The sequence below is a fragment of the Arcticibacterium sp. GJ41-1 genome (genome assembly GCF_055808875.1).
This window is the reverse complement of sequence record NZ_CM147888.1, coordinates 1,506,080-1,563,750: the sequence shown is the minus strand read 5'-3', so window position 1 is coordinate 1,563,750 and position 57,671 is coordinate 1,506,080. Positions and strand designations below refer to the sequence as shown.

Below are 57,671 nucleotides of genomic sequence, written 5' to 3'. Positions count from 1 at the left end.
AGATTTATATTGCAATGCCGTTTCTGCTTTTAAAAGTTCGCAGTCTGCTTGTATTGTGGTTGATTTCGGCACCGCACTTACTTTTACCGCTGTAAGTAATAAAGGGGAAGTGCTGGGAGTAGCCATTACACCCGGCCTTAAAACCGCCGTGCATGCCTTATTTTCTAAAACTTCACAGCTGCCAGAAGTTCCTTTAGAATTGCCGGAGAAAGCGATTGGTAGAAATACATTAAAATCTATACAGTCGGGTGTTTTGTATGGCTATGAAGGATTAGTCAGAAATTTACTGATACACTTTAAAAAGGAAATAGGCACGCCATGTAAAGTATTTGCCACAGGTGGCTTATCTTCTATATTAAAGGGATTGCAATCGGAGTTTGATGATGTAGATATTAATTTGACGCTAAAAGGCTTGAAAGTAATTGGCGAGGAAGTTTAGGCGTAAAAACCTTTCCAAGCGATGTATTCTTCCACTTCTTCTTTCACCATATACTTAATGGACTGCCCATTTTTAATACATTTTCTGATAAAAGTGGCAGAAATATCTAAAAGTGGTGCTTCTACAAAAGAAACCGCTGGGTGGTCTTTGAAATTATGCGGTGCGGTATTAGGTCTTTCGTAAACGTATAGTTTATAATACGCTAAAATCTTATCGTAATTTTTCCATTTCTCAAACTGTACCAAATTATCCTCTCCCATAATAAGCACAAATTCATGCTGTGGGTACTTTTCAGCTAAAACAGTTAGTGTGTCAATGGTATAGCTCGGCTTGGGCAAATTAAACTCCACATCAGACACCCTAAGTTTAGGGTTATCGGCAATGGCTTTTTCCACCATAGTCAGCCTGTCAAACTCGTGAAGTAGGCCCTTATTTTTCTTGAAAGGGTTTTGAGGAGAAATTATATACCAGACCTCACCCAAATCTGTATGGGTAGCCATGGTGTTTCCAATAATCAAATGCCCTAAATGAATAGGATTAAAAGAACCGAAAAACAGACCTATTTTCATTCTTAAACTCTTAGTGGTTGTTCATCCAGCACTAAATCACCACTTTTAAAATCGGCGTAAAGCTTTTCTGCTTTCTTTTGAGAAGATTCTAGTTCATCATTAAGCAGTACTACATCAAATTTGTCTTGAAAAGTCATTTCAAATTTGACTTTGTATAACCTTTTTGACAGGCTCTCTTCTGTTTCAGTACCTCTTTGACGAAGTCTTTGCTCCAAAACCTCCTGAGATGGCACTTTGACAAAAATAGCTAGGGCCTTTTCACCAAAATACTTTTTGAGCTGTAAGCCCCCTTTTACATCTACATCAAAAATTACGTTTTTGCCTTCGGCCCAAAGTCTTTCTATCTCTGTTTTTAACGTACCGTAATAGCCTCCCGGGTAAACCTCCTCCCACTCCACAAATTTATCTGCCTCTATACTGGTTCTAAATTCGTCAATAGTTAAGAAGTAGTAATCTTGTCCGTGTACTTCATTTCTTCCTCTCTTGTCTCTAGTACAGGCAGATATAGAAAACCCCAAATCATTATTATTAGCAATTAGATGCTTTACTAATGTAGTTTTTCCAGATCCAGAAGGTGCACAGAATATGATGGCTTTGCCCATTGAAATATTTTTGGTTGCACAAAAATAAAAAATCCACTGAAAATCATTCCAGTGGATGCCGTTATACTTTAGTAAACTATTTTAAAAAACAGCTTGAATAACTTTTATTTGAAGTATTGCAATTGCTATAATCATGGTAGCAAAGCCTAGCTTCTCTCTGATAGATGAAACTGTAGCTTTAGGACAGCATTTTTTCTCCAATTTGACGCTAAGAGCCTCTTTAATACTCTTCTGGAGCTCATGCCCTTCAATGCATGGCAGGCATGTATCCATTTCGTTTTTAAAATGCTCCACTTCTTCCTTAGAAGCCGAACCATCTAAAACCGCCTGAATCATCTCCATACATCGCTCATGGTTTTGGCAATTATGTTTTACTTCAGAAATTTTCTCCTCACTCATCTCAAAAATTGATTTTATAATACTTTTTAGTCAATGGAATAATTAGCGTAACTCCTTATATCCCATGCTTGTAGCGTAAGAACGCAATTTCTCTTTCAATAAGTTCCGAGCTCTATGTAATCTAGATCTTACAGTTCCTATTGGTATGTCTAAAATCTTAGCCATTTCTTCGTATGTGAAACCTTCTATGTCACATAAAATTATGACTGTTCTGAAATCGACCGGTAAACCATTTAAAGACATAGCTACCTCATCTCCAATGAGATCGTGCACCATTTCTGTTCTTAAATCTACCGTTCCGTTATATTGAGGTTCGTCTGCTGAGTTATATACAGACTCCACTTCTTGGTAATCTACCTTTGCAGGTTCTTTGCTCTTTTTTCTATAATCATTGATAAAAGAGTTTTTTAATATTCTAAAAAGCCATGCTTTGGCATTAGTCCCTTTCTGAAAGGAATTAATAAACCTGAAGGCCTTTAAATATGTATCTTGAACCAAATCATTTGCCCCGTCTTCATCATTGGTCAAACGAAAGGCAAAGTTGTACATGGAATCTATGTGTGGCATAAATTCGCTGTCAAACACCTTATATTTTTCGGTCTCAGAGTACCTTGGTTTTTTATCTACAATTTCTTCTTCTTCTTCCATAATTTCACAAATTTGCCCTTAGTCAAAACTACGATTCTTTCACAATTAAAGATCCCATCAGCCATTTCAAACTATTTTTTATTTAAAAGGCTTTTATAATTGACAAAAGGATGCCAGCTTAGTTGCTTAAACAACAAAAACAATACCTTATGACTCAAAAGTGGTCTGACATGCCAGAATTACCCGATTTCTTTGATAGATATATCAAAAAAGTGGACGATTTGCCCTTAAACGAGGCATTCGAGCAAAACAAGCCTCATGACATAATGGCTGATTTGGATAAATTAAAAGCACTTAAAGATAAAGTGTATGCTCCCGAAAAGTGGACTGTCAAAGATATTTTACAGCATATTATTGATACTGAAAGAATATTGACCTACCGAGCTTTGCGGTTTGCCAGAAATGACAAAACAGTTTTGCCAGGTTTTGAGGAAGATGATTTTGCCAAAAATACGACTACAAAAGACAGAACAGTAGACGACCTCATGGAGGAATGGGAAATACTGAGAATGTCTACCGAGCTTCTTTTCAAATCTTTTAACGATGAAATGCTTTCAAGAAAGGGAAAGGCATTTACAAGCCATTTGAGTGTTTTGGCTCTAGGCTTTGTGGTTATAGGTCATCCTATTCATCATTATAAAGTTTTGGAGGAACGTTACTTTCCACTCTTAGAAGCATGAGTTTAAGCTATCACATACTAAATGGAGACATGCTTCGGCAGCAATTTCCTAAAAACATTTCTGGTGAAACAATTATTTGCAGAGAGGCTTTGGTAGATGGCGAAGTAAATGCAGGCAGCTTAGATGAGCTATTTAAATCAAGAGCCGCCTATCTGAGTCAATATGAAGGCACCAACACCGACTATTACAAAGATGTGGTTCCTGAGTTTCAAAAAATTATTAACATCCCAGAACATGCCGAAGTCAATCTTTGGTTTGAGTTTGACCTCTTTTGTCAGGTGAATTTGTGGTTTGTCATTTCCTTGCTAAAAAATCAACACATAAACTTAGTTTTACCTCAAAGTGAGCAGGGCTTTGGCATTATGAATGAGAAGGAATTGAGAGTGGCTTTTGAATGTAAAAAAGGTCTTTCGCAAAGTCAATTGATAGCCTTAAAAGAACTTTGGCCTGCATATCAGTCAAATAACTTGTCAAAAATAGAGGAGCTTGCCGCTAGGCAAAGAAACGCTTTCCCTTTTCTTTTAAAGGCGGCTAAAGCAAACGAAAGAGTGCTAAATGGAGATTTGAGAAATACCATAAAACAGATTTTGGCACAAACTAATCCGGCAGATTTTAATGAGGTATTTAGACAGTTCTGCCGCCAAGAGCCTACTTTTGGATTTGGAGACCTACAGGTCAAAAGAATTTACGACGAATTCATTTCGAATAGATAATGGCATTAACTAGAATAAATAAGTTTTTAAGTGAAGCGGGCTACTGCTCCAGAAGAGCGGCCGACAAACTCATAGAGGAAGGACGCGTGACTATTAATGGCGTAGTGCCAGAAATGGGGACAAAAATAGACGAAGGTGACGAAGTAGCGGTAGATGGAAAACTTATCACACGACCTAAAGAGGAATTTATATATATAGCTCTAAACAAACCTGTGGGCATAGTATGCACCACCGACGTAAATGTAGAGAAAGACAATATCATTGACTTTGTGAATCACCCGAAACGTATTTTCCCTATTGGCAGGTTAGATAAACCTAGTGAAGGTTTGATTTTTTTAACCAATGACGGTGACATGGTAAACAAGATTCTGCGTGCTAGAAATAACCATGAGAAGGAATATATAGTGAGTGTCAATAAACCTGTCACCAATAATTTTATTCAAAGAATGGGCATGGGTGTGCCAATTTTGGAAACCATCACCAAGAAATGTTTCTTAGAACAAATAGGTAAATATGATTTCCGAATTATTCTAACACAAGGTCTTAACAGACAAATTAGAAGGATGTGTGAGCACCTAGACTATAGGGTAACCAAACTAAAAAGGGTACGCATCATGAATGTAAAATTAGATACGCCTGTGGGTAAGTGGAGAAACCTGACAGACAATGAATTAGCAGAAATTAATAGGTTGGTGGCGGATTCGGCTAAGACTTTTGATTGATTGTTTTTGTTGTGTTTTTATCTTCGGGAATTTACCGATATATCGCCCCTAAGGGGCTTTATTTGTAGGTAAGCTCTTGTTTTTCTACCAATATATCGTCCCTATGGGACTTTTTTTTGACGTCTATTTTATTTCTTTGCTACCGAGGTATCGCTCCAAGAGGCTTTTCTTTATTTGTAGGTAAGCTTTTGTTTTTTCTACCGATGCTATGTCCCTATGGGACTTTTTTTGACCTCGATTTTATTTATTTGCTACCGAAATGTCGCTCCAAGAGGTTTTTCGTATTTGTAGGTAAGCTCATGTTTTTCCTACCGATGTTATGTCCCTAAGCGACATCTTGGATTTTATTTCTTTGATATTTACATGTCGCCCCTATGGGGCTTTGAATACTCATACATTTATTTTCTACCGATGTTTCGTCCCTATGGGACTTTTTTTGACCTCGATATTATTTATTTACTACTGAGGTATCACCCCTCTGGGACTTTTTAAGACACATCAATTAAAGACCTTCGAGTTATCAATCGTAAATATGCTTTGATGGAATTCTCATTAGTAATAGAAAACCTATCACAAAAAGCACCAAGATTAACAACACCGAATTTCGCATATCGCCCGTTTGCTGAATAATGAAACCAAAGAAAAATGTTCCGATAGCTGTAGCAGAACGCTCCACCACATCGTACAGACTAAAATAAGAAGCTACATCTTTTGTACCTTCTGGAATTAATTTGGCATAAGTAGACCTAGAAAGCGACTGCACGCCTCCCATTACCAAACCTACTACCGAGGCTATTACATAAAACTGCTCGCCGGTGGTGCATAAATATGCAGCTAAAGGCACCGTAGCCCAAATAGCCACAATTACCCTCAGAGCTATAGTATTCCCATACTTCTTTGATAAAAAGGATGCAAAGTAGGACCCTGGAATAGCCACTAACTGAATTAAAAGTATGGTTATAATTAAACCTTGTGTAGGAATGTTTAGCTCCTTATCGGCGAATAAAGCCGCCACATAAATCACAGTCATCACACCCATATCATAAACAAAAAGTGCTGCCAAAAACCTTTTGATAAGCTTTTTAGTCTGCATCTCTTTATAAACCTTCTTGAGCTCTAAGAAGCCTTTCTTAATCCATTGCATCTGAAAAGGCTTACTTTGGTCTTTAGGCAAATAGTAAAATGGGATTTGAGCAAATGCCGCCCACCAAATACCTACGGTAATAAATGCAATTCTTGAAGTATAACCAGAATCCGAATCTGCCTGTGTAAGTCCGAATAATTCAGGCTTCATAATCATGGCTAGATTAGTAATCAGTAATAAAACCGAACCTACATAACCATAAGCGAAACCCGTGGCAGAGGTTTTGTCAAACCTATCTTCTGTAACAATATCTGGCAAAAAGGAGTTATAAAACACTACAGAACCGCCCCACCCTACTAAGGACAAGCCAAAAGCTATAACTGCCGCCGTAATATTATCTTTGGTGAAAAAGAAAAAATACATACAGCTGGCCGCTCCTAAATAGCAGAAAAACTTCATAAAGAATTTTCTGCGACCACTATAATCTGCAATTCCCGTCAAAATAGGACTTAAAATAACCAGCGAAAGCGTAGCTAATGAAAGCGTGTAGGAATACAAAACATCATTATTAAGTTCAAAACCTAAAAAGTTGATGACATCTCCCCCGTCTGCATTTACGGCAGTGGCATGGAAATAAATAGGAAATATAACAGATGTAATAACGAGGTTATGAACCGAATTGGCCCAGTCGTACATGCACCATGCACGAATTACTTTTTTTTGATTTTTTATAAAATCCATAAAGGAAATATAGTCTTATGGTTTGAAAAGGGATGGCAAGATAGGTCAATTGATTTAAAATTGACCTAAAACTGCATTAAGACAATTATTCAGGTATGAAAAAACCATTTCTCTTTGCTGAAAAGTGACCTCGAAGGGCTAAATTTCCTAGTTGACAAAACTCATACAACTCAAAATAATGTTTGCTTCATTTCATTATTTACAAACTTTTAATAATTACTTCGCCCAATTCGCATATTTAAATGAATTTATCTATATCTTTTCCATTCATTCAATTTATAACATGGGGCTAAAAACAAAACAAGATACTTCTAGAAAACTAGGAGCGTTTGCCATTTGGGCAATTGGCGTAGGTTTGGTGATTTCTGGGGAATCTTTCGGATGGAATATCGGCTGGGGTATCACAGGGCCTAAACTATTCTTCATTCCGGTGGCATTAACTGCCATTATGTACTACGCCTTAATTCAAGGACTCATAGAGCTGGCCTGCGTATATCCAGAAGCGGAGGGACCGCATACTTATGTTAAAAATGCCTTTGGAAAACCACTCGGAAACTTCATTGCCCTTGCCATCCTTTTTGAATTCTTATTTGCCACACCCGCAGTGGCCAGTTCTCTGGGCGAATACATTGGCTTTTTGAACGATGATTTAGAATCCGTGAACTGGGTTGCCACCCTATTTATAGGTCTATTTTGCATTGTTAACCTTTTCGACCTCAGCATAAGCATCCTTTTCACCATAGCACTTACCCTCTTGGCCATAGTAGAACTCATGATTTATGAAAGCTCGGTCTTGACGGCTTTTAAAGTCTCCAATTTTGTTGATAACCAATTTGGCGAATATAGTTTTGACGCCATTATTAGGGCCATGCCTTTTGCTATCTGGCTACTCTTGGCTATTGAGGGTATTTCTCTAATGACTAAAAATATCAAAAGAGATAATTTTAGAAAACATTTGACACGAGGCTATAATGCGGCCTACTTCACTTTAATAATCTTAGCAATTTCTGTATTATTATTGGCCGGAGGCGGAATAGCCTGGACCACCGAGACTTGGTCTGTTATCAGTCAAGACAATCACCCAATGCCCGCTTCTTTGGCATTGATTTTATCTAAAGACAATGCCATTGTTCAAATTTTCACTTTCATTGGCCTGTTTGGCTTAATAGCCTCGCTTCAAGGCGTTGCTTTAGCGGCTACCACGCAGTTTGAGTTCTTCTTAAACTTTAAAGGTTTGAAACCCAAAGCAAAAAGAGCATTAGCTTCTTGTTTAGTCTTTATCATTAGCACTTTTGCCATTTGGGGTAGTCATACTTCTTTTTTGATAGAGCTCTCCGTTTTTGGGGCAGTATGTATGTATTTTGGCGTCAGTGTAGCCTTGCTTAAAACAAGAAAAAGCAAAGACCAAGAAGGTTTGGAAGGCTTATCAAGCGACCCTGTTTTAAACTTTAAGCATTCCGATTTCAAAAGTTCTAAATCTAGCTTTTTCGCTATTCTGGCTGCTTCCGTTTCTTTATTTTGTATAGCGTCATTAAGTTATCTTCAACCCATTGCATTCGCATCTTTCTTAGGTTTGGGTGTTATTTACATTGGTGTTATGTATCTTAGGAAGTCAAAAAAAGCCTCTTAACCATGAGCTTTAAGTTTTCGATTGGTCATATCACCTATGCGTTCTCAGATTTAAAGGAATTGATGGCAAAAGCCACCCCTTTTAGAACTGGCGATGCCTTGGCAGGCCTTGCTGCTGAAAGTAATCAAGAAAGAGTGGCTGCACAGTTTATATTGGCAGATTTGCCTTTAAAAACCTTTCTAAACCAAGCTCTCATTCCTTACGAAAAAGATGAAGTAACAAGACTCATTTTAGATGAGCATAATGTAGCTGCATTCGCTCCTATTTCTCATTTCACCGTGGGTCAACTGAGAGATTGGCTACTTTCCAATGAAGTAGACAATGCCGTTATAAAAAGTATAGGAGCCGGTTTAACCCCAGAAATGGTAGCCGCCGTTTCAAAATTGATGCGTAATCAGGATTTGATAGCTGTCGCTCAAAAATGTGAAAACATCAGCAAATTCAGGAGCACAGTAGGTTTAAAAGAAAGGCTTTCTATAAGGCTTCAGCCTAACAATCCGACTGATAATGCGAAAGGAATTGCTGCCAGCATTTTGGATGGTTTAATGTATGGCTGTGGCGATGCTGTCATAGGCATAAATCCGGCTACCGATAGCCCAGAAAGCACATCAAACCTCCTCAATATGTTGGAGGAAATCAGGGTCAAATTTGAGATTCCTACGCAAAGCTGCATTCTATCCCACGTCACTACCACCTTAGAAATTTTAGATAAAGCTCCTGTAGATTTGACTTTCCAGTCCATTGCCGGTACCGAAAAAGCAAATACTTCTTTCGGTATTAATCTATCTATTTTAAAAGAGGCTTATGAAGGTACAAAAGCCTTAAAAAGAGGCGAGCAAGTCATGTATTTTGAAACGGGACAAGGTTCGGCCTTATCGGCCAATGCACATCATGGTGTAGACCAGCAAACCTGTGAGGCAAGAGCTTATGCGGTGGCAAGAAAGTTTGACCCTTTTCTGGTCAATTCTGTGGTAGGATTTATTGGCCCAGAATATTTATACGATGGCAAACAAATTATAAGAGCAGCATTGGAAGACCATTTTTGCGGCAAAATACTAGGCTTACCTATGGGCATGGATGTGTGCTACACCAATCATGCGGAAGCAGACCAAGACGATATGGACAACCTTATGACACTTTTAGGCGTGGCTGGCGTAAACTTTATAATGGGTGTACCGGGAGCAGATGATATTATGCTCAACTACCAGTCTACCTCCTTTCACGATGCCTTTTATCTGCGGAAAGTTTTGAACAAAAAGCCTGCACCAGAATTTGAAGCTTGGTTGCTAAAAATGGGCATAACAGACGAGCAAGGAAAAAGGCTAGAAATAAGCAAAACGCATCACCTTTTAAATAGCTTCTGATATGGAAACCAAAATCATTCAAGAAGACCCATGGGATAAACTAAGAAGCTTTAGCAAAGCTAGAATAGCTCTTGGCCATGTGGGTGGCAGCCTTCCTTTAAGAGAAGTTTTAGATTTTAAGCTTGCTCACGCCAATGCCAAAGATGCAATAAAATCTGAACTGGAAGTAGAAAAGATAATGGCACAATTGGCCGTTTATCAGCTTCCCATCTTTCAAGTCAAAAGTCAAATAGAAAATAGAAATCAATACCTGAAAAGACCAGATTTAGGCAGAAAACTATGTCAAGAATCTGTTGATATTTTAAAGGCTAGCCAAGATTCCTTTGATATTGTTTTCATACTGGCCGATGGCCTTTCGGCAGAAGCCATTAACAGTCATGCGGTAGAGGTTCTTAATCAAATTTTACCTGAACTAGCAGTCAACTATAAAATAGGAATAGTGGTAGCGACTCAGGCTCGTGTAGCTTTAGGCGATGAAATAGGGGAATTATTAAACGCCAAATTCACAGCCATACTGATTGGTGAAAGACCAGGACTTTCTTCGCCAAAAAGTATGGGAATATACACTACCTATGCTCCAAAAATGGGCTTAACAAACGAAAGCAGAAACTGCATTTCAAACATTCATGAAGATGGCCTTAACTACAGCGAATCAGCCGAAATTCTACATTATTTAATAAATGAGTCTTTTAGGCGGCAGCTAAGTGGGGTTAATTTGAAGTTGGATTTGGCTAAGTTAAATCTAGACGAACCGAATAATCTACCAAAATGAGATTAACAGTGAACTGCTTATTCAATTCTTACTTTATATAAAGTAGGATTACGGAGTCTCTCGCGAAGACTCCCTCAGCAGGAACTTTATTCACTCTCTCTGATTAACACTGCAGAGTCCGCAAGCGAGACACTGCTAAGGGAAAAATTCGCCTGCTTGAGCTCAACAGAGACTCAAATGAACCGAAGCCTTAATCACTGCATTCGAGCCTAATTGTTGGCGGTAGTATTTTTTTAATTCCATTCTTCCAAGTCTTTATTATATGTCCTTTCCTTATTTAACAAATTAATAGTCCGTAATTCGTAGTTGTTGACAGTTACTTCGTATTGAACTCTATTTGCAAAAAACCCTTCTATCAAATTTAAGTCTGTATTTTCTTTAATTGATTTGAAGTCAGTCGGATAAGAAGAGTTCACTTTTATGAAGTGGTCAATTTGCCGTGATAGTTTTCTTCCTGCACTCTCGGAAACATAGTCGTAGGTTTTCAAAGTAGCTAAACACAAGACCATATTTATCAAACCGAACCATGTAACTATTCCTGCATATTTCCTAATTGTTGACTTCTCTGTACTTCCCCAATGCCATCGTGCAGTTATAGCTCCTATTCCCATTATTATCATAATAGTCATAAAAGCAGTAATGCCTGTCAAGGATAATAGTAGTAAAGCGATAGAGATTGAAATGTAGAGAAGAACCTTGAGAATACTTGAAAGAGAAAATCCGTTTCTTCTAATCTTAAAGGACTGAATAATGTTTTTTCTGCCTCTCTTTTCGGCTTTGGCTAAACTTTGAATCAGTTCAGTCAGTTTGTGCTGGTCAATATTGATTTGTCCTAAATGAATGTTTAGGTTTTGAGCTCCAATTTCTTTGTTAATCTTAGCAGCCCACTTATAAGGCTTTTTCTTAAAAACGAAGGAATCGTCTGATACTATTGAAACAAATTTCTGGTCAAATATGTCGAGTGGATACGCATCTATAATTTGTTCCCATTTAATTTGGTCTTGGTTTGTCGTCCTGTCCCAAATCCCGATTTCATTAATTATAATTTGTGGTCGTCTATCAAATGTTTGGAAAAATCCAACAGGTATTCCGAGTCCGAAAAAAGAAGTACAAAGCCAACCCATTATGTAATTCGTTGTTCCTACTGGCTCTTGTGCTATCATCCAAATCCCAATAACAACAAATGGAATGGACATCCCGATAATTTTCAGTCCTTTCGTTGTTGTCTTATGTAGTTTGAGTTCTGTCACTTGATAAGAAATTCTATCTGTCGTTTTGGTTTTTCATATTGCCGCTAACGTTTAGTATATGGCAAGTAGGGCAGTAGAAAGCGATAAACTTTCAATTTTGCACTGAGCCAAAACGTTGTATTTTGTTTTTATCTTATTCATTTTTAAAAGCCAAATCAACGATTTGGCGGTATTTGTAAATAGCACTGAACTTTCATAAACCACTGAACGCCCTATTTGCTATATACAGTGTTGTGCATAGTTTATTATTCAAACAGCTCTGGGTAATATTTTGGTGAAATATGTGTTACCCATTCTTCGTAATCTTTACTAATGTATGCTTCCAACTTTTCTTTTTCAATTGTCCGTTCAATAGCCAAACAATTGTTGAAATCTGTTTCTGTCACTTCATACCTGTTCCCGTCTTCAGCTCCTGAAAGCGATAAACTTAGCTTTCCATTTTCAATCCAGCAGAAACAAGGTATAGATGAAATTGAGATATGAGAAGGTTGTTCGTACTCAGGGAAATCTTTTATCTCATTTTTAAATTTATCGAATTCTTCAGAAGAGTAACTCTTACCGTGGACTGCTTTAGGATAATTGTCAGGTATTCTATTTAATACAATATTAAAGCCTTCTAAAATTCGGAACAATTCTTCCTTTGAACTGTAGTTTAGCCAAATTCCAAATTCGTCACCATCATTTGCATGACCACCCCAAGCTCTTTTATAAAAACCGAATTTCAAGTCATTAACCCAACTTCTAATAGTTGAACGAGGATGTGTTCGAAATAGATAAGAATCTGAAAGCTTTTGCTTATTAGGATTCTTTTCTTCTTCCTTACGGCCAAATATTTTATTTAGTAGGTTCATTTATTCAATTATGCACAACAATTGGCTATGCGTCACTAACCTTACCTAAAAAAACGGAAAACAAGGATAATTAACTAACATACAGCAAACTACTCTAATATAAATTTTCCGTTCCTTAACGGTTAAGAAACGTTTACCTTTCCTTTTGCTCTTATTTAAAGAAAGCTAACCTTTTGTTTTATTTCTTCCAATTTAAGGCAGAATTAACAAAACTATTCACGCTCCTCAATGATTAATTCAATAGGCAGGTGGTCACTGAATCCTGCTTCATTAAAAGTGCTTTTACTGCTTGGTCTTCCAAACCTGATAGGTGTATTATAATCTCCTTTGACCAGTTCTGGGTAGGTTAGAAGATTGGTAGTTTCTACCTGAAAAGGGTAATTGGAAGAATCCACAATAAGCGATTTTGAAACTATAAACTGGTCTAATATAGACTGCTCACTGCCATAAACGTGCGTCCCGTATTTTGAATTAAGAAAAGGAAACATCAAGTTAAATAATAAATGACTTCTCGCATTCTTAACCTTTTGAAGGTTCCCAGTGGCTCTTAAATAGTCGGTAAGTGACCGGTCATATGGGTTATCATTAAAATCGCCCATGAGCACAATTGCAGGATTTTTGTCATTATTATCCTTTAGTTTTATCTCGTGAATTCTATCAATCCAGTAACTCAGCGTTTCGCCCACCATCATTCTATAGGGTTCTGATTCAAACTTCCCTCCCATTCTTGATGGCCAGTGATTACCTATCAATACTAATTCGTTTCCGTCTTTGGTACTTAAACTAACTTGGAACAAATCTCTAGTGGAGTTTCGTTTCATAATTTCTAAGGAGAAAACTTTACCATCGCTGGTATACATATCGGCATCATATATAATGGCAATATCAATACCTCTTTTGTCCTGCGTATCTTGGTGTAGCACATTATAATTTCGGCCTGTAATTGCGGTAACTTTTGCCATTAATTTCACCACCACAGCTTCATTTTCAATTTCACAAACTCCAAGAATATCAGGTCCTTGGTTTTGATTCATTTGACTAATTATCTGACATAAATTGGTCAATTTCTTTTCTAGGACTAAGCTGTCCCATCCTTTCAGTTCATTCTTAATAGTTTTTTGAAACCAATCTGGTCGGTCAGGTGAATTTTCAATATCAAAAAGGTTCTCCAAATTCCACCAATAAATGTGATGCTGTTTCATGGGTATTTTTTTGTTATGAAGTTAATGTTTTCAATATTAAGAAGCTGTTAATTCACTGTTTTTTAAGGTGGTATTTTATTATTCGGTTAAAAGGGAGTAACTGCGTTCTAAACTACTTCCTCATTCTAATCGCCTATTCTTCGCTTGCCTTCCGCCTGCCTGTCGGCAGACAGGGCAGGGAGTTCATTTTTTAGCGTAAAAAACGAACGGCAGCGGCCAACCGTCTTTAAACTCCCACATTCAAAATTTTATAAAGTTCCCCCTTGAAATAAATTTAGTTTTAGAATTTTGCTTGTGCTCAAACAGTACAGGGCGATATATTGATTTCTCTCAAAACTTATATGTACGCATATTTGACAACTTAAATTTCTTGATAGAATTTTGCTAGTGCTCAGGCATTACAGGGCGAAGTATGGAATATCTTTAATTGCTATTTCTCAAGCCTGAGAAAAAAATCTACAAATACTTGGCAGGAAAAATCTATTATCGTAATATTGCAATGTAATAATTCAAATAATGGGCATAACCAAGACAGATCTATTCACAAAAGAGCAAAACGAGCTAGCCAAAGTGGCTAAAGCATTTTCGCATCCTGCTCGCGTGGCTATTTTGGAATACCTTTTAGCTGCCAATGCCTGCATTAATGGTGATTTGGTACAAGAATTGGGATTGGCTCAGGCCACCATCAGCCAGCATTTAAGAGAACTTAAAGACATTGGGATTATTCAGGGAACTATAGAAGGGGTTTCTATGAGCTACTGCATTCATCCAGAACGCTGGGAGGCCATAAACCAATTATTCAGTAACATGTTTGGCAAGTATAAGGGAAGCTGCTGCTAATTTTTTTGGACCAATCCATCGCAATATTGCAATAACGCAAATAAAAATATAAAACAAAATGAAACTATCAGAAGTACAAAACAGCCTTAAAGGCATCTCAGATTTACAATTCAAATTAGCTGACGGCACAAAAGTTCCCGAGCATTTCCATGTAACGGAAGTGGGCATGATAACTAAAAACTTTATAGACTGTGGTGGCACGGTGAGAAACGAAAAGGTTGCCAATTTTCAGCTTTGGTCTGCCGAAGACCATGACCATAGATTGGCTCCTAAAAAACTAAATGACATCATTGACCTATCGCAAAAAGTGTTAGGAATGGAAGATTTAGAAGTAGAAGTAGAATACCAAGGAGCAACAATCGGAAAGTATGATCTTGATTTTGATGGCGAGCATTTCGTTTTAAACTCAAAGTTCACCGATTGCCTGGCGAAAGACAACTGCGGTATTCCCGAAGGAAAACAAAAAATAAAATTGGAAACCATAGGAGCTGCTACAGAAAACGCCTGCACGCCAGGTGGCGGATGCTGCTAAAATGCAAGTACGGTCAATGTTAAAAGAAGACTGGAAAGTGGTGAAATCCATCTACCAAAAAGGGATAGATACGGGCATAGCTACTTTCCAGTTACATGCTCCTGAATGGCAGACGTGGGATAAGAGTCATCTTCAAATTGGCCGATTAGTCATTTTAGAAAATGGCATTATTCAAGGTTGGGCGGCTTTAAGCCCTACCTCACAGCGAGAGGTTTATAAAGGCGTATGCGAGGTAAGTATCTACATTGACCCGCAAGCGGCCGGTAAAGGTTTAGGCACTTTATTGCTAAAAAAACTCATAGAAGAAAGTGAGACGCACGGCATCTGGACTTTGCAATCAAAAATATTTCCACAGAACACCCCTAGCCTCGCTCTTCATAAAAAATTAGGTTTTAGAGAAGTAGGTGTTCGAGAAAAAATAGGACAACGAATGGGCATTTGGTATGACAATATCCTTCTAGAAAGACGAAGTCTTTTATTTTAAATGATGGAATTGGTTACTTATAAATCTGATTCAAGGAATATTCCGTTATTTAAATAATAATAACGCTCAATAATTCTTAGTCATGTCAAAACTCGAAATCCCAAACTCAAAAGGTTATCTTTTAAACGCCTTTTTAGAGCTTCCAGCAAATCAAAAACCAGCACAATATGCCATTTTTGGACATTGCTTTACATGCAGTGGCAGCTTAAACGCCGTCAAAAACATTAGTAGAGAGTTAACCAAGCATGGTTTCGGTGTTTTACGATTTGATTTCACTGGCTTAGGACTTAGTGAGGGTTCTTTTACAGAAAGTCATTTTTCGGCAAATGTAAACGACCTAATGGATGTGCATGCATACATGAAAACCAACTATGCCGCACCTAGTCTGCTCGTAGGACATTCCTTGGGCGGTGCTGCCGTTTTAGTAGCAGCATCAAAATTAGATGATGTAAAAGCTGTAGCAACTATTGGAGCTCCTTCTAATGTAGAACATGTCAAAAAACTGTTTACTTATGATAAGCCAGATTTTGAAAAGAAGAGTTTGGTAGAAGTCAATATTGGCGGTAGGCCTTTTAGTATCAATAAAAGTTTTGTTGAGGATTTTGACAATACCGATTTGCAAAAGATTGTGCATGATCTAAAAAAACCATATTTAAATCTTCATTCACCTCAAGACACTATTGTAGGCATAGAAAATGCTCAAGAACTGTATCAGCAGGCTTTTCATCCTAAAAGCTTTATTTCTTTAGATAAGGCAGACCACCTTCTAATGAATAAAGAAGACAGTGAATATGCAGGCAGTGTGATAGGCTCTTGGGCTAAAAGGTATATTCCTGATACGGAGCCTAAAGTTATAAGCACGGAGGGAGAACAAGTGGTAGGGCATTTAAACTTAAAAGAAGATAATTTTACCACCTCTATTCAGACTAATAAACATAGCCTTACGGCAGACGAACCTAGCTCGGTAGGTGGTGACGATTTTGGACCTTCTCCATATGAACTTGTAAATGCCGGACTTGCAGCATGTACAGCCATGACCCTTAAAATGTATGCGGAAAGAAAAAAGATTCCGTTAGATGAAGTTTATGTGTACTTAAGTCATTCTAAAAAGCACAGCACCGATTCAGAAAAAGAAGGCTACCTCGATATTATTGAGAAAAAACTAAAACTAGTGGGAGACTTAAGCACTGGCGAAATTGCCAAGTTAAAGGAAATAGCCTCTAAGTGCCCTGTGCACAAAACGCTAGTAAAAGGAGTTGTGATAGAAACAGAAGTCCTATAATATAAAAGAGGGGCTTTCGCCCCTCTCCTTTCAAGTAAACACTTAAACTAAAACCCCTTTTTGTTTTCTATGTGTACTTAAAGTCTAGTTTTCAATATTTGGCTAAAGCAGAATAAAAGCCCGATACAAAATTCCTAAAAAAAGCAGTTTCCCATTAACTCATTTCGAACAATCTTTGACTCATTTCAGGCAAAAATCCTAAAAGAGGGTTGTAGAAGGTATATTTTCAGAAACATGACATTTCTAACAGAATTACGATTTCCAAGTATCTTTTTTCTAAAATAGCAGTTACAAGTAAACTCTTATGTTAATAAAAGTGAGGCTATAAAAGCCCCACTCTCAACTTTACCCCTAAAGTTTAACTAATACTTTTTGTGTTGAGATTTAAAACTCACATTAGCTGCCACAAGGTTTCTAAAAAAAACTAGTTTCTATTAACGCATTTCGAACAATCTTTAACTCATTTCGAGCAAAAGCCCCTCAAAGCAAAACTTTTGAGGGGCTTTTTTACATTTTCACAACTTGAACGAAGTTTATCGGTTCAAAACAAACACTTCGTTTTACATGTCAATCCGCACATACATTTTCAATTTTCGCACTGAAAACTGTCCCAGATTCTGCAGTAAAACCTGGCTCTAATAGGACTGCGTTTCCTGCTTTGTATATCACATTGGAGTTACCCTCTATCTTGTTCTGAGCAGTGATACTTTGGGTAGCTTGTTCTGTTCGGCTTCCGCTCAAAATGTCATTCGTTGGTGATAATAAACTCACGCTTGAAGAGGTGATTGACAAACTAGCTGAAGCTCCTGATGACACCATTGGTGAAGACGAACGAACTATTACTTTGTAGTTATTTCCGCTTGGCAGATTGTTTGGAATACTACAAACAATGTTAGCTGGGTCCGAAGAGCTTCCTATCAATGTTTGATTACCAAAGTTTCCGTTTTCGTCAGAAAGGTATGCCAGAAAGACATTTCCTACATTGAAGTCAAACACTCCAGATTCTGTTGATGAAACTGTTAAGCTAGTTCCGGCACAAATTACATTCGTTGAGAGTGTTGGAATTGAAATATTCCTATCTCCATGAACAATTGAGAATTGAATATTATCAGGACCCACTACCACAGTACCCTGTGAATTATCTTGACTAAAACCTCTAGAAATAAAAGTATAGAAGTTTGGAACAAAAACATCCCCAGATATTACTCCGTTTTGCTCATAGAGCGAATATGGCAAATTATTATCAATATAAAATTGAGTATTACCTGTTCCTGATAATTGTAGCCTTGCACTCTCCACTAATGGTAGCTCACAGTTAGGAATAGCTAAAACCGTCATTGGTCTATTAGAAACTTGAATATCCATTTGAGGTACCAATGGCGAAAATACCTCTGGCACTGCCCCATCTGTATACGCTACATAATATGACATCCCAGGAGTACTACATGATATCACCACGTTGGTAGTGGCGGTACCAGTACATACACCGGTATTTACAGTAACAGTGTATATTCCAGCTTTAGCAGGAGTGGCATTTGAAATATTTGGATTTACAGAATTACTGGTAAATCCATCAGGCCCAGTCCAAGAATAACTTGGTCCGCCTGTTCCCATAAAGTTAATAGCATCTCCTTCTTCATAGGGACCATCATTTGATGCTGTTACTACTAAGTTATTATCAAACACCACAGAAGTAGTTGCAGTACTGTTGCAACCATTGCTCGCTGTTAGGGTAACTGTATATGTCCCAACACTTGCTATGGTGGCTGTTGCATTGGTTCCTAAACCATTTGACCATTGATAAGTTCCTGTGCCAAATGCTGTTCTCGTTACAGCGTTTTGATTACAGTTAAGGCTATCTGTTCCTGAAATACTTAAACTAGGTAACGCTATATCTTGAGTAACCGCTGTGGTAGTTGTAGCTGTACAGCCATTTGAACCGGTAATGGTTACTGTATAAGTCCCTGGTACACTCACATTAAGTGTTGCATTATTACCTCCATTTGACCAAGAATAAGACGTTCCACCAGAAGCGGTTCTTGTAACGCTGGTAATTGCACATGTTAGATTATCTGAACCTGTTATAACTACTACTGGTAAGGCATTAATTACTACTGTGGCAGTTGAACTATTCGGACAAGTCCCTGCCGTGGTGTACGTAACAGTATAAGTTCCTGCGGTACTTGCTGACATATCTATGGCTCCAGTACCTGAATTGATTGACAAACCTGACGTACTTGAAAATGTTCCTCCGGTCAATCCTGATATTGTTGGACTTGGGTCTGTGGCATCCGCACAATAATCAGATTCACTATAAGAGAATGAAGCGTCATCTAAAGCGTTAATAGTTACACTTGAAGTTGAACTATTTGGACAAGTACCTGCGGTGGTATATGTAACCGTATAAGTTCCTGCCGTACTCGCTGAAACATCAATAGATCCAGTACTAGAATTGATTGACAAACCTGCCGTACTTGAGAATGTTCCTCCGGTCAATCCTGTGATTGTTGGACTTGGGTCTGGCACATCAACACAATAAGCTACCGCATTATAAGAGAATGAAGCATCATCTAAAGCATTTATAGTTACACTCGCAGTTGAACTATTCGGACATATTCCTGCAGTAGTATATGTAACCGTATAAGTGCCTGGGGTGCTCGCTGAAACATCTATAACTCCGGTACCAGAATTGATTAACAAACCTGCTGTACTTGAGAATGTTCCTCCTGTCAATCCTATAATGGTTGGGCTAGGGTCAGAAGCATCAACACAATAAGCGGATGCAATGTATGAGAATGAAGCATCATCTAATGCATTTACTGTTACACTGGTAGTTGAACTATTTGGACAAGTACCAGTGGTGTTATAAGTAACCGTATAAGTGCCTGGCGTACTCGCTGAAACATCTATGGATCCGGTACCTGAATTGATTGATAAACCTGCCGTACTTGAAAATGTTCCTCCTGTCAATCCTGTAATGGTTGGACTTGGGTCTGTGGCATCTGCACAATAAGCTGATGCACTATAAGAGAATGAAGCATCGTCTAAAGCGTCAATAGTTACACTTGAAGTTGAACTATTCGGACAAGTACCTGCAGTGGTATATGTAACCGTATAAGTTCCTGGCGTACTCGCTGAAACATCTATAGCTCCGGTACCTGAATTGATTGACAAACCTGCTGTACTTGAGAATGTTCCTCCTGTCAATCCTGTAATGGTTGGGCTAGGGTCAGAAGCATCAACACAATAAGCGGATGCACTGTATGAGAATGAGGCATCATCTAATGCATTTACCGTTACGCTTGAAGTTGAACTATTCGGACAAGTCCCTGCCGTGGTGTACGTAACAGTATAAGTTCCTGCGGTACTCGCTGAAACATCTATAGCTCCAGTACCTGAATTGATTGACAAACCTGCCGTACTTGAGAATGTTCCTCCGGTCAATCCTGATATTGTTGGACTTGGGTCTATGGCATCTGCACAATAAGCTGCTATACTATATGAGAAAGAAGCATCGTCTAAAGCATTCACCGTAACCGTGGTAGTTGAACTATTTGGACAAATACCTGCGGTGGTATATGTAACCGTATAAGTTCCTGCCGTACTCGCTGACACATCTATACCTCCTGTACCAGAATTAATTGACAAACCTGCTGTACTTGAGAATGTTCCTCCTGTCAATCCTGTAATGGTTGGACTAGGGTCAGAAGCATCAACACAATAAGCTGCTGCACTGTATGAGAATGAGGCATCATCTAATGCATTTACCGTTACGCTTGAAGTTGAACTATTTGAACATGTTCCTCCCGTAGTGTATGTAACCGTATAAGTGCCTGGGGTACTTGCTGAGACATCTATAACTCCCGTACTTCCGTTTATCGACAAACCAACTGTACTTGAGAACGAACCTCCCGCTATTCCAGTAATAGTTGGTGTTGGATCCGTAGCATCTGCACAATAAGCTGAAGCAGCGTATGAAAAAGAAGCATCATCTAATGTATTTATTGTTACAGCAGCTGTTGAACTATTTGGACAAGTTCCTGCCGTAGTATAAGTCACCGTATAAGTGCCTGGAGTACTTGCCGATACATCAATCGTTCCCGTTCCAGAATTGATTGACAAACCTGCCGTACTTGAGAATATTCCTCCTACTAGACCTGTAATTGTTGGACTTGGGTCGGAAGCATCTACACAATAAGCCGATGCACTATAAGAGAATGAAGCATCATCTAAAGCGTTAATAGTAACACTTGAAGTTGAACTATTTGGACATGTTCCTGCTGTAGTATATGTAACAATAAAAGTTCCTGGAGTACTTGTTGACACATCTATAGCTCCGGTACCTGAATTGATAGCTAAACCTGCCGTACTAGAAAATGTTCCTCCTCCTAGACCTGTAATTGTTGGTGTTGGGTCAGTTGCATCTACACAATAAGCTGCTGCAATGTATGAGAATGAGGCATCGTCCAAAGCATTCACTGTTACACTCGCAGTTGAACTATTTGCACAAGTTCCCCCGGTAGTATAAGTAATCGTATAAGTTCCGGCTGTACTTGCTGAAACATCTATAGCTCCCGTACCAGAATTGATAGATAAACCTGCCGTACTTGAAAATGTTCCTCCTCCTAGACCCAAAATAGTTGGTGTTGGGTCTGTGGCATCTACACAATAAGCCGATGCACTGTATGAGAATGAGGCATCATCTAAAGCGTTAATAGTAACACTTGAAGTTGAACTATTTGGACATGTTCCTGCTGTAGTATAAGTAACTGTATAAGTTCCTAGCGTGCTCGCTGAGACATCTATGGCTCCCGTACTTCCGTTTATTGACAAACCTGCCGTACTTGAAAATGTTCCTCCGGTTAATCCCGTAATGGTTGGACTTGGGTCAGAAGCATCAACACAATAAGCCGATGCACTATAAGAGAATGAAGCATCATCTAAAGCATTCACTGTTACAGAGGTAGTTGAACTATTCGGACAAGTACCTGCCGTGCTGTATGTAACAGTATAAGTTCCGGCCGTGCTAGCTGAGACATCTATAGCTCCCGTACCGGCATTGATTGACAAACCTGACGTACTTGAGAATGTTCCTCCTGTCAATCCTGTAATAGTTGGGCTTGGGTCAGATGCGTCTGCACAATAGGCTGATGAACTATAAGAGAATGAGGCATCATCTAAAGCGTTTATAGTAACACTTACACCTGAACTATTTGGGCAAGTGCCTGCTGTGGTGTAAGTAACCGTATAAGTTCCTGGGGTACTTGTTGACACATCTATAGCTCCGGTACCAGAATTGATAGATAAACCTGCCGTACTTGAAAATATTCCTCCTGTTAAACCAGTGATAGTTGGACTTGGGTCAGAGGCATCTGCACAATAGGCTGCCGCTCCATAAGAAAATGAAGCATTGTCTAAAGTATTTATAGTAACACTTACATTTGAGCTATTTGAACAAACTCCAGAAGTGCTATAAGTAACCGAATAGGTTCCAGCCGTGCTTGTTGAAACGTCTATGGCTCCTGAACTAGCATTGATTGACAAACCTGCTGTACTTGAGAATATTCCTCCTGTTAAACCAGTGATAGTTGGACTTGGGTCTGCGGCATCTACACAATAGGCTGATGCACTATATAAAAATGAGACATCGTCTAAGGCATTTATGGTTACGCTTGCCGTAGAACTATTTGGACATGTTCCTGCCGTGGTATAAGTAACTGTATAGGTCCCAGGTGTACTTGCGGAAACGTCAATGGCTCCTGAACCTGAATTAATAGATAAACCCGCCGTACTTGAAAATATCCCTCCTGCTAAACCAGTAATTGTAGGTGTTGGGTCAGAGGCAGCTATACAATAACTTGAAGCCGAGTAAGCGAATGAGGCATCATCCATTGAATTAACCGTTATACTTACACCTGAACTATTTGGACAAGAACCTGAGGTTGTATATGTAACCGTATAAGTACCTGGCGTACTTGTTGATACATCAACTACTCCAGAACTTGAATTGATTGACAAACCTGCTGTACTTGAGAATGTACCTCCTGCTACTCCTGTGATAGTTGGAGTAGGGTCTGCTGCATCTACACAATAAGCTGCCGCACTATAAGAAAATGAAGCATTATCTAAGGCATTTACTGTTACACTAGCGGTTGAGCTATTTGGACATGTGCCAGCTGTGGTATAAGTAACAGTATAAGTTCCTGCCGTACTCGCTGAAACATCTATGGCTCCAGTAGAAGCATTGATTGACAAACCTGACGTACTTGAAAATGAGCCTCCTGCCAATCCAGTAATAGTTGGATTTGGGTCTGAACCATCTATACAATAAGCTGCTGCACTATAAGTAAATGCAGCATTATCTAAAGCATTTACTGTTACACTCGCTGTAGAACTATTAGGACAAGAGCCTGCTGTGGTGTAAGTAACCGTATAAGTTCCTGCCGTACTCGCTGACACATCAATTACTCCTGTACTTCCATTTATTGACAATCCCGCCGTACTGCTAAATGAGCCTCCTGCCAAACCTGTAATAGTTGGGCTTGGATCTGAATCATCTGCACAATAAGCTGCTGCACTATAAGAAAAAGAGGCATTATCTAAGGCATTTACTGATACACTCGCTGTAGAACTATTAGGGCATGTTCCTGTGGTGGTGTAAGTAACAGTATATGTACCTGGCGTACTTGTAGAGACATCTATGGCTCCAGTGGAAGCATTGATAGATAAGCCTGCCGTACTTGAAAATGAGCCTCCAGTCAAACCAGTTATCGTTGGACTAGGGTCTGAATCATCTATACAATACGCCGCCGCACTGTAAGAAAATGAAGCATTGTCTAAGGCATTCACTGTTACACTAGCGGTTGAGCTATTTGGACATGTGCCTGCCGTAGTATAAGTAACTGTATAGGTTCCTGCTGTACTTGCTGAGACATCTATGGCTCCTGTTGAAGCATTTATTGACAAACCTGTTGTACTTGAGAATGTTCCTCCTGCCAAACCGGTAATAGTTGGTGTTGGGTCTGAATCATCTGCACAATAAGCTGCGGCATTGTATGAGAATGAAGCATTATCTAAGGTATTAATAGTAACACTAGCAGTAGAGCTATTTGGACAGGTGCCCGTAGTGGTGTATGTAACAGTATACGTACCTGGCGTACTTGTTGAGACATCTATAGCTCCAGTGGAAGCATTGATTGACAAACCTGCCGTACTTGAAAATGAGCCTCCAGCCAAACCAGTAATAGTTGGACTAGGGTCCGCAGCATCTACACAATAAGCCGCCGCACCATATGTGAATGAGGCATTGTCTAAAGCGTTTATTGTAATACTTACATCTTCCTCACCAGCACATAAACCTGAAGTAGTATAAGTAGCTGTTCTAACACCTGGTGTCGAAGCTGAAAGGTCTATCACCCCTGTTATAGAGTTTATTACCAATCCGGTGGAGCCAGAGAATGTTCCCCCACCAACGCCTGTAACCGTTGGGCTTGGATCTGACTCTGTCTGACAGAAGCTATTTTTTGAATAAGCAAAACTAGCATCTTCTCTAGCAGTTGTATTTACCGTGACGGAGCCACATGAGCCTGGAGTTACTCCACCACCTTCTCCTCGAATATAATAGGTAACACCTGGTAAGGGGTGTGGACCAACTATAATTGTAGAACCTCCTGTAGTACCTTTTAAAGTGCCTCCGCAAGAACCTGTATAAACATGCCATGCGGTCGCATCATTTTTAGCTCCCGAAATAGTTAACAGTGCCGAATTTCCCTCACAAATTATCCCAGGTGCGGAAGTGGCTGTAGGAATGTCAGGGTTTTGAATTGGTGCTGTTAAAGTGGCAGTGGAATATTTTAAAGCCCTAGCATTCCCTGAGCCACAACTTCCTTCAGCTTTAGAGTCATACAAATAAGTTATATTACCTGAAGCACTCAAATTCCCTGAATAAAAAGACCCAGAATTTCCGTCAGCAGTTACCACAGTATCAACTGTCCAATTTCCTGAAGCACCATTTGCAAGATAGGCATAAAAAAGCCCTGAACTTTCTTGAAAAGCTAAGAATTTATTACCAGAAGGTAATATTTCAAAACCTGAATGATCCACATTTCCACTTAAGTTCGAATTTAAAGTACTACTAGTAAAACTACCTGAAATATTATTCACATATTTCACTAAACCATTAAAATCAGTATGCATTATATGAACTTTATCTGCTGCATCTATGGCTATACTGGCACCGTTTCCTTGAGTATTATAGAAAGGTGAAGTAGCGGGTGTAGCGGCCGCCAGTTCTATAGGAGCGGACCAAGAACCAGAACTATTTGTTGTATACCATAAACCAGCATCAAAACCACTGTTGTTAGTTTCTTTTTGCATCGCAATGTGTGCATCATCATTACTATCTAAGTCAAAGCTAAATCCATTTATTTCATTACTCGCACCTGTTTGAGAAAACGCATATTCGCCGCTAGACCAAGAAGTACCATTGTATTCAAAATATCTAATCCCATATAATCTACTGCCACTTGCATCCGAATATTCGAAGGCAATTCTAGGATAATTATCCGAACCAACTTTTACCTTTGGACTACTAGTATTTTTAAATCCATTTGGGTGAGCAAAGGTTTCAATCTTTGTAAACGACCAATTAATTGCGTCAGATGAAGTACCGTACCAAACACCCCTCTCTTGTCCGCAACAACTACCAGATTTCTGACCTCCAAATACTACATGAAAATCCCCATTGCTTCCAATAGCGATATCAACGTCATCCGTAGCTAGGTCAAACGGGCTTGCGATATCACTAGGGTCAAATGTACTCATGGAAGTCCAACTAGAACCTCCATCATGCCTACTTAATTTATAGGTGGCAGACGCCCCTGAAGCAATTCGAAAAAAAGCATACTGTTTTCCATCAACGGGGTTGGTTGTAATGGAATTATAAGGCCAATTGCACTCATTTCCTGCATCAAGTTGACCATGTGTAAAAGTCTGAGCTCTTAAATGGTTAAATGAGAGACCTAGACAAAACAAGAGAATTAGTTGTATACGTGTTTTCATAGTTTATTTTTTTTTAATTCAATAGTATTAAGGCTAAAAGGTTCATTAAAAAGCTTAGTCATAAGCTCATAATTAACCTATATTATTAAAGTCCTATTTTTAAATCATGGTACATCTGAGAACATCGAAAAATCTCATTATTGAGAAGCCTCAAATTATACGCTGCGTTTTGATAAAAAATGATATTCTAGGGAATCTATATTTATGGTCGGACTGCGATTTACTCTTGCAAACCCTTCTGTCATCAAAACCGCCGGAATTTTACATAAACTTAACGCTTCGTATTGATTACGGTTGTCGCTTTTGGTAAATACAGTAGTATAATCACTGTCGCTTTCTAAATAAATCATATCCTTTAAAGCTAGGGATGTTTTTCTAGCGAGGTAAAGTGTTTTCATATTTTTTATTCCATAGGTTCATGATAGTAAACTGTCAGTAAATCAACCCTGTAGACCTTAAAACACTTCTTCCATTCTTTAGCAAAAAAGGACAATACATTCTTCTAAGGTCTTTTATTTTCAACTACTTTTAGGCTGATAGCCGATACTAGACGGTGCTGTGTAAACGTCAAAATCACTCCTAGTTTTAACCTTAACATTTGTCTTAAAATTAAAAATACCTAAAAGTACCATAATACTTTTACTTTAAAATAAAAGTGTTCAATATTTTCGAAAAGCTAAATATTGAACCATCGTACTTTTCTCGTCACAAACCTCGCATTTTTATAACCATTCCATTAACTCATTTCGGACAATCTTTAACTCATTTCGAGCAAAAGCCCCTCAAAACTGAATTCCTGAGGGGCTTTTTAAAAAAACTGGCTATCATGTCAAAATTATGGACAAGCCACTAGGTCAGCTTTCCCAAGAAAAACGGAGCCATTTTCTACCTCAAAACCAGGAGCTAAATTGATGGCTTTGCCACTTTCATATACCACATTTGCGGGGTTAATAATTTTATTCGTGGCATTGATGTATTCTATGGCTTGTTTGGTGTCTGTCCCAGTAATATTATTGGTCAATGTTTGGTTCATGGGTATACCGCCAGAGCTTGGTAATACTGTTACTTCTGCAGTGGCTACTCTGTCGCTAATGCAAGAGCCATCTTCACAACTGGCGTAATATGCTGAGGTAGCACTAACGTTATAGACTAGACTTAGACCTGAACCTATGCTGCTTCCACCTGAGGCTTGAGTATACCATATAACAGTACCAGTTGAGCAATTTGCAGAAAGAGTAATGTCTGTATTGGCACATACTTGGGTATTGTTTACGGAAACGGAAGTTGGCAAGGTTACGGCTTGTCCTACGACCACCTCATCAGTGGCTATTCTACTGGAAACGCAACTGTAATTATTACTCACACACTCTGCATAATAAGTAATGGTACTGGTAGGCGTGTGATTAAAGGTGTTGCCTGTACCTAAAAAATTGCCACCACTAGCGGCATCATACCAATTGGTTACAGTTCCTCCTGCGTATGAAGTACAGTTAGCAGTAAGTGTTACCTCGGTATTATTTGATGCACATAGTGCGGTTTCGGAAACTGTAACAGATGGTGGGGCGAAGTAAAAATAGGAATCGGCAGACACCCTGCTGCTCGAGCAAGTTCCATTGGTACATGATGGGTAAATTCGATAATAACTAGAAGTTCCATGGGAAGGGGTAAAGGTATAGGAGTTTCCCGTACCAATCGGGTTACCACCAGAATAACTGTTATACCACTCCACGGTGCCTACAGCACAATTGGCAGTATAGGTAACTTCCTGCCCCGCACAAATATTACCAGGACTAGCATTGTCACCAGTAGGTCTCGCCAAGACCTTAACAGTTATTTCTTCTGCTTCGCTTAAACAACTTCCATTTTTACATTTCACAAAATATGTACTTGTGGTATTTGGGCTAACCTGGAAAGTAGCACCAGAACCTATCACTGTCATAGAATTATTATACCATTCGGCCGTAGTACTGTTTACACAAGAGGCCGATAGGTCAACATCCGTATTTGGACATATATCATTTTGGCTAGCAGCAACTCCCGTAGGATTGGTAGGAAGGCTTACGGTAATATCAGGTGTAGCTACTCTTTCTAAACTTACACATGTGCTACTGGTTTCGCAGGATGCATAATATTTTGAGGGATTATCTAAAGGTGTTACGATGAAATTGGTACCTGTACCAATACTACTTCCACCACCTGCTTCGTCATACCATGTGAGTGTTCCCTGTGCACAGGAGCCTGAAAGATTGACAGTTTGCCCACATGTAATGCTATAGCTGCTTGCTGCCACGCTAATAGCATTTGATGGCAAAGTAGATGCTCCTTGGAACTCATACGCTCCTATATCATTTTGCCCGTCTATAGGCCGGCTTTGGTTCGCAATATCTTTAGTTAGGCCAGCAGCTGCATTATTTAGCAATGGTGAACAAGAAATGGGTATGAGCCCATCATCACTTGTAAAGTACTTACCATCTGCTCCAGCTATATTTCCTGCATTGGAAAACTGAGGGGCTAAATCTAAATTATTCCCTCCATCAGTTCCAAAACCGCCGTTCCAATCAGAACTTCCTCCTGAACCTTGTATTGAAGAATTAGATACAGTCAAACTATGAGCTGAATTGTTAATCACAGCATTGTTAGCCTCTACCTCTTTCCATAAAATTGAGTTCTTGATTTGAACAGTTCCACCCTGAATTATAAAGAAATTTGAATATTGACCAGGAGAATTATTAAATGCTGAGATATGATTATAGATGATACTATTACCATCCGGCATATTGCTGGAAATATACAAAACTGAACTGTTAGTACTGTTTGATGCAAAGACGCTGTTAGTAACTTCAGTTGGCCCTCTATGTAGGTATAAAACTCCATTGTAAGCATAGTTTCCTACCCAAATCAAATTTTCTATAGTGGTAGTCCATCCACCAGAAGTGTTCTGATTATTCTGATATAAAACACCGCTATATCCACTATTTCCGCTAATTACGCAGTTTCTAATTTGCGGAGCAGCTCCAGAACAGTACAAAGCCGCACCTCTAAAAGAGCTAAATCCATAACCACCGGCATATTGTGTTGTGTATCCTATAGAAGCAGTATTCTTCCCACCTGTAATTATAAACCCATCAAACTCAGTGGTTTCTCCTGTTCCTGGAAATACAAATACGTGATACGCATTATCACCTTGTATATCGGTATGACTCTCATTGATAAAGTTACCATCTGTATTGGTGTCATTGTTGTCAATATCACCTGAGAGAATGGTTTTATTTGTTGCGAAATCTCTTTGTGTGAGTACAGTTTCTGTCCCTACAAACCCACCGTAAAGCCTCACCCCGTCCTTCATATAAAAGAGTTTGTCTCTACTATCTGCAGGTGAGCTATCTCCTGAGCCATCCGCCAGAGGTTTATAAACACCTGCTGCCACCCAAACCTCATCTCCACTGCTAGAAGCATTTATCATGGCCTGCAAATCTGCAGAGGCATTTGCCCATGAAGAGCCATCACCAGATCCACTTGATGCAGGTTTTACATAACGTATGGTGGCAAAGCCCAAATGAGCTATTACACTAAATAAAACGGTCAATTTAACAAGTCGCATCGTTTTCATAATTATTGACAATTAATTTTCAAATTCTTAATTAATTAAAATCCTTAAGGGCAGGTAACTATATCTGCACGGGCAAGAAAAACAGAACCGTTTTGAGACTCAAAACCTGGGTTTAGATTCACTGCTTTACCACTATGATAAATAACATCTGCTGGTGACATAATCTTATTGGTAGCATTGATGTAATCATTTGCCAGTTTGATAGTGTCTGCGGAATAATCTGTGGTAAGCGTTACCGTATTTTCTAGGTCTGCAGCATTTGGAAGTATTTGAACTTCTTCCGTAGCCGTTCTTGGACCTTCACATGCTCCTGAATTACAAGCTGCATAATAAGTGGTATTTTCTGTTGGGTTTTGTGTAAACGAAACTCCTGTTCCTAATGCTGTGCCGTCTGTAGCCACATCATACCATGTCAATACTCCACTACCTTCGCAGCTTCCTGTCAAAGTAACCGTACTTCCAGAGCAAACATCAATAAAATCTACCATGACATTTGAAGTCACAGCTTCTAAACCACTGACACTTTGATATTCGTAAGCTCCTATGTCTGCAGTACCAAGTCTGGCATTGCCCAGTATATCTGTGCCAGGAATCCCTGACGAAGTACCTGCATTTATAGCCTGAGAGCAAGCAGTTAATGAAAAGCCATCATCCGCTGTAAACCAAGTGTCATCTGCTCCGTCGGCATCTGAATTGTCTAAAAACAAAGCTGGAACATTTATCCTATTCCCATTTACACCATTCACTAATCCACCAGCATTTGCACTTCCTACTAAGTTATTAGTGCTACCTGCCCCTAGGTCTGGCGAACTATGACTAATATCCTTATAGTTGTTCCCCGCAAAAATGCTATTAACTATAGTAATTTTGGCCGCCGAGCTACCTATATCGATACCCTTGGAAGTATTATTGGCAAATGTACAATTGGTCACACTAGAACCTGCCCCACCACCAAAACTCACTCCATTTTCACTATTATTTACAAAAAGGCAGTTGTTCAAGTTAATCACCACACTACCATTGTTTGTCTGTATTCCGGAGCCACCATTATTTGAAAATATAGTATTATTCGCTGTGGTAGAATCGCCATACATGGTCATAGCATTTCCATATTGGTTACCATTATTGTCGCTAACATTACAGTTATTAAGAACTATCACCTCGTCGTTTTGAATAGCATTCCCTTGTGGTGATTCATTGCCAGTGATATTGCAGTTATTAAGTGTTAGGTTTCCACCATTTTGAATTCCGCCTGCTTGGTCGGTTGTTTCACCGTTTGTGATATTCAAATTGTTTAAAACCGCCGTAACATTGTTTACGGTGAATATTCTAAACTTAGATGCCGAACCTCTGGTAATGGTCACTCCACTTCCACCATCAATAGTCATGTCTTTATTTATCAATAATGGTCCGGAAGTTAAGGATACTACACTTACACCACTAAACGTAATAGTATCACCTGCCGAAATACAATCCATGGCTGCTCTTAAAGAGCCAGCACCGGCATTGTTTCCATTGGTTACCACCACATTTTTTCCTTCATTAAGGCTTATTTCATTTGATGTCACTATGCCACTTCCGTTTGAAACTTTGCAGCGATACATATAACTATTAAGACCTGAAGAGTTTGAAATTGTCAGCGTAGCTTCATCCTCCCCACTGTAAGGAGAGCTATTTGGAACGTCAAGCCATCCGCCGCCATCATTCACTTGCCAAAGGTAAATCTCCACATCACTGGCCACTATGGTGGCACTACCAGAAGACGAAGGACAAACATTGATATCTTGAGGCTGACTAGAAATAACTGGTGTAGGAGGAGGAGGAGAGTTTAAAGTTGAAAAAGTAAGAATATCTGTAGCCACTCCGCAAGCATTTGACACACTTACGGTGTATGCCGTGGAAGGTGAAGTGGTAGTGGGAGTTCCAGAAATAATACCAGTAGAAGGATTAATAGAAATACCTGTTACTAAAGAAGGAGAAACTGTAAAGTTAGCACTAGGGCTACCACCACCAAGTACAGGATTAAGAGGCGAAATAGGGTCACCTACCAAATAATAATTTGAAACTCCAGCATACATTAAGGTCATTGGGGCATCTACTGTAAGAATCGCCTCATTTGACGTGGCACTGGCATTATCGGAGTTGTAAACTAAACATCTAAACTTGTAAGTATCAAGACCCGTTACATCGCTTATATCTAATGTCGCAGTGGTTTCTCCAGTATAAATGCCACCTGAGGGCACATCTGCCCATGAAGCACCGGAGTTAAACTGCCATTTGTACGCAACTGTATAAGGATCTGTAGTTACGGTGAATTGACCCGCCGCACCATCACAAAAAGCACTGTTAACTGGATGAATGGTAAAAGTAGGCAAAGGTTGAGCTTGAGAATATTCATAAGCCCCTATATCGGCAGTTCCGCTGTTATAAGGTCTTGTGTTTCCTAAAATATCAGTAGCTAAAACACCAGAATTGGTTCCACTATTTAAAGCAGGTGATAATGGATTCAATCTAAATCCGTCGTCAGTAGTTAGCCAAATATTGTCTACTCCATTTCCATCTGAGCTATTAAAAAAATCTGCTGAATGATTCACAATATTACCATTCACTCCATCTACTAGTCCACCTGAATTTGCACTTCCAATCAGATTATTGGTAGCACTACTACCTAAATTAGGTGTTCCTATATCAATATCTTTTGAACCATTTTCTGTGAAAATATTATTAACTAAGATTACACTTGCAGCAAAGTTGCCAAGGTCAATTCCATCGCTATTATTTTTAGCAAATGTTGAATTATAGATATTTGCAGACCCAATGGTAATAATTCTTAAACCATACCCAGGTCTAGTACCACTAGATGAGCTATTTCCACTTATTATACAATTATTCAAAGTCAAATTACCGCCGTTGGCTTCTATTCCAAAACCTCCATTATCTGAAAAAACACAATTGGTGGCAGTGGTAGACGTACCACCCGCAATTAATCCACCGTCATAAGTATTATTGATAATAAGACAGTTATTAAGAATCAAAACTTCATCATTTTGAATGCCGGCTCCCTGAGCTGAGTAATTGCCAGATACGGTACAGTTTTCTAATGTTAGTATAACATCATTTTGAATACCACCGGCCTGACCATCGTTACGGCCATTGGTAATATTCAGATTTTCCAAGAAAACTTCATTTGAGGCCGCTCCATTAAATTGGAAAATGCGGAATTTGACACTTGTAGACCGAGTAATAGTAACTTTTCCAGCACCACCATCAATAGTCAAGCTTTTGTCTACCGTAAGCTGTCCTGAGGTGAGAGAAACGGTAGTCACTCCTGAAAATTCTATAATATCTCCATTGCTAGCATCGGCAATGGCTTGCCTAAGCGTTCCTGCACCGGAATCACCACCACTTGTAACAGTTATAGTAGCGGCAAAAAGGCTTTGACCTAAAAAGGTCATTGTTAAAAAATACAGTATCGGGTAAAGGTTACTTTTTTTCATATCTCTATAGGGCTAATTGAGTTTAAAAACGAAGAGGTTCTTCTTCTAGAAGTTTTAAATAAGTCACCATTGAAAATCTCGATATTGACCGTATCGTTTTCTTCCCAGAAATTGGTAATACAGGCAATGTTTATAACTTGCTGGCGATTAATTCTAACAAAGGATTTGGGGTTCAAATCCTTCTGTACGTAGCAAAGGCTTTTGGCTGCAACTACCTTATTTGGCAGTGAGGTCTGATGAATTATTGTGTAGTTACTATCGCTCTCTAGATAAACAATTTGTTCCGATTCAATAGTTTTCTTTCCTGGTAATACAAGTGTTTCCATGATGTAGCTAATGGGTTAATAATTGATGTGTAAATATCAATTATAGCTAATCATTCCATTAACGCATTTCGGACAATCTTTAGCTCATTTCGAGCAAAACCAAGTTATTTTAAGCTTAAACGTACTCTGAGGGCAAACATCCGTACTCTTGCTGAAATATTTTGGAAAAATAAGAAAGGCTTTCATAACCAACCTCAAATGCAATTTCAGAGACAGACTTTTCACCTTCTTTTAGGAGAAGCTCCGCTTTTTCAAGCCTAAATTTTCGGAGATATTCATTAGGCGAATAAGAACTTATACTTTTCAATTTCCTTCTTAATTGAGTGTCGCTCATTTCTAAATATTGGGCAATAGACCCAACATTCATACTAGAATCTGTGTAGTATTTTTCTAAGAAGGCATTCACCTTATCTATGAATTCTTTTTCCAAGATATTGACCTCCAATTTATCATCATTCTTAACGGTCAAAACATCTCCTCTAAAAATTCCACGAAGGGCTTTCCTATTTTCTATACAGCTTTTGATAGCACTGCTTAGCTCATCAGTATCAAAGGGTTTTGTCATGTAAAGATCTATCCCAATTTCTAAGCTCTCTAACCTACTTTCTTTAGAGGCCTTAGCCGTAAGCATTATAATAGGTACATGACTTGAAGCCGCATTAGCTCTAATTTTTCTACTAAACTCAAAACCATCCATAATGGGCATCATCAAATCACAGACGATGAGGTCTGGAACTTCTTGATTTGCTTTTTCTATACCCTCTGCCCCATTAAAAGCCTGAATGATATTATACTTATCTTCAAAAAGAATTTTCAAGTATTCCTGCATGTCAGGATTATCTTCTACTAGCAGTAGTAGTTCTTTCTCATCGTTTCTTACCACTGCTTCGGTTTCCTCCTCTCTGAAATTTGGCTGTATTGGTTCTTCAAGAACCTCTTCTGAAATATGCTTGCTCCATGTTTCAGCATCCACCGGAATAGAAACCAGAAAAGAGGTTCCCTCCTTTTCCTTACTTTTTACATCTATCGTTCCTTTCAGAGCAGAAACCAGTTCTTTTACCAAAGAAAGTCCAACACCTGTACCTTCTAAATTGTTTTGATGTACTTGAAAAAATTGGTCATAAATAAACGGTAAATCTTCTTTTGATATACCTACACCAGTATCTGCAACGCTAAGTTTAAGCAACTCTGGTTTCTCTTGATACACTATTTTGACTTTTACTTTCCCCCCTTTAGAATTATACTTTATGGCGTTAGAAATGAGGTTATCAATAATCTTGTCAAGTTTGTCTTTGTCAAAAAAGGCATAAAATTCATCAAAGTTTTGCTGAAATTCCATTTTTATCCCGTAAGAAGCAGCTAAAGACTCAAAAGAAAATACATGAAGTCTAAAGTACTTTGCTAAATCATCTCTTATGATGTTAAAATTGACCTTTCCGGCTTCTAGTTTCTGAACGTCTAATATTTGATACATTAGCTGCCTCAGCCTTTTCACATTTGGTTTTATAAGTTTAAAAAGCCCTTCTTCAGGATATTTCTTATTCAACTCATTAATTGGACCTTCTATAAGTGTCAATGGAGTTTTTAGCTCATGCGACACATTGGTGAAAAAATTGGACTTCAGCTCATCTAATTCGGTCAGCCTCACCTTCTCTTTGGCATTATAAAACACCTCTTGCTCCAGCCTAATTTGTTTACGCTGACCTTTTAAAAAAAGATAAATGAGAAAGGCTGTTATTAAAATATAGACCAAAATACTCATCCAATTCCAATACCAAGGTGAGCTTATTTTAAAGTTTAAAACAAGCGGTTTTTGTCCTTCGCCAAAATCTAAGGATGAGCTTGTTAACTCAAAACTATACTTCCCTGGCGGAAGCATGGTATAATTGACAGTTCCGCCTGCCCCCATTTCTACCCAAGTATCACTTGCTCCTAAAAGCCTATATTTCAACCTATTTACACCTTTGTTTAAATCTGTAAATTCTAAACCAATATTATTTTGGTCATGGGCTAGCTTTATAAAAGGTGTGTACTCAATAGATTCGGATAAAAGACCCGTTTCATCAAAAGGGCGTATACTTTTATTATTGATTTTGAGATCTACAAATTTTAGGTTTATCTCACTTTTTGCCTTATTTAAAACACTAGGTTCTAATACACTTACCCCCCTTATTCCTCCAAAAACAAACTCGCCATGCTTCCCCTTAAAAAAGGAACCCATGTTAAACTCGTCAGAAATTAAGCCATCTTTGGCATTAAAAAGTTTTGATTGTTTCAATTCTAAATCATAAACTACCACACCTAAATTTGAGCTTAACCATACCCTTTTTTTAGACTCCGGAATAATACCAGCCACGTTATTAGAAGGCAAACCGTCTTTAGTACTTATACTCTCAAAAACATCCGTTTTCTTGTTAAGTTTGAGCATTCCGTTACTATGCGTCCCTATCAATAGAAAGTTTTCAGGGTCTGCCGGAAAATCAACGGCACAGGTAGTAAAATCACTTGGAATGCTTGCGATATTATCTGGGTCATTATTATACCCAATAAATGAATAAGCCGCTGACTTGGGGATTACTTTCAGTAAACCAGACTCCCCAGAAACCCAAATATTACGAGACACATCTTCATAAATATGTAATGCACCTCTAGAGCCAAAAATAAAGTTCTGCGAAAAATTAAAATAATTAAAGTGTTCGGTAGCTGGATTAAAGCGAACAAGCTCATTGCTAAAACCCACAAAAACCAAATTGCCATTAAAATCTTCTAAAAACCTAATATATGGAATACCAGCAGCTCTTTTAAAGTCATATACCTTGAGACTTTTGAAATTTTCATCTAAATGTTCTAGATAAATATTAGGACTTACCTTTTGGTTTCTTATCAACTTCCAATACGTACCATCTCTGGCTTCTATCAATGCTCCTTGGGCTATCTCTGGCTCTATCTCAGAAACATCTAGCCCACTCCTATCACTTTTAAAAAGTCTGTTAAAATCCCAAGAATATAGATTCCCTTTAGAATCAAGATAGACTTGCCAAGAAGACCACCGCTCTAGGTAATTACTGGCTCGTTTTCTTTTATGCTTTATTTTTACAATTCCATAACCATTTGTGGCTAACCAAAAATTACCTTGACTGTCTTTTTTTATTAATTTAATTCTCGCGTTTTCAGATACTTCTGCTTGAAAGTTAACTGGCTCAAAAATATTGTGAATATTATTGAGACTTGTTTTAAAAATATCATTGTTTTTTATGCCCCATACATCGCCAGAGGCATCCATACTTATAATATAGCCTTCTTTAAAGTTAAATTCATCAATTATCTCAACCTTGCCATTCGTTATTTTAAAAACGTTTTTATTGGTCAAAAAAAGTTTCTCCTCCCCTTTTTTAAAAAGGCAGGTTAATAAATAATTTCTACTATCATAAGTGCTATTATCAGGAATATCTATGTAGGAAACTGTATTTTCTTTGATATCAATATCAATGTAATAGCCATTTGACAAGGCCATTATTTTGTCTTCGCTATCTTTTGAAAAAGAAAAAATACTATTGTCTTCGCCCCTTACAGACTCTATTGAAATTATATTCAGCTCATTACTTATGTCTGGTTTTAGTCCAGCTAAGCTTTCGTTCATCCGAGCTGAAGTTTCAATTTTCAGGATTTGACCTTCAGAACTTCCAAACCAAATATTACCATTAACATCTTCATAAATTGCATTTATTAAATTATTCGGTAAGTCACTTGAGACTCCTTGGTCTAGATTTGAATAATAAAACCGCTGTGTTTTAGGCTCAAAAACAACCAACTTCTTTTCCCCTGTCCCAATCCATATTCTCCCTTTACGGTCTTGTAACAAGGCTGTAATTTGATTTGTAGCTATACTGAAAGGGTCATCTTTGCTATGAAGAAAAGTTTTGAAACTGGTGCCATCATATCTATTTAAACCGTACTTAGTAGCCACCCAAATGAAACCTTCATTATCTTCTAAGATATCAAAGGCCATCCCCTGCGAAAGCCCCTCGGATACAGAAATATTCTCAAAAGAACCAGACTGTGCAAACAGTAAATTGGCACAAAATAAATTTAGGAGAGCACACTTCCAGCCAAACTTATAAGCCTTGATAACTTTTTCAAAAATCATTTACCATTTTTTAATAACAATCAATGCACTAACTACCTTTTACTAAACTCTTATTTTTTTCAAAACCCTTCTGATGCCTCACTAGAGGAAACAAACTCCGAAGGTAAGCATCCATATTCTTGATGAAAGATTTTGGAGAAATATGAGAGGTTTTCAAAACCAACCTCAAAAGCGGCTTCTGATACCGATTTTCGTTGAACTTTCAATAAATTTTCGGCCTTTTGCAGTCTAAACTTCCGAAGGTATTCATTTGGTGAATAAGAACTTACCACTTTAAGCTTACGTCTTAATTGCGTATCACTCATACCCAATGAATTTGCAATATCGCTAACTTTTAAAGCTGAATCTTTGTAATTATCATCCAAAAACTGTTTCAAAGACTTATAAAAAGTGAGCTCTATTTCACCTACTTTATCATCATTGCTTTCTGTTTCAAAATCACCTTGGGTGAAAAGAACCCTTAAATTCTGTCTACTTTTTAAACCACTTTTAATAGCTCCTTTTAATTCGTCGGCATCAAAAGGTTTTGTCAAACACCTGTCTATTCCTATTTCAAAGCTTTCTAGCCTACTCTCTTTTGAAGACTTGGCCGTGAGCATAATAATAGGTACATGACTTGAAGCTACCTTGGCTCTAATTTTCCTACTAAATTCAAAACCATCCATTACAGGCATCATCAAATCACAAAGTATTAAATCTGGTACCTCTTCATTTGCTTTTTCTACACCCTCTAAGCCGTTAAACGCCTGAATAACTCTGTAATCACTTTCTAGTATACTTTTAATATACTCTTGCATATCAGCATTATCTTCTACCAGTAAAATCAGCTCTTTATCTCCTTCTTCGGTATGCACTACAGGCTCTTCATAAACCTCACCCTTAGGTTCTCCCTTGGCTATTACATTTTCATTTTCTATCTCCTCTTCATAATCTGGCCAAGTAGATTCATCGGCCGGTAAGGTCACCTTAAAGGTGGTTCCTTTTTCCAGTTCACTTTCTACTTCAATAGTCCCTTTTAACAAACTCACTAATTCTTTCACCAAAGCCAAACCTACTCCTGAACCTTGGTAATTAGCATTACTAACTTGGTAAAATCTATCAAAAATATAAGGTAAATCTTTTTCTGAAATACCAAAGCCCGTATCAGACACAGAAATCTCAAATGCTTTTGGTTTATCTCTAAAGACCACATCAACATTTACTTGCCCACTACTACTGGTATATTTGATGGCATTAGAAAGCAAATTATCTACAATCTTATTTAGCTTGTCTTCATCAAAACGTGCCTCAAAGTTTTGTTTATTTTGGTTAATAGTTAATTTAATTGCCTTCGAATCTGTCAATGACTCAAAAGATAAAACATGCCTGTTCAGGTGCTTCGCCAAATCGCTTTTTATAATATGAGGCGTTTGTTTGCCTGCTTCCAACTTCTGAATATCCAAAATCTGATTAATAAGCTGCTGCAGCCTATTAATATTTGGACGTATCATTTTAAGAAGTTTTTCGTTTGGGTATGATTTCTTTAGCTCTTCTATAGGGCCAGAAATCAAGGTCAATGGCGTCTTTAACTCATGAGAAATGTTAGTAAAAAAGCTAGTTTTTAAATCATCTAACTCTCTTAACCGCTCCGACTGAAACTCTTTATTTTTAAGCTCCTGCGTAACCAAAATATTCTTCATCTGAGAATCTCTAAATATTCTGCCTAAAAAGAATATAAAGATGAATATCTCAGCCGCAAACAGAAAGAAAGCAATACTTGAAACCAAGGGAATTTGGACTTGAAACAGAATCCTAGCATTCATAAGGATGTAACTAACTAAACCCATTAAAAAAGGAATGGCATAATACTTCTGAATAGGAAGCCTTTTCAAAACCGAATAAGCAAAAACAATGACAATAAATAAACCAGAAAAGACAGAAACTCCCACGCCCATTTTAAGAAATTCCCAACTATAATTTATCTGGACAAGAACATTAACACCTATGGTAAGAATTAGGAAAAAGTATAAAGCTTTCTTAAACCAAGATGGAAGCCCAAAAAATGGTAAAACTGCCAATGAAAAAATTATTGTTCCTATAGGCGTACCCGTGTAAAAGAGAAAATTTAACTTCTGAGCTACTAAAGGACTTTCTACAAAAGTGGGTGTCAAGGCATTAATTAAACCCCAATACCCCAAAGTTTTAATTAAAATCAAAAGCGAATAGGCTCTAAAAGGGATATCTTTTATTACAAAAAGACCAAGTGTTAAAACCAAAAGAAGCCTAAAAATGAGAAGTCCGTTTACAAAGGCACGCTGACCAAAAAGACCCATAATGACCTTGGATTTTGCAGCACTAGGGCCAACAGAAAAAAGCCCTGTTAAAGCTCTCTGTGATTCTAATTTAAGATACACCGTGGTGCTATCTCTAAGTTTAAAATCAAAAAATGGTTCTTGTCCTTTAAAAAACTTATTTCTAGAACTCAAAAGGTCCCACTTCAAACTGGGTATATATTTCCCATCCTCTAAACTATATTCATATAATTCAAGATTCTCAGTAAGCTCGTTTGTAAACCAAATAGTCCAATCATCAGAAACCTCCTCCCCTTTAACAAAGTCCATTTTAAACCAAAACACATGGTCTGAAAAAGGCAGAATCAAATTATTATTACCCGTATTTTGAACAAACTCTTCATCAATCACTTCCTCCAAAGACATTTCTCCAGTTCTGTCTTCAAAGACCATTACACTGGAAGAAACATTTTTATTTGACTTTATTTCTTTGGTAAGCAAAATAGGCTGAGCACTCAGAGGAGTACCAAATAATAGAAATATTACTGATAGTATACTTTTCTTGAACAAGCCTGACATTTAAATTACTTATGGGTTTCCAAATATATTGAATATTGATTTATTACCCATCAAAAATTGTACCTCCTAAACTATCACAAGCACAAACAACCTTATAGTAAACACCTTACCATAAAAAAAAGCCACCCTATGGTAGGGTAGCTTTAAAAAATTTACGCAAAAAAACATCAATCTGCACATACATTTTCAATTTTTGCACTGAAAACGGTACCTGATTCTGCTTTAAAACCGGGCTCTAATAGGACTGCATTTCCTGCTTTGTATATCACATTGGAGTTACCCTCTATCTTGTTCTGAGCAGTGATACTTTGGGTAGCTTGTTCTGTTCGCGTTCCGCTCAAAATGTCATTCGTTGGTGACAATAAGCTAACGCTTGATGAGGTAATTGACAAACTAGCTGAAGCTGCTGATGACACCATTGGTGAAGACGAACGAACTACTACTTTGTAGTTATTTCCACTTGGCAAATTATTCGGAATACTACAAACAATATTAGATGGGTCTGAAGAACTGCCTATCAATGTTTGGCTGCCAAAGTTTCCGTTTTCATCTGAAAGGTATGCTTGGTACATATTACCTACATTGAAGTTAAACACGCCAGATTCTGTAGAAGAAACCGTTAAACTAGTTCCTGCACAAATAACATTGGTAGAAAGTGTTGGAGCCGTGATTGCTCTATCGCCACGAACTACTGAAAAATGTAATTCGTCCGGACCTACTATCACATTTCCTTGAGAATTGTCTTGATCAAAACCTCTACCAATGAACGTGTAATAATTAGCTTCAAATACTTCTCCTGTTGCTACGCCATTAGTCTCATATAAAGAGAATGGGAGTTCATTATCAATATAAAAATGATTATTTCCTGTTCCTGAAATATGAATTCTAGCACTTTCTATCACTGGTAATTCGCAGTTCGGCACTGCCAATATGGTCATTGGCCTGTTTGATTCCTGAACTTCCATTTGCTCTACTAGTGGTGAGAATACCTCTGGTTCTGCTCCATCTGTATAAGCTAAATAATATGACATGCCTGGCGTACTACAAGAAATTACCACATTTGTAGTGGCTGTGCCTGTACATGAGCCGTTATTTACTGTCACCGTATAAACTCCAGCCTTGGCAGAAGTAGCGTTTGAGATACTTGGATTTACTGTATTACTACTAAAACCATTTGGACCAGTCCATGAATAGCTCGGACCTCCAGTTGCCATTAAGTTGATACTCTCCCCTTCTTCATAAGGGCCATCATTTGATGCTGTAACTATAAGGTTATTATTGAAAACAACTTCCGTAGTAGCTGTAGTACTACAACCGTTTTCTCCCGTAACAGTTACGGTATAGGTTCCTGCTGCTGTCATTGTAGCTTCTGCATTGGTCCCTAAGCCATTTGACCAGCTGTAACTTGTTCCGCCTAAAGCTGTTCTTGTAACAGATGCTATTGAACAGTTTAAGCTATCGGTTCCTGTTATGCTTGCTGTTGGAACTGTGGCATCTTGACTGACAACTGTCGTTGCAGAATTAGAACAACCATTTGCTGCTGTTACCGTTACTGTATAAGTACCTGGGCTTGTTATGTTAGCCGTAACATAACTTCCTAGTCCGTTCGACCAAGAATAAGTACCTGAACCTACAACTGTTCTTGTCACAGATGTGGTGTTACAGCTTAGGTTTTCGGAACCTGTAATGCTCAAACTTGGTACTAAATCATCTATCGTTACTTCGGTAGTCGCTGAATTGGTGCAGCCATTTGCCGCAGTTATGGTTACGGTGTATACTCCTGCCACATCAAGGGTGGTTTCAGCTGTTTCATCACCATTGGACCATAAATAAGTACCTGTTCCTACGGCGGTTCTTGTCACACTTGTGGTGGTGCAACTTAGGTTTTCCGCTCCTGTAATCACAGGACTAGGTAAAGCGTTTATGGTTACACTAACATTTGAACTGTTTGAACAAGCACCTGCTGTAGTATAAGTTACTGAGTAAGTGCCTGGCGTGCTTGCTGATACATCTATTACTCCTGTTCCTAAATTAATACTTAATCCTGCGGTGCTGCTGAATGTTCCACCTGATACACCTGTAATCGTTGGCGTTGGGTCAGCTGCATCTACACAATACGCCGCACTGCCGTAACTGAAACTGGCATCGTCTAGTGCAGTAATGCTTACACTTGCCGTTGAACTGTTTGAACAAGCTCCTCCTGTGCTATATGTTACCGTATATGTGCCAGGAGTACTTGCTGATACGTCTATTACTCCTGTTCCTGAATTGATGCTTAATCCTGCCGTGCTACTGAATGTACCGCCTGATACGCCTGTAATTGTTGGGCTTGGATCAGATGCATTTACACAATACGAGGATGCTGCATAATTAAAGCCACCATCGTCTAGTGCCGTAATGCTTACACTTACTGTTAAAATATTTGAACACGTTCCTCCCGTGGTATATGTTACGGTATAAGCTCCCGGCGTACTTGCTGATACATCTATTGCTCCTGTTCCTGAATTGATGCTTAATCCTGCTGTGCTACTGAATGTACCGCCTGATACGCCTGTAATTGTTGGGCTTGGGTCGGATGCACTTACACAATAAGAGGCAGATGCATAATTAAAGCCAGCATCGTCTAGTGCCGTAATGCTTACACTTGCTGCTGAGTTATTTGAGCATGTTCCTCCCGTGGTATACGTTATGGTATAAGTCCCTGGAGTACTTGCGGATACATCTATTGCTCCTGTTCCTGAATTGATGCTTAATCCTGCCGTGCTACTGAATGTACCGCCTGATACCCCTGTAATCGTTGGGCTTGGGTCGGATGCACTCACACAATAAGAGGCCGATGCATAATTAAAGCCGGCATCATCTAAGGCCGTAATGCTTACACTTACTGTTGAAGTATTTGAACATGTTCCACCCGTAGTATATGTTACGGTATAAGTTCCTGGAGTACTTGCGGATACATCTATTGCTCCTGTTCCTGAATTGATGCTTAATCCTGCCGTGCTACTGAATGTACCGCCTGATACCCCTGTAATCGTTGGGCTTGGGTCGGATGCACTCACACAATACGAGGCCGATGCATAATTAAAGCCGGCATCATCTAAGGCCGTAATGCTTACACTTACTGCTGAGTTATTTGAGCATGTTCCTCCCGTGGTATATGTTATGGTATAAGTCCCTGGAGTACTTGCGGATACATCTATTGCTCCTGTTCCTGAATTGATGCTTAATCCTGCCGTGCTACTGAATGTACCGCCTGATACGCCTGTAATTGTTGGGCTTGGGTCGGATGCACTTACACAATAAGAGGCAGATGCATAATTAAAGCCAGCATCGTCTAGTGCCGTAATGCTTACACTTGCTGCTGAGTTATTTGAGCATGTTCCTCCCGTGGTATACGTTATGGTATAAGTCCCTGGAGTACTTGCTGAGACATCTATTGCTCCTGTTCCTGAATTGATGCTTAATCCTGCCGTGCTACTGAATGTACCGCCTGATACCCCTGTAATCGTTGGGCTTGGGTCGGATGCACTCACACAATAAGAGGCAGATGCATAATTAAAGCCAGCATCATCTAGTGCCGTAATGCTTACACTTGCTGCTGAGTTATTTGAACAAGTTCCACCCGTGGTATACGTTACGGTATAAGTTCCTGGCGTGCTTGCTGAGACATCTATTGCTCCTGTTCCTGAATTGATGCTTAATCCTGCCGTGCTACTGAATGTACCGCCTGATACCCCTGTAATCGTTGGGCTTGGGTCGGATGCACTCACACAATAAGAGGCAGATGCATAATTAAAGCCAGCATCATCTAGTGCCGTAATGCTTACACTTGCTGCTGAGTTATTTGAACAAGTTCCACCCGTGGTATACGTTACGGTATAAGTTCCTGGCGTGCTTGCTGAGACATCTATTGCTCCTGTTCCTGAATTGATGCTTAATCCTGCCGTGCTACTGAATGTACCACCTGACACCCCTGTAATCGTTGGCGTTGGGTCAGCTGCACTCACACAATAAGAGGATGCTGCATAATTAAAGCCGGCATCATCTAAGGCCGAAATGCTTACACTTACTGCTGAATTATTTGAGCATGTTCCTCCCGTGGTATATGTTATGGTATAAGCTCCTGGAGTGCTTGCTGAGACATCTATTGCTCCTGTTCCTGAATTAATGCTTAATCCTGCGGTGCTGCTAAATGTTCCTCCTGATACGCCTGTAATAGTTGGCGTTGGGTCTGTTGCACTTACACAATACGCCGCACTGCCGTAACTGAAACTGGCATCGTCTAGTGCCGTTATGCTTACACTTGCCGTTGAGTTATTTGAACAAGTTCCTCCTGTGCTATATGTTACCGTATATGTGCCTGCTGTACTTGCTGATACATCTATTACTCCTGTTCCTGAATTAATGCTTAATCCTGCGGTGCTACTAAATGTTCCTCCTGATACACCTGTAATCGTTGGTGTTGGGTCAGAAGCACTCACACAGTAAGAGGCACTGCCGTAACCGAAACTGGCATCATCCAATGCGGTTATTGTTACACTTACATCCGAATCATTTGAACAAGAACCAGCAGTTGTATAAGTAACTGTATAAGTCCCCGGTGTACTAGCTGATACATCTATTACTCCTGTTCCTGAATTAATGCTTAATCCTGCCGTGCTGCTGATTGTACCTCCCGATACGCCTGTAATTGTTGGTGTTGGGTCTGATGCACTTACACAATACGAAGCTGAACCGTATGAGAATGAGGCATCATCGACAGCGTTTATTGTTACGCTTACACTTAAACTATTTGGACAGCTTCCTGCAGTTGTATACGTAACTGAATAAGTGCTTATCGTACTGGCTGATACATCTATCTGACCTGTTGAGGCATTGATACTTAAACCTCCTGTACTACCGAATGTACCGCCTGATACGCCTGTAATCGTTGGGCTTGGGTCGGATGCACTCACACAATACGAGGCAGATGCATAATTAAAGCCGGCATCATCTAAGGCCGAAATGCTTACACTTACTGCTGAATTATTTGAGCATGTTCCTCCCGTGGTATATGTTATGGTATAAGTCCCTGGAGTACTTGCGGATACATCTATTGCTCCTGTTCCTGAATTGATGCTTAATCCTGCTGTGCTACTGAATGTACCGCCTGATACGCCTGTAATTGTTGGGCTTGGGTCGGATGCACTTACACAATAAGAGGCAGATGCATAATTAAAGCCAGCATCGTCTAGTGCCGTAATGCTTACACTTGCTGCTGAGTTATTTGAGCATGTTCCTCCCGTGGTATATGTTATGGTATAAGTCCCTGGAGTACTTGCGGATACATCTATTGCTCCTGTTCCTGAATTGATGCTTAATCCTGCTGTGCTACTGAATGTACCGCCTGATACGCCTGTAATTGTTGGGCTTGGGTCAGATGCACTCACACAATAAGAAGCAGATGCATAATTAAAGCCAGCATCATCTAGTGCCGTAATGCTTACACTTACTGTTGAAGTATTTGAGCATGTTCCTCCTGTCGTATAGGTTACGCTATAAGCTCCTGGAGTGCTTGCTGAGACATCTATTGCTCCTGTTCCTGAATTAATGCTTAATCCTGCTGTGCTACTGAATGTACCACCTGACACCCCTGTAATCGTTGGGCTTGGGTCGGATGCACTCACACAATACGAGGCAGATGCATAATTAAAGCCAGCATCGTCTAAGGCGTTTATTGTTACACTAACATTTGAACTGTTTGAACAAGCACCTGCTGTGGTATACGTAACTGAATAAATGCCTGGAGTACTTGCTGAGACATCTATTGCTCCTGTTCCTGAATTGATGCTTAATCCTGCCGTGCTACTGAATGTACCACCTGACACCCCTGTAATCGTTGGGCTTGGGTCGGATGCATTTACACAATAAGATGCTGAACCGTATGAGAAAGAAGCATCATCTAAAGCGTTGATAGTTATCGCAGTAGTAGCGTTAACTGAGGGGCAATCACCTGATGCAGCAATTGTATAAGTAACCGTATAAGTACCTGCAGAACTGCTAGAAGGAGTTATTTGACCAGAACTACTATTCAATGTCAAACCAGTGGGAGACGAAGTAAACGTCCCACCAGAAGTACCTGTCAGACTCACAGCCACAGGCGAAGCCGAACTACAATACGGTGAACCGGAATAAGAAATTGAAGCCGAATTGTCACATCCCGTTCCACTAATATCAAAAGTATAAGGATTCTCATCTAAGTCATTATTGGCTATACTAACAGTGGCTTCTCTTAAGCCAACTGCTGTTGGGTCAAAAGTGATTTGGAAAGTAGTACTTCCGCTAGCCGCTACTGGTGAAGTTGGTTGCTGCGTAACTGTAAAGTCTACGGCGTTTGCTCCGGTAATAGTAACTTTATTGGGTGTTCCGGTTAAGCTTAAGGCACCCGTTCCGGTATTTTCAATGGTAAATGTTTTAACTATAGTCCCTGAACTTACACTTTGAGTTCCAAAATCAGTATCATCTGCTAATTCTGGTGAAGTATCACCATCGGCAATATTTTGACCCTTTCCGGTAAGGTTTATTTCGGGTGAGGCTGCTTTGACAAAAGTAAATGGGACGAAATAAGTACATCCACCTCCATTCGGTGTTATTTTGGCATAAAGTGTTTGCGAGCCAGAAGGCAATGAACCCGATGGAGTGAACGTGTTGGGTGCAGAGAATGTACCCGCTGAAGTTACTGAATCTGCTATGAAAATTCCATCAATGGTTCCATTAAAAGTGCCGCCGTACGTGAAAATAGGTGTTGGGTCGTCATTGACAATAATTGAAGAGTTGCTGGCATTGGCGATAGCATTACCTGAACTCGAACCATATTTTATAATTCCACTGTTATCAAAATTGCCCGAATTATTGATGTTATTGGAAATTAGAATTAATCCTGCATTGGTAGTCGTACCAGGATTAACATATTCGCTTCCAGTACCAGTAACTATTATTTCGCCACATTGATTATTTGTAATGATTGAGCCAACCGTAGTAACTATTCCTAAAGAACCCGAGCTATTTATAGTTCCATTATTTGTCACAAATAAGTTGCCAGTCGTAACAATGGTCAAGCTTTCTAAAGCACTATTTATTACGCCTGTGCTTTCATTAACTATTGTAAGATTACCAACTGTATAAATACGCCTTGAAGGTTCAACATCTATAATTCCAGTATTAGTGATACTAGTAGTTCCAGAAAATCTAAGTGTGTTAATACCAAAATCGATTCTTCCGTTATTGATAATTGACCCATCGTTAATATAGTTAATTGTACTCCCAGACAATTCCAATAAACCTCCATTTGCTACCGTTAGAACTGCACCATCATTCAACTCTATCTGATTTAAATTAGCCGTACCACTAATAACTGGTTGATTGGTTTGTAATCCTATAACTGCCAAATTTGAATTATCAGGCACCCATGCCGGATTCCAGTTACAGGGATTGTTCCAATCGGTACTCAAAGCACCAGTCCAAGTGATACTATAACCAGGACTAGAAGCCAAAGAAACACAATCTCCATATCCTTGAATATCAAATGTATAAGGGTTTTCATCTACATCATCATTGGCAATGCTTACGGTGGCTTCTCTTAAGCCAACTGCTGTTGGGTCAAAAGTGACTTGGAAAGTAGTACTTCCGCTAGCTGAAACTGGCGAAGTGGGTAGTACACTAACAGTAAAATCACTAGCATGAGAGCCTGAAACATCAACGATTGGACTCCCATCTAAAGTTAAACTTCCTGTCCCTGTGTTTTCAATGGTGAAGGTGTTAGTGTTAGATTCTCCAGTTATTGCTAGAGTTCCAAAATCTGTAGAATCGGTTGTTGATGGGCTGTTGGCACCATCCGCTATATCTTGACCGTTTCCTTTTAGGTTTATTTCGGGTTCTGAAGCGGCGGCTGTAAAATTTCTATGAACAATACCATAACCATCATTATCTTGAGAAGACACCGTATTCCTTCCTCCAGATTGCCAAACCGCACTCAATTTCCCCGTTCCCTTTTGCCAAGCAATGGCTGAAAACTGTTGAAAAAGGTCTGTGGTGCTGTTTAATTGTGTTTCTCCACCTGCTTTTGCTCCTGCTGCGTTATAATGTTGAGCATATACTCCTTCAAAAGAACCGTCTTGTCCATAGCTATTCCATGAAATTGCAGAAAACCCAGTGCTATCTGCACTTATCTGCGGATCTTTTTGAGCACCAGTAGTCGTAGTATTCACCAGTACTTCAGCCCCTCCTACCGTGGCAAAGGAATCATCAAAAGTCCTTTTATAAATACCTTCTTGGCTTCCGTCTTGACCATAACTTTCCCATGTTACAGTCACCACTTCGTCACCACCTACTGCTACCGAAGGTGCTATTTGATTATTCGTTTTATAATTATTAATCTCAACTTCGGCAATATTGGACGTACTAGGAAAGGTATAAACTCCTCCTCTTATGTCTATATCTCCGGCACCTCTCAACTCCTGCCAAACGAAATAATATTTATCATCATTTTTAGTACCAAAAGCCACATCAGGCTTCTGTTTTAAATTAATATTGCTAGCTGGACTTATTTTGAAAGCTGAACCAACTAATGTATTATTTTCACCCGTTCTGGCGTAAATTCCATCAGAACCTTCCCAAACAATGACGAACTTACCATCTGGTTTACTACTAATGCTCGGAAATTTTTCATACTCTGCAGAAGAAGACACTGGGGTGTCATTTAAGGTACGAGTGCCTGACTTATCAAACTTGGTTACATATACATCCCAGGTTGCGTTATAAACCATCCATGTGACTACAAAGCTACTATCTTCAAAAATGGCGACTTTGGGGAACCGTTGGTCTCCGAAAGCATTAGATTTAAACAAAGTATCCGCTATAATCACAGCTCCGTTAGCATCTATTAGTTTAGCATAAACGCCGTAACCGTCGCCAGCTTGACTGTAACTTTCCCAAACTATAGCCTGCACGCCTGTAGCATTTACTGCAATGTCAGGATTTTGCTGATTATTTGCAGTTTCGTTATTGATTACTAATTCGCTACTGCCTGGGGTCAACTGGGCGGTTGATAGCAGATAGCCTAATATAAAAAACGTACTCAGTATTATTTTTTTCATAGTATTTTATCTGGCGGTTATCAGTATTATCTCACCATTTTTTCCGATTGACGAAGGATTTACTTCTAATTCTAAAAGCTCCAATTTAGATTGAAGAGTCACCAATTCTCTTGACAAACTTTGTACATGCTCCCGTTGTGCAGCTATAAGTGTCATACTATTTGAAAGTTGATTTTTTTGGTCTGTAGAAACCGAACTCAACTCTTGTATAGCCTTTACAAGTGGCACGGTAAATTCTGCATACCTAAGTCCGTATATACCTTTAGCAGTATCTGAAGGTACTTTGACGCCGCTAAAATCATAGGCTATTTCTACTGCAGCCTTTTCTACTTCTTGAGCAATAAAACCTGAGTAAACCTGAATACCTTTCTCTACTAAATCCTGAGCATTAGCTCCTAACACCGAGGCTAACTTATTTACATCAAACTGATAAGTGACAGGGCGAAGCTTATTTATAAACTCAAGTCCTGGAATGTTCTCTTCTACATTTTTCTTAAAACGAGCGTCTGAAGTAGCGGTCCAGTTTACACTAGAACCTATAGTGGTGGTAGCGGCATTGCCAATAAAAACTTCATTATTAGCGGCAAGAATCAGTTTACTTCCTATAGCTATACTGTTTTGGCCATTTAGCTGTATGCTATCTCCTATGGCCACACTATTATTCTTTAGGGCTGAGGTTTTTGAACCAATAGCTACCGTTTCTGAAGAGCTAACTTTTATCACATTCCCTATACCTATGCTCTTACTTTTACTAAGGCCTGCTTCGTTAAAATCAGCTAAATACCCAATAGTTATACTATGCTCAGTATTTGTGTTTCTTGAACTGACCCCATGCCCTATTGCTATTGCACCAGTTCCATTACGTTGGTCTTGCTCGTTACCTATACCAACTCCGAATTGATTATCAACGAAACTGTTATACCCTACAGACAATACATCATTCTGAGATACGGTAAGGTTTGCTCCTATAAATGTGCATTTATTACGAACATTATTATCATAATTTGCTAAAGCCCCTAGGCCTACATTGTCCTGACCTTGTCTATTTGCGAAACCTGTGGCAAAACCAGCATACGTATTACGATTAGCATCATTAGTATTGTTTGTTCGGTTATTATCCCATCCAGCTATACTACCTATAAAAGTACCGTAATCTGCATATTCAGTATTTGCTCCAGCACCCTGGCCAATAGCCACATTATAAATACCATCTCCTAAATCTGTCTGAGCGGAGTCGCCGAGGGCCGTGTTATGATGCCCCTCATCTACATCCCATAAGGCCTCCCCCCCAATTCCTACATTAGCATAATTATTAGCAAAACTTTGACCTGCTTGACTACCCACAAATACACTTCTAAAACCAGAATATTCGCCTCCATCGAAAGCATTCTGCTCTCCGATGATTGTGTTTTCGTAGCCAGTAGTAATGTAGGCACCAGATTCTTCCCCAAAAAAAGTATTAGAGTAAGCTGTAGTAAGTATAAACCCAGCTTTTGTTCCTACTACGGTATTATCATTACCATTCATGGGTGTACTTAAGGATTTACCTACTCCTGCTTCTGTACCAATGAAGGTATTGTACTCTCCTGTAGTATTAAAGTAGCCTGCCTTATACCCTATAGCCACCAAATCATTTTGGTCATTAAATTGCCCCGCCTTATAACCTATAAGCGTAAGTCTACTAGCTGTGGTTCCTGCATGGCCGGTACTATCACCATACATGGTATTAAAACTCCCAGTGGTAATATTTGCACCTGCACCTACACCAATTATTTGATTAGAACTTTGTGCTTTAGCAACTAAAAAACTCCCTAGCAGCCATAAAACTATCAGTATCTTTTTTTTCATTTTACTATTGTTTTGTTGGGTGAATTATTTCTGAGATTTCGATGCTATGCTTGCTTTAAGAAGTTCTAAAGTAGAAGCATAAGCTTCCAAAGTGGTCTGTTGCTGTTTTATCAACTTTTCGTTTTCTGCCAACAACTCATGCTGTTCATCAATTATTTTTTGCTGATTCACTGCCTGCGTACTTAACTCCTGCACCGCCTTTACTAGTGGCACCACAAACTCAGCATAACGAATACCATAGGCATCCTTTGCGGCGTCAACAGGAATTTTCACTCCACTAAAATTATAATTAGAAGCTACAGCTACTTGCTCCACTTCTTGAGCTAAAAAACCGCTAAACCTTGTTTTCTCTTTATCACTATTTACCGAAATAGGCTGACCATAAAACTCATCCATTTTTTTAAAATCAAATTGGTAGCTAACTGGCCTTAACTGGTTCACAAAGCTTAATCCAGGAATATTCTCTGTTACATTGGTTTTAAAACGTCCATCTGATGTGGCTGTCCAGTTAACGGCCCCTCCTATGCTTGCAATAGAGCTGTTCCCTATTTTCACTTCATTGGCATTACTTACACTCACACCTTCTCCTATAGCTATAGCATTGGCCGCCGTAACCGTAGTATTAGCACCAAGGGCAATACTATTATCTCCCTGCACTGTGGCAGATGCACCAATGGCTACCGCTTTGGTATTATCCACATTTACCTGATAACCTATACCAACCGCATTGCTTTGAGAAATATTACTTTCGTAACCCATAGCCACGGAATAATTACTGTTAGCGTCCATATTTACGCTTCTGCCTATTCCAATAGCTCCTTCACCTCCTATAGAATGATTATTTCCAACACCTATGGCATATTGAGCAGAAACGGCACCATCATAACCAAGTAAAATAATATCACTAGCACCTGGTCGAGTATTCGCTCCAATGAAAGTGGTTCTATTAAAATTCCCACCTGTTAAATCAGAAAATGCACCCATACCTACATTGTCTTCGCCAGTTTGATTAGAAGCACCGTTTGAAAAACCTATGAAAGTGTTTCTATTAGCTGTAGAGGTACTATTATCTAGGTTATTATTAAATCCAGCTCTTGCCCCTATAAATGTATTATGGTTTGCATAATTGGTTAGAGCTCCTGCACTTGAGCCGAAAAACGCATTATACCTTCCATTAGAAAGATTGATGGCTGCGGAGTCTCCCATAGCAGTATTATGGTGACCGGTATTGATAGCCTTCATCGCATCCGTTCCTACTGCCGTATTTCTATTTCCTGATTGACCTGACACTCCATATCCCGCATCTTTTCCTACAAAAGTGTTATCACTAGCTGTAGTCACATAATAACCAGCACTTTTACCTAAAAAAGTATTATCATCGCCTGTAGTAGTTGAATAACCCGCTTTACTTCCTAAAAAGGTATTATCACTTCCATACGTATTCGACATTCCTGCAGAGTGCCCTATGAAAGTATTATCTGTATCTGTATTGGCATAACCTGCTTTAAAACCAATAAAGGTATTATCTAGACTTGTGGTAGTAGAAAAGCCGCTTTCAAAACCTATGAAAATATTCTCAGTAGCACTCCTGTTTTTTCGACCTGCCCGATAGCCAACAAATGTAAAATTATAACCAGATGTAGCATCATGCCCGGCACTATCGCCATAGGCTACGTTAAAATCTCCCGTAGTTATATTAGCCCCTGCCCCTTTACCTGTAAACGTATTCCCAGTTTGGGCAAAAACCCCTATTGAAAAAGTAAAAAACAGGGCGGTGTAAACTGTTTTTAGAACATGACTTTTCTGATTACGATTATCCAAACTTTTAAGGAAAAAGCTCACGTGCTTCTTAAGAATCTTGTCTGACTTAATAAACTTTTCGATTTTGTTTTGAGCTAATAAAGATGCTTTCATATAATGAGAAATTTTATGGTACTTCTGATACCACAAACCTCGGATTTCCATCACCATTTCATTAACGCATTTCGGACAATCTTTAACTCATTTCGAGCAAAAGCGGACTAATTCCATCAAAATAGCCCCTTTTTTGACATGTATTCCAAAAAGCTATTTTTCAGGCTTGATTTTTAAAACCAGAAATTTCTAAAGAAAAACTAAGTTAAAACTCAAGAAAACTGATAGCTTTTAGAGGGCTTTTGTCAACCAATTATTCAATAAAATCGTCTATCACCAGATGCTTATAGTTGTTCAATAATCAGGTAAAAAGAAGTCTAAAATCGCTGTCTTTTTAAGCATGGACTTCCGATCATTTCATTTTCATAAAATGAAAAAAGTAGTCTTGAAAATTAAGTATACAGTGGACACAAAAAAGCCTACTGCATGTCTTTGAAAAGTACACAGTAGGCTTATCAGATATTATCTCAATACCGAATTCATAATCAAATCATGAATGGCTGTAGGGGCAATATTAGCATCATGCTTTTGACTGCTAATAAAAATGGCTTTGTCTTCGTCTTGTAGATTGACAGCACCGTGCGAGCCTTTCACTAAAGTGGCGTCTAAAGGAATCACATCCATCACCATTCTAAATCCCAGTTTTTTCTTAAGCACCTTAAAGATGATTTTTGGAATAATCAGCTTTTGCTTTGGGTCTAAAAGCATTTCGGCAGGGTCGTAACCTGGCTTTTTATGAATATCTACCATTCTGGCGTAGTCTGGTGCCTCGGCATCATCTTCCCAGAAATAATAAGTAAACCAGCTTTTATCGTCGCCTACCAATACCAAGTCTCCAGAGCGTTCATGGTCTAAGTGGTATTTCTTTTTACCTTCTTCATCTAAAACTAAAGCCACACCAGCTTCTGCTTCAAATCGTTTTTTGACAGCGGCTAGCTCCGATTTGTCATTGACATACACATGAGCTATTTGATGGTCGGCCACCGCAAAAGCTTTTGACGCCCCTGCGTCTAATAACTCTAAACCGTTTTCTTCCCTAATTCCTAACAAACCCATATCACGTAAAACACGATTGGGGTGAATAGGCCTTTCTACATTTGTAATTCCATACTCTGAAATCACAGAAACCTCCACACCTTTTGCCTCCAAATAGGTAATCAGGTCTTCACATACTTTGTCTATTTCGGCAAGGTCTTTTGGCAAATGCTTTTCATCATGCCCATATTTCTGCAGCACATAATCTAAATGCGGCAAATAGACCAACATCAAATCTGGATTATGCCATTCATGCACTTTCTTAGAAGCATCGGCTATCCACTCGCTAGATTTAATGGTGGTTTTGGGTCCCCAAAAATGAAACAATGGAAAAGTACCCAGTTCTGCCTGCAAGCGGTCTCTTAAATCTGCAGGATACGAATAACAGTCTGGCACTTTTTGACCATCTGCCCTATACTGCGGCCTTGGCGTTACGGAGTAATCGGCAGTAGAATACATGTTATACCACCAAAACATATTAGCACAGGTAAAATCTGGATTTGTCTTTCTGATATTATCCCACACATTAGGAGCTTGAACCAGCTGGTTTGATTGCTTCCAAAACTGTACTTCTTGGGCTTCTTTTGAAAACCAACCGTTCCCTACTATACCGTGTTCGTTTGGCCATTTCCCTGTCAAATAGGTAGTTTGCACAGCACAGGTAACCGCAGGTAAAACAGGCTCTACACTTGCTATATTTTTCTTAGCAGCCCATTTAGAAAGAAATGGTGTATGCTCGCCTAAAACTCTTTTTGAAAGACCAATTACATTAATTACCGCTACTTTTTTCATGCTGTTGCCACTGTTCTAACCCAATCTAATTCCCTCACCACACAGCTCACTATATCGGTTTGCATAGCCTCTGGCAAAACATCCCAAGTATAGGTTTCTACCTCTAAATGATTGGTGAAATTTTCTTCTTTCCAAACAGCTAGCGTATCTATAATGTCTTGCTGCGTAGATATCAATTTCTCATATTTCTCTGTAAAAACAGGCACATGAAAATGCGTTCTTATTTCCTGAAAATCTGCCTGCTGAATATCCGCTAAACCAGGCCCTAAATCTTTAAATCTTACTAATGCTCCGTCGGTTTTTCTAACCACGGCTTGGTGCAAATAAGTAGGCTCGTCAAATCTTTTTAATTGCTCTTGAACAATCGCTCTATCTTCTTGGCTACCCAAAATACCACTGCTTAAAGCCGCAGAAATCTGAATTCTACCTATTTTGATATTGGCAGCTTTCACTTTGGCTATGGCCTCCGAGGGTTTTTCAAAGCCTACGGCAAAATGACAAACATCATAGCAGAGCTGAAAATGCTCTCTGATAATCTCTTCTGCTTTATCGAGCCCTATGCCTAATGTGGCACTTAGTTGATTTTTACCTGTTGGCAGCAAATCATCATTAAAGAAATCAACAAACTCATCGCTAGTTTCTAAAATTCCGTCTGGCTCTGGCTCCATGTCTAGGTGCAAACTTTTACCCGTTTTGGTCTTAATTTCTGCCAGATGAATCATCAGTTGTGACAATTGACGTACCGCCACTGCCTTCACTTCTTTTAAGGCAGCTTCATCTTTATGCCAAAACCTGTAAGAAATAGGCGAAGTAGAAACCCCACCATCTAAACCTTCGGGAAGTAATGCTGCCAAAATATTAAACAAACGAATGGTATAAACCAAACGCTCAGGTGTACTCCAATCTGGCGTATGCACCTCATCTTTCACTACTTGATTATGAAAACCACCGTAAGGAAAACCATTGACGGTAAACACATACATGTTTTCACTTGCCAGCCAATCTTTAAAAACTGCGAGATTGTCTCCTTCAGAAAGTTCTAAAGAAGCTTCGTTTGACAATCGTAAACCAATGCCAAAGCTTTCGGTTTTTAAACCGTCACGTACTTTGGTGGTGTACTTTTTTAGATTCTCAAAAGTAGCTGTCCAAGATTCGCCTGCATGAATATTACTGCAGTAACTTAAATGAGCCTGATGTTTATTAATACGCATAGGTTTCTTGCTTTTTCAATAGTGTTAGAGCCGATTTTTCAATCCAATCGGTGTTCATTTCGTGCACATCAAACTTCTCTCCTATTTTCTCTACCATAGTGATGGTCAATTCTCCACCCAAATGCTCTCTAAACTCTTCTAAACCTTTTAAGAGTTCAGGGTTTATATGCGTGCCCGCCTCATTAAGAAGCACAGGATGAAAAGTATCAAAGCCTAAGTTTGACAGCACTTTTAAGATACGGTCTGCCGTGGCTTCAGTCATAAAACCAGCGTATGTTCCGTAAACGATATCTAAACCGATACCTATGGCTACCGCTTCACCATGTTTTATTCCAAAGTTGGTAAGCTGCTCCATTTTATGAGCCGCCCAGTGGCCAAAATCTAATGGCCTAGAAGAGCCCATTTCAAAGGGGTCGTTACTGTTAGAAATGTGGTGCGTATGTAGCTTAGCACAGTCAAAAACCAGTTTTTCCATGGCTTCCAAATCTCTGTTATTTAGAGCGATGGCATTAGTTTCTAACCAATCAAAAAAGACAGCATCTTTAATCAAAGCCACTTTTACCGCCTCAGACATACCTGCACGCCAGTCTCTTTCGTCTAATGAAATCAAAAAAGTAAGGTCGTTTATCACCGCGAAAGGCGGAGCAAATGTTCCTAAGAAGTTCTTTTTACCAAAGAAATTGATACTATTTTTAACACCTACGCCAGAATCGTTTTGAGACAAAACCGTCGTTGGGATTCTGATATGCCTGATACCTCTATGCCCTACTGCTGCCGCAAAACCTGCCATGTCTAAAACTGCACCTCCACCTATAGCTAAAAGAAAAGAATGACGGTCTATTTTGGCCTCGTTTATCATCGACAAAGTTTTCTCAAACTCCGCCATGGTATTTTTAGCATCTTCTCCACCCGTCACGATGATTGGCTTACAGGCCAATTTTAATTTAGGAAAAGCGGCCACATATTTTTCAATGTTGTTGATAAGCTCGGGCTGGCAATCATTCAAACCTGAATCTATCACAAAAGACACTTGAATGGCTTTAGAAGATTCCTTATTCTCGTTTAGTGTGTCAAAAAGCTCTGTATTTGACGTATCAAACATGTTTCTCGTGAAGAGAATTTGATATTTATAATTTATCGAGAAGTTTTGCTCTATATTCATTTTATTTCTTTCCGGACGTATATTAATAATCAGATTCTAGCTTTTAAAATTCAGGTAACCGAGAATTTCTTTGCCAGAAAAATAGAAATAGGCAGCAAGCATAAAACCGCTAAACCGTATTTCCAGTCGCTAAAACCTGCCACATAACTGGCATTTAGCGGTATCAGCGAGAGTACTCCCATCTTCACCGCATTCATAATATTTTTAGGTTCGTTATGCCGAATGGCTTTGAATTTGGCGGAGAAATTAATCCCAATCCATAACAGCACAAATGGCAGCACC

33 protein-coding genes (2 of these 33 running past the window's edge) are annotated in these 57,671 nt (G+C 39.0%); 11 read left to right on the top strand and 22 right to left on the bottom strand.

Annotated features, from left to right (window positions below):
* A protein-coding gene (locus tag AC0L6O_RS06215) for a type III pantothenate kinase (protein ID WP_473307134.1) crosses the window boundary here: on the top strand, positions 1-439 show its 3' portion. 320 nt of this gene lie to the left of the window's left edge; only the last 439 of its 759 coding nucleotides appear in the window; its start codon lies beyond the left edge, outside the window; the stop codon is at positions 437-439.
* Here the strand turns inward: AC0L6O_RS06215 and nadD are convergent.
* The 4 genes from nadD to AC0L6O_RS06195 all read right to left on the bottom strand — a co-directional run bounded on the left by nadD (position 436) and on the right by AC0L6O_RS06195 (position 2,657).
* Positions 436-1,008, bottom strand: a complete 573-nt coding sequence (nadD, locus tag AC0L6O_RS06210) for a nicotinate (nicotinamide) nucleotide adenylyltransferase (protein ID WP_473307133.1) — start codon at positions 1,006-1,008, stop codon at positions 436-438. The two genes, AC0L6O_RS06215 and nadD, sit on opposite strands and share 4 nt — an antisense overlap.
* Before the next feature lie 2 nt (positions 1,009-1,010).
* Positions 1,011-1,610 (bottom strand): guanylate kinase, encoded by a 600-nt coding sequence (gene gmk / locus AC0L6O_RS06205; RefSeq protein WP_473307132.1) that lies wholly within the window; start codon positions 1,608-1,610, stop codon positions 1,011-1,013.
* An 81-nt stretch (positions 1,611-1,691) separates the two neighbouring features.
* Positions 1,692-2,009 (bottom strand): hypothetical protein, encoded by a 318-nt coding sequence (locus tag AC0L6O_RS06200; RefSeq protein ID WP_473307131.1) that lies wholly within the window; start codon positions 2,007-2,009, stop codon positions 1,692-1,694.
* Positions 2,010-2,051: 42 nt separating this feature from the next.
* A complete protein-coding gene (locus AC0L6O_RS06195) occupies positions 2,052-2,657 on the bottom strand; it encodes a sigma-70 family RNA polymerase sigma factor (RefSeq protein ID WP_473307129.1) in 606 nt (201 codons plus the stop codon).
* A gap of 149 nt (positions 2,658-2,806) precedes the next feature.
* On the opposite strand from AC0L6O_RS06195, the gene AC0L6O_RS06190 reads away from it, so the two are divergent.
* From AC0L6O_RS06190 to rluF, 3 genes are read left to right on the top strand one after another with little or no spacing between them, the layout of a single operon-like run.
* Positions 2,807-3,337, top strand: coding sequence for a DinB family protein (locus AC0L6O_RS06190; protein ID WP_473307128.1), 531 nt, complete (start codon positions 2,807-2,809; stop codon positions 3,335-3,337).
* Positions 3,334-4,050: a DUF1835 domain-containing protein gene (locus AC0L6O_RS06185; RefSeq protein ID WP_473307127.1), complete on the top strand. Its 717-nt coding sequence runs from the start codon at positions 3,334-3,336 to the stop codon at positions 4,048-4,050. The genes AC0L6O_RS06190 and AC0L6O_RS06185 overlap by 4 nt, the downstream gene beginning before the upstream one ends.
* Entirely contained in the window at positions 4,050-4,772 is a 723-nt protein-coding gene (rluF, locus tag AC0L6O_RS06180) for a 23S rRNA pseudouridine(2604) synthase RluF (RefSeq protein WP_473307125.1), read from the top strand. Before AC0L6O_RS06185 ends, rluF begins: the two co-directional genes overlap by 1 nt.
* Before the next feature lie 520 nt (positions 4,773-5,292).
* On the opposite strand, the gene AC0L6O_RS06175 is transcribed toward rluF, so the two are convergent.
* Positions 5,293-6,597, bottom strand: a complete 1,305-nt coding sequence (locus AC0L6O_RS06175) for an MFS transporter (protein ID WP_473307124.1) — start codon at positions 6,595-6,597, stop codon at positions 5,293-5,295.
* A gap of 283 nt (positions 6,598-6,880) precedes the next feature.
* Here AC0L6O_RS06175 and AC0L6O_RS06170 point away from each other — a divergent pair, with 283 nt between their 5' ends.
* From AC0L6O_RS06170 to eutC, 3 genes are read left to right on the top strand one after another with little or no spacing between them, the layout of a single operon-like run.
* A complete protein-coding gene (locus tag AC0L6O_RS06170) occupies positions 6,881-8,227 on the top strand; it encodes an amino acid permease (RefSeq protein ID WP_473307123.1) in 1,347 nt (448 codons plus the stop codon).
* Between the two features lie 2 nt (positions 8,228-8,229).
* Positions 8,230-9,591, top strand: coding sequence for an ethanolamine ammonia-lyase subunit EutB (locus AC0L6O_RS06165; protein WP_473307121.1), 1,362 nt, complete (start codon positions 8,230-8,232; stop codon positions 9,589-9,591).
* Between the two features lies 1 nt (position 9,592).
* Positions 9,593-10,363, top strand: a complete 771-nt coding sequence (gene eutC / locus AC0L6O_RS06160) for an ethanolamine ammonia-lyase subunit EutC (RefSeq protein WP_473307119.1) — start codon at positions 9,593-9,595, stop codon at positions 10,361-10,363.
* Between the two features lie 233 nt (positions 10,364-10,596).
* On the opposite strand, the gene AC0L6O_RS06155 is transcribed toward eutC, so the two are convergent.
* From AC0L6O_RS06155 to AC0L6O_RS06145, 3 genes are all read right to left on the bottom strand, one after another.
* Positions 10,597-11,613 carry an STM3941 family protein gene (locus AC0L6O_RS06155; RefSeq protein ID WP_473307118.1) on the bottom strand — a complete coding sequence of 339 codons (1,017 nt, stop codon included), beginning with the start codon at positions 11,611-11,613 and terminating at the stop codon, positions 10,597-10,599.
* Between the two features lie 245 nt (positions 11,614-11,858).
* A complete protein-coding gene (locus AC0L6O_RS06150; RefSeq protein WP_473307116.1) occupies positions 11,859-12,464 on the bottom strand; it encodes a hypothetical protein in 606 nt (201 codons plus the stop codon).
* 212 nt (positions 12,465-12,676) lie between these two features.
* Positions 12,677-13,666: an endonuclease/exonuclease/phosphatase family protein gene (locus AC0L6O_RS06145; RefSeq protein ID WP_473307115.1), complete on the bottom strand. Its 990-nt coding sequence runs from the start codon at positions 13,664-13,666 to the stop codon at positions 12,677-12,679.
* Between the two features lie 516 nt (positions 13,667-14,182).
* Between AC0L6O_RS06145 and AC0L6O_RS06140 the strand changes: the two genes are divergently transcribed.
* The 4 genes from AC0L6O_RS06140 to AC0L6O_RS06125 all read left to right on the top strand — a co-directional run bounded on the left by AC0L6O_RS06140 (position 14,183) and on the right by AC0L6O_RS06125 (position 16,804).
* Positions 14,183-14,506: an ArsR/SmtB family transcription factor gene (locus tag AC0L6O_RS06140; RefSeq protein WP_473307113.1), complete on the top strand. Its 324-nt coding sequence runs from the start codon at positions 14,183-14,185 to the stop codon at positions 14,504-14,506.
* A gap of 58 nt (positions 14,507-14,564) precedes the next feature.
* Positions 14,565-15,038, top strand: a complete 474-nt coding sequence (locus tag AC0L6O_RS06135) for a DUF6428 family protein (protein WP_473307111.1) — start codon at positions 14,565-14,567, stop codon at positions 15,036-15,038.
* A gap of 16 nt (positions 15,039-15,054) precedes the next feature.
* Positions 15,055-15,522: a GNAT family N-acetyltransferase gene (locus AC0L6O_RS06130; protein WP_473307109.1), complete on the top strand. Its 468-nt coding sequence runs from the start codon at positions 15,055-15,057 to the stop codon at positions 15,520-15,522.
* A gap of 82 nt (positions 15,523-15,604) precedes the next feature.
* The gene (locus tag AC0L6O_RS06125; RefSeq protein WP_473307107.1) at positions 15,605-16,804 is read left to right on the top strand and encodes a bifunctional alpha/beta hydrolase/OsmC family protein; all 1,200 of its coding nucleotides are present in this window, start codon (positions 15,605-15,607) and stop codon (positions 16,802-16,804) included.
* Positions 16,805-17,371: 567 nt separating this feature from the next.
* On the opposite strand, the gene AC0L6O_RS06120 is transcribed toward AC0L6O_RS06125, so the two are convergent.
* The 14 genes from AC0L6O_RS06120 to eboC form a co-directional block, all read right to left on the bottom strand.
* A complete protein-coding gene (locus AC0L6O_RS06120) occupies positions 17,372-25,864 on the bottom strand; it encodes a 3-coathanger stack domain-containing protein (RefSeq protein WP_473307105.1) in 8,493 nt (2,830 codons plus the stop codon).
* A gap of 155 nt (positions 25,865-26,019) precedes the next feature.
* The gene (locus AC0L6O_RS06115) at positions 26,020-26,262 is read right to left on the bottom strand and encodes a LytTR family transcriptional regulator DNA-binding domain-containing protein (protein ID WP_473307103.1); all 243 of its coding nucleotides are present in this window, start codon (positions 26,260-26,262) and stop codon (positions 26,020-26,022) included.
* A gap of 437 nt (positions 26,263-26,699) precedes the next feature.
* Positions 26,700-29,474, bottom strand: a complete 2,775-nt coding sequence (locus tag AC0L6O_RS06110) for an immunoglobulin domain-containing protein (RefSeq protein ID WP_473307101.1) — start codon at positions 29,472-29,474, stop codon at positions 26,700-26,702.
* Between the two features lie 44 nt (positions 29,475-29,518).
* Entirely contained in the window at positions 29,519-32,971 is a 3,453-nt protein-coding gene (locus AC0L6O_RS06105; protein WP_473307099.1) for a beta strand repeat-containing protein, read from the bottom strand.
* A complete protein-coding gene (locus AC0L6O_RS06100; protein WP_473307097.1) occupies positions 32,968-33,297 on the bottom strand; it encodes a LytTR family transcriptional regulator DNA-binding domain-containing protein in 330 nt (109 codons plus the stop codon). The genes AC0L6O_RS06105 and AC0L6O_RS06100 overlap by 4 nt, the downstream gene beginning before the upstream one ends.
* Before the next feature lie 115 nt (positions 33,298-33,412).
* Positions 33,413-37,444: a hybrid sensor histidine kinase/response regulator transcription factor gene (locus AC0L6O_RS06095; protein ID WP_473307095.1), complete on the bottom strand. Its 4,032-nt coding sequence runs from the start codon at positions 37,442-37,444 to the stop codon at positions 33,413-33,415.
* 59 nt (positions 37,445-37,503) lie between these two features.
* A complete protein-coding gene (locus AC0L6O_RS06090; protein ID WP_473307093.1) occupies positions 37,504-40,293 on the bottom strand; it encodes an ATP-binding protein in 2,790 nt (929 codons plus the stop codon).
* Between the two features lie 167 nt (positions 40,294-40,460).
* Positions 40,461-49,427 (bottom strand): beta strand repeat-containing protein, encoded by an 8,967-nt coding sequence (locus tag AC0L6O_RS06085; RefSeq protein ID WP_473307091.1) that lies wholly within the window; start codon positions 49,425-49,427, stop codon positions 40,461-40,463.
* 6 nt (positions 49,428-49,433) lie between these two features.
* Complete coding sequence (locus tag AC0L6O_RS06080) at positions 49,434-51,275, bottom strand: tail fiber domain-containing protein (protein ID WP_473307089.1); 1,842 nt, start codon at positions 51,273-51,275, stop codon at positions 49,434-49,436.
* A gap of 24 nt (positions 51,276-51,299) precedes the next feature.
* Complete coding sequence (locus AC0L6O_RS06075) at positions 51,300-53,189, bottom strand: tail fiber domain-containing protein (protein WP_473307087.1); 1,890 nt, start codon at positions 53,187-53,189, stop codon at positions 51,300-51,302.
* A 462-nt stretch (positions 53,190-53,651) separates the two neighbouring features.
* On the bottom strand, positions 53,652-55,016 hold the full coding sequence (locus tag AC0L6O_RS06070) for an alkaline phosphatase family protein (protein ID WP_473307085.1): 1,365 nt from the start codon (positions 55,014-55,016) through the stop codon (positions 53,652-53,654).
* Complete coding sequence (gene eboE, locus AC0L6O_RS06065; RefSeq protein WP_473307083.1) at positions 55,013-56,227, bottom strand: metabolite traffic protein EboE; 1,215 nt, start codon at positions 56,225-56,227, stop codon at positions 55,013-55,015. The genes AC0L6O_RS06070 and eboE overlap by 4 nt, the downstream gene beginning before the upstream one ends.
* Positions 56,217-57,410 carry a 3-dehydroquinate synthase gene (locus AC0L6O_RS06060; protein WP_473308501.1) on the bottom strand — a complete coding sequence of 398 codons (1,194 nt, stop codon included), beginning with the start codon at positions 57,408-57,410 and terminating at the stop codon, positions 56,217-56,219. The genes eboE and AC0L6O_RS06060 overlap by 11 nt, the downstream gene beginning before the upstream one ends.
* A 29-nt stretch (positions 57,411-57,439) precedes the next feature.
* A protein-coding gene (gene eboC, locus AC0L6O_RS06055) for a UbiA-like protein EboC (protein ID WP_473307082.1) crosses the window boundary here: on the bottom strand, positions 57,440-57,671 show its 3' portion. It continues 653 nt past the right edge of the window; only the last 232 of its 885 coding nucleotides appear in the window; its start codon lies off the right edge, out of view; the stop codon is at positions 57,440-57,442.

Bases quoted from the DNA above. Each gene is read 5' to 3' on its own strand.
- gmk (WP_473307132.1), bottom strand. From the start codon at position 1,610: ATGGGCAAAGCCATCATATTCTGTGCACCTTCTGGATCTGGAAAAACT.
- eboE (WP_473307083.1), bottom strand. From the start codon at position 56,227: ATGCGTATTAATAAACATCAGGCTCATTTAAGTTACTGCAGTAATATT.
- AC0L6O_RS06150 (WP_473307116.1), bottom strand. From the start codon at position 12,464: ATGAACCTACTAAATAAAATATTTGGCCGTAAGGAAGAAGAAAAGAAT.
- AC0L6O_RS06165 (WP_473307121.1), top strand. From the start codon at position 8,230: ATGAGCTTTAAGTTTTCGATTGGTCATATCACCTATGCGTTCTCAGAT.
- AC0L6O_RS06130 (WP_473307109.1), top strand. From the start codon at position 15,055: ATGTTAAAAGAAGACTGGAAAGTGGTGAAATCCATCTACCAAAAAGGG.
- AC0L6O_RS06105 (WP_473307099.1), bottom strand. From the start codon at position 32,971: ATGAAAAAAAGTAACCTTTACCCGATACTGTATTTTTTAACAATGACC.
- AC0L6O_RS06110 (WP_473307101.1), bottom strand. From the start codon at position 29,474: ATGAAAACGATGCGACTTGTTAAATTGACCGTTTTATTTAGTGTAATA.
- AC0L6O_RS06115 (WP_473307103.1), bottom strand. From the start codon at position 26,262: ATGAAAACACTTTACCTCGCTAGAAAAACATCCCTAGCTTTAAAGGAT.
- AC0L6O_RS06075 (WP_473307087.1), bottom strand. From the start codon at position 53,189: ATGAAAGCATCTTTATTAGCTCAAAACAAAATCGAAAAGTTTATTAAG.
- rluF (WP_473307125.1), top strand. From the start codon at position 4,050: ATGGCATTAACTAGAATAAATAAGTTTTTAAGTGAAGCGGGCTACTGC.
- AC0L6O_RS06085 (WP_473307091.1), bottom strand. From the start codon at position 49,427: ATGAAAAAAATAATACTGAGTACGTTTTTTATATTAGGCTATCTGCTA.
- nadD (WP_473307133.1), bottom strand. From the start codon at position 1,008: ATGAAAATAGGTCTGTTTTTCGGTTCTTTTAATCCTATTCATTTAGGG.
- AC0L6O_RS06125 (WP_473307107.1), top strand. From the start codon at position 15,605: ATGTCAAAACTCGAAATCCCAAACTCAAAAGGTTATCTTTTAAACGCC.
- AC0L6O_RS06145 (WP_473307115.1), bottom strand. From the start codon at position 13,666: ATGAAACAGCATCACATTTATTGGTGGAATTTGGAGAACCTTTTTGAT.
- AC0L6O_RS06135 (WP_473307111.1), top strand. From the start codon at position 14,565: ATGAAACTATCAGAAGTACAAAACAGCCTTAAAGGCATCTCAGATTTA.
- AC0L6O_RS06070 (WP_473307085.1), bottom strand. From the start codon at position 55,016: ATGAAAAAAGTAGCGGTAATTAATGTAATTGGTCTTTCAAAAAGAGTT.
- AC0L6O_RS06170 (WP_473307123.1), top strand. From the start codon at position 6,881: ATGGGGCTAAAAACAAAACAAGATACTTCTAGAAAACTAGGAGCGTTT.
- AC0L6O_RS06175 (WP_473307124.1), bottom strand. From the start codon at position 6,597: ATGGATTTTATAAAAAATCAAAAAAAAGTAATTCGTGCATGGTGCATG.
- AC0L6O_RS06080 (WP_473307089.1), bottom strand. From the start codon at position 51,275: ATGAAAAAAAAGATACTGATAGTTTTATGGCTGCTAGGGAGTTTTTTA.
- AC0L6O_RS06200 (WP_473307131.1), bottom strand. From the start codon at position 2,009: ATGAGTGAGGAGAAAATTTCTGAAGTAAAACATAATTGCCAAAACCAT.
- AC0L6O_RS06120 (WP_473307105.1), bottom strand. From the start codon at position 25,864: ATGAAAACACGTATACAACTAATTCTCTTGTTTTGTCTAGGTCTCTCA.
- eutC (WP_473307119.1), top strand. From the start codon at position 9,593: ATGGAAACCAAAATCATTCAAGAAGACCCATGGGATAAACTAAGAAGC.
- AC0L6O_RS06100 (WP_473307097.1), bottom strand. From the start codon at position 33,297: ATGGAAACACTTGTATTACCAGGAAAGAAAACTATTGAATCGGAACAA.
- AC0L6O_RS06195 (WP_473307129.1), bottom strand. From the start codon at position 2,657: ATGGAAGAAGAAGAAGAAATTGTAGATAAAAAACCAAGGTACTCTGAG.
- AC0L6O_RS06190 (WP_473307128.1), top strand. From the start codon at position 2,807: ATGACTCAAAAGTGGTCTGACATGCCAGAATTACCCGATTTCTTTGAT.
- AC0L6O_RS06185 (WP_473307127.1), top strand. From the start codon at position 3,334: ATGAGTTTAAGCTATCACATACTAAATGGAGACATGCTTCGGCAGCAA.
- AC0L6O_RS06140 (WP_473307113.1), top strand. From the start codon at position 14,183: ATGGGCATAACCAAGACAGATCTATTCACAAAAGAGCAAAACGAGCTA.
- AC0L6O_RS06095 (WP_473307095.1), bottom strand. From the start codon at position 37,444: ATGATTTTTGAAAAAGTTATCAAGGCTTATAAGTTTGGCTGGAAGTGT.
- AC0L6O_RS06090 (WP_473307093.1), bottom strand. From the start codon at position 40,293: ATGTCAGGCTTGTTCAAGAAAAGTATACTATCAGTAATATTTCTATTA.